Below are 57,671 nucleotides of genomic sequence, written 5' to 3' on the forward strand. Positions count from 1 at the left end.
TAGGCATCCAATAAGCTTAGATAGCAGAAATCCAGATTTTCTTGTGTATTACAAGTGTGGGAGAATGGTATCATTCAGCGCTTGCTATCCGGTAACATAACCTATTATCGAACTATTTAAAGCTCGCCAACAATGGCGGGTTTTTTCATTAGGATTAAAATATTAGAGCAGAGCTGAAATAGAGAAGCAGAGCTGAGAGGAGGACTTCACATGAACGAGCCGCTGGTAGAATTGAAAAATGTTTCGTTTAAGTACGATGCAGAGACTGGATATGCGCTGCACAATGTCTCTTTCAATATATTGAAAGGGGAATGGCTTGCTATTGTCGGCCATAATGGTTCGGGGAAATCAACACTAGCCAAACTGCTGAATGGCCTGCACTTTCCTCTGGAAGGCAGTATAACAGTAGGCGGAATTCCATTGACCGAAGAGACCGTCTGGGAAACCAGAAAGAAGATCGGCATGGTTTTTCAGAATCCGGATAACCAGTTTGTCGGAACGACTGTACAGGATGATGTGGCTTTTGGTTTAGAAAACCATGGAATTGAAAGAAATGACATGGTTCAGCGTGTTGCGCAATCACTGGAGAAAGTCAAAATGGAACAATTTCTTAATCAAGAGCCGCACCATCTATCTGGCGGCCAGAAACAAAGGGTGGCCATTGCAGGCGTCATCGCCTTAAGACCGGACATTATTATTCTGGACGAGTCAACCTCCATGCTTGACCCAAGAGGGCGTGAAGAGGTGCTCGAAACCGTCAGAGAGCTGAAGCAGGATTATCACATGACAGTCATCTCCATCACTCATGATTTGGAGGAAGCTGCAAAGGCTGACCGCATCGTGGTTATGAACAAGGGACAGTTATATCGGGAAGGCACACCTGAGGAAATCTTTCAAATGGATGAAGAGCTTGTAAAGCTGGGCCTGGATATTCCTTTTCCTGTGAAGCTAAGCAAGATATTAAGAGAAAAAGGATTGCCCTTATCAAGGCATTATTTATCTGAAGAAGAGTTGGTGGAAGAATTATGGACATCTCACTCCAAAATGTAGAATACCGGTATCAGGTCAATACGCCATTTGAACGCCTCGCGATAAAGGATGTTTCCATCGATATTCCATCAGGCACATTTCTGGCAATCATCGGTCATACCGGATCAGGCAAATCGACTGTCCTCCAGCATTTAAATGCCCTGCTTAAACCGACAGAAGGCCAGGTAGTGATTGGAGAGCGGATGATCACCTCGGAAAAGAAACAGAAAAACCTGAAGGAAATCCGCCAAAGGGTCGGAATCGTGTTTCAATTTCCTGAGCATCAGCTGTTTGAGGAAACAGTCGAGAAAGATATTTGCTTTGGCCCGATGAACTTCGGAGTGTCAGAAGAGGAAGCCAAAAAAAGAGCAAGTGCGGCCATAAGCCAGGTGGGTCTGCCGGAGGAAATTCTGCGCAAGTCCCCATTTGACCTGTCAGGCGGCCAAATGAGACGGGTGGCGATAGCCGGAGTGCTGGCAATGGAGCCTGATGTCATTGTCCTGGATGAGCCTACTGCAGGGCTTGACCCGCGGGGCAGAAAAGAAATCATGGATATGTTCTACAGCCTGCATGGGACAAGAGGGCTATCGACGGTGCTCGTTACACATAGCATGGAGGACGCCTCCCGCTATGCTGATCAGATTGTCATCATGCATAACGGGGAAGTGTACAAAAAGGGCACGCCTAAAGAAATCTTTTCTTCACCGGAAGGCTTGCTTAAGCTTGGCCTCGATGTTCCGGAGGTTGTCCGTTTTCAGCTGAAAATGGAAAAATTACTTAACATCCGTTTCTCTAAGACATGTCTGACAATGGATGAGCTGACGGATGAGATTGCTGCTGCGATGAAAAGGGGGGCACCTAAATGATGGATAAAATGATTTTTGGGCGTTATGTTCCGGCCGAATCTGTCCTCCACAGGATGGATCCCCGTTCTAAGCTAGTCCTTATTTTGTTATTCGTGTGCATTGTCTTCCTGGCAAATAATATGCTGACGTACGGCTTACTGACGGTTTATACCTTTTTGATGATTGCTTTATCGAAGGTGCCGATCCGGTTTATCTATACAGGGTTAAAACCGGTCCTTCTGCTTGTTATTTTTACTTTATTCCTCCACTTGTTTTTGACAAAAGAGGGTGAAGTTCTCTTTCGGTTTGGTTGGATTACAATCTATGAAGAAGGTTTGAGACAGGGGATTTTCATTTCATTACGCTTCTTCCTTCTCATTCTGATGACTTCCATTCTGACTTTGACCACGACCCCGATTGAAATTACGGATGGTCTGGAAAGCCTGCTGGCTCCATTGAATAAAATCAAGTTTCCGGTGCATGAACTGGCTTTAATGATGTCGATTTCCCTTCGCTTTATCCCGACACTCATGCAGGAAACGGATAAAATCATGAAAGCTCAGACAGCCAGGGGAGTCGATTTTACAAGCGGTCCGATTAAAGACCGTATTAAAGCCATTATTCCTCTCTTGATCCCTTTGTTTGTCAGTTCGTTTAAACGGGCTGAAGAGCTTGCTGTAGCGATGGAGTCACGCGGCTATAGAGGTGGGGAAGGCAGAACGAAATACAGGCAGCTTAACTGGGGTCTGAAGGATACGGCAATGCTGGCAATGCTTGCAGCCCTGACCCTGGTGTTAATCCTGCTGAGGACGTAATGGGGTGACCTTATGCAAAGATTTAAATGTAATGTGACGTATGACGGCACCCATTTTGCAGGCTATCAGGTGCAGCCTGGCAAGCGGACTGTACAGGGAGAGCTGGAAAGGGCCTTAAAGAAGCTTCATAAAGGTGAAGACATCAAGGTTACTGCCTCAGGCAGAACCGATGCGGGTGTCCATGCAAGGGGCCAGGTGATCCATTTCGATTCCCCTTTGAATATTCCTATTAAAAAATGGGAAATCGCCCTTAATTCACTGCTGCCGGATGATGTGGCCATAATAGGGACGGAGACAGTGGCTGCTGACTTCCATGTCCGTTTTGATGCGAAAGGGAAGGAATACCGGTACTTCGTGCATCGAACCTCCGGGAGAGACCCTTTTAAACGTCATTATGCCTATCAGTACCCGTATCACTTAAATACGGATGCTATCAAACAAGCGGCAGCGGATTTAATAGGGACACATGATTTTACAAGCTTCTGCTCCGCCAAGACGGAAGTGGAGGATAAGGTCAGGGAACTTCAGGAGGTAGAGGTGCACGAAAATGAGGATATGCTAATCTTCCGCTTTAGAGGCACCGGATTCTTATATAATATGGTCCGCATTCTGGCCGGCACACTTCTTGAAGTTGGCTCAGGGGAAAGAGACCCCGATTCCATGCCATCTGTTCTTAAGGAAAAAAACAGATCAGCTGCAGGAAAAACAGCGCCTCCCCAAGGTTTATATTTGTGGAAAGTTTTTTATTAAAATTTTGGAAAAAACAAATGAGGAACCGCGAGGGCGCGTTGTAAAGCCAAACTCATATAAAAAAAGATTTTAAAACAACTAAACCAGGTGTAACATTCGCTTGACATTGGACTGTCAAAGTTATATTATAGCATATGGTATTATTATTAAAACCACGATAAGCCCCGGAACTTATTGTGTCGAATAGATAAACCAAAAAATGATTATGAATGGAATTATTAGGAGGGAAACTGATGCGTACAACGTTTATGGCGAATTCAAACAATATCGAACGTAAATGGTACGTGATTGATGCTGAAGGCAAAACTCTTGGTCGTCTTGCTAGTGAAGTTGCATCAATTCTACGTGGTAAACATAAACCAACTTATACACCACATGTTGATACTGGTGATCATGTAATTCTTATCAATGCTTCAAAAATCGAACTTACTGGGAAAAAGCTTACTGACAAGATCTACTACCGTCACAGCATGCACCCAGGCGGTCTAAAAACAAGAACTGCTCTTGAAATGCGTACAAACTACCCTGAGAGAATGCTTGAGCTTGCAATCAAAGGCATGCTTCCAAAGAACTCTCTTGGTCGTCAAATGTTCAAGAAATTACACGTATATGCTGGTAGCGAACATAAGCACCAAGCACAACAACCTGAAGTTTACGAACTTCGTGGATAATTTTTAGGGAGGTTATTAACTTGGCACAGGTTCAATATATTGGTACTGGTCGTCGTAAGAGCTCCGTTGCACGTGTTCGTTTAGTTCCAGGCGACGGTAAAATCATCATCAATGGTCGTGAAATCACAGATTACATTCCTTTTGCAGCTTTACGTGAAGTTGTAAAACAGCCGCTTGTAGCTACTGAAACTGTTAACAGCTACGACATTCTTGTAAATGTAAACGGCGGTGGATACACTGGTCAAGCTGGCGCAATCCGCCACGGCATCGCTCGTGCATTGCTTCAAGCAGATCCAGAATTCCGTCCAACATTAAAGCGCGCAGGACTATTAACTCGTGACGCACGTATGAAAGAGCGTAAGAAATACGGTCTTAAAGGTGCTCGTCGTGCTCCTCAGTTCTCAAAGCGTTAATTATCAGCGTTTCAAAGACTCTCAACTTTTGGTTGGGGGTTTTTTTATTGTTTAAAAAGTATTAGCCTGACCTAATCCACACTTTCTTCCATAAATTAAGGGTTTTGCGGAGGACAAGAATTAATCATCCACATAATATATATTATTAATACAAACTATGAGATAAGGATGTGGACAAAAATCAATATTAAAGAGATAGAAACAAAAAATGAACTCATTGGCTATGGATCTCAGGGTAAAGTATACAAATTGTCTCCTGATAGATGCATCAAAATTTATTTAAAAGAAAAGCATGCCAAGATGGAAGCAAAAGTGCTCAGGTCTGCAACGTCATCTCGTTTTTTTCCAAAAATATATGAAACAGGCCCTAATTATAATGTTATGGAGTATATAAAGGGCAGAACATTAAATAACTATTTAGAAAAAGAAGGTAAACTCAGTAACGAAATAATTAAAGAAATAGTAATGATGCTAAAAGAAATGGAGCGATTAAACTTTACGAGAGTAGACGCACGACTGCGCCATATTTTCATAACGAATGAAAACAAAATTAAAGTAATAGACCATGTAAATAGCTTTAAGATTAGTTCCAATTATCCCAAACACCTGTTTAGAGGGCTAAAAAAGCTAGGGCATCTTCAATTCTTCCTCGAAGAGGCCAATAAATTTGAATCAGAACTCTGCATGAGATGGAGGAAAGTAAATTCTTAGTAGTGTTCCGCAGTTCTTAAAGCATTAATCCACGTTACAAAGACTCATTTATTGTTATCCCCTATTCCACCTGCTTAATGGCTTTCCTCTTCACCATCAAACTCAAGGAATAGCAGAGCGATTAGATTCACATTTTGGTAGATAATCTCCAAATAGCTATGTGCTGCATATACTTTAACTAGGTCCATATATTAAGGGAGAGATTGCTTTGAACGTCGCTATAAATACTTCGTTAAGTTTACCCATTCCGTCGCGATGGGGACTTAGCACCAATATTGCAGGGAGACCCATGGTAATGGGTGTTCTTACATTTGATTCGATCTCAGGCAATAGGGTAACGGGTACAGCCAATTTCAGAGGTACACCGCTTTTAATCACTGGATCATGGGATGAAAACACACAAAGGGTTAGTTTTGATACCCCTTTTGCTTCATTTTCTGGTTTATTGCAAAACTTTGATGATCCAGCCATTAGGATCCGTCATTTAATATTAAGCGGAAGATTTCTCATGAAGGCTCCTTCCTTACAGGCAGGGGAGAGTGGAGAATGGGTTGCTGCTACAGATATTCCTCTTACCGGACCCCCAACCAAAACAGGTGGGCTGCCGCCAGTAGGAGTTTTTCTAACATCTGATTTGCTTTATAATAATCAGCGGTTATATTAAGCCCCTAGTTTGAAATTCATGGCACAAGACTCTTAGCCAAAAGCTGGAGTCTTTTTTATTACATAAAAGTCCTCTTATTTAAGTGGTCATTATCAAGCCAGTGTTAAGCTTAATAAAGGTGCTCGTCTTTTCACTGACACTTTTGTTTGAGCTAAATATGAAATAAATGGAAATTTTTATTTCAGCAAATATCGGCCGTAGAAGGGATTATCCAGCTTGAGAGAGTCTAAGGTGATGTTCACAGATAAATGTTAACGTTTTCTTTCACTATCTCGCCCATATCCTCCCGTCTTTCCCCAATACCCTTGAATATGTATTTGAGCATGTTACGATAGATAACGTTGATAAAATACGAACGGTTATACGAACAGTTTGTTCATCTTAAGGAGGATGTCCATGTTAGCCAATAAAACAATTGCTTTTTTAGGAGCAGGGTCAATGGCGGAATCAATGATTTCGGGAGTCATTACAGCAGAAAAAATGTCACCCGATCGAGTATTTGTAACGAATAGGAGCAATGGAGACAGACTGGAAGAGATTCATGATAAGTACGGTGTGAGTGTGATGCCGCAAAGCGAGCTTCCATTTGAGCAGATAGATTTATTCATTTTAGCCATGAAACCAAAAGGTGCAGAGGAAGCCCTTTGTTCGATTAAAGATAAATTACATCCCGGCCAGGTGATTCTTTCTGTTTTGGCAGGCATTACAACTGAGTTCATGGAAGACCATTTAAATCCGGGACAGCAGGTTGTGCGTGTGATGCCGAATACTTCGAGCATGATTCAGGAATCTGCGACGGCTGTCGTGGCAGGCAAGAAAACCAGCATGGCCAATGTCGAATTGGTTAAGGAATTGCTGGAATGCATGGGGGAAGTCTATCTCATCGATGAAGACCAAATGGATGTTTTTACGGGTTTAGCTGGAAGCGGCCCTGCTTACTTCTATTATTTGATGGAAAATATGGAGCGGGTAGGGGTACAAAAAGGTATGGATGAAGAGACCGTACGAAAAATTGTCGCCCAGACGATTTTTGGAGCAGCTAAGATGGTGCTTGAAAAGGAAGAAGCTCCAACTTCTCTTAGAGAGAAAGTGACTTCTCCAAATGGCACGACCGCTTCAGGACTTGAAGCCTTAAGGAGATACAATGGAGGCGAAGCCATCACACAGGCAGTGGAGCATGCCGCCAAACGTTCAAAGGAGATCAGCAAAGAATTGGAAGGCGCCCTTGTCACTTCCTAAGGGAGATGGGATTTATAAGTTCACAGGAGGTATTGGATGTTGATTAAAGAAAAGCAGATAAAAAGAGTTGTTATTAAGATCGGAAGCAGCTCACTAACAAGCATGCATGGGGAGATCAGCCGCAGAAAGCTTGAAAAATTTGCGGAGCAAATTGTCGAGCTGAAGGATGCTGGCTATGAAACAGCTGTTGTGTCATCAGGTGCTGTAGCAGCAGGCTATCGGAAGCTAGGCTGCCTTGACCGTCCTTCTTCCCTTCCGGAAAAACAGGCTGCAGCTTCAATTGGCCAGGGCTTATTAATGGAATCTTACTCAGAACTCTTTTTATCTCATGGTTATGTAGCGTCACAAATCTTAATTACAAGAAGCGATTTCTCCGATGAAAAGCGTTATGGCAATATGCATAACACCTTGAATGTGCTGCTTGAGCGCGGAATCATTCCGATTATAAATGAAAATGACACGGTTACGGTTGACCGCTTGCGCTTCGGGGACAATGATACCCTGGCGGCAAAAGTGGCCGGTCTGATCGATGCTGATTTATTGATTATTTTATCAGACATTGACGGCCTCTATGACAGCAACCCCAATGACAATCCTAATGCAAGCCTTCTGGAGAGGGTTCACAGCATTACACCTGAAATTGAATCTGCTGCAGGAGGATCTGGAAGTGCTGTAGGAACAGGCGGCATGAAGTCAAAAATCCAGGCAGTGAAAATTGCGATGGCTGCGGGAATTGACTCCTTTTTAGGAAAAGCAGGTACGGAAAATATTTTAATGGAAGCTGTGGAAGGCAGGGCAAAAGGAACCTACTTTAAGCCGGAACCGGATGCGTTCAATCTGGATAATCAGAAACAGTGGATTGCATTCCACTCAGGCCCTGAAGGCAAGGTGACCATCAGTTCCCATGGGATAGAGGCCATTGTGGAACATCAAGAAAACCTGTATCGCTCTGATATTCAGGAAGTAAAAGGGCGATTTAAGGATGGCGCAGTTGTCCGCATTCTGGATGAAGAGGGAAAAGAAATCGGCCTCGGCCGCATTAATTATTCAAACGAACAGTTAAGTGACCATACAGCAGATGAAGAGCTTGAACCGGCCATTGCTCAGGAAACGTTTGTATGTTCCCGCGACTTTAAGCTGCCGGCACTTGTTTAAACTATTAGGAGGGATTCAATGACTACTGCATCAGCAGTAAAGATAAATAATGTAGAAGAACAGGCAAAAAAGGCCAGGAAGGCTGCCAGAACGTTAAGTATTTTAACAACGGAAGAAAAGAACGAAGCACTCCATACAGTTGCAGATGCTTTGGAAACTGGATATGAATCAATTCTTGCAGCCAATATGGCCGATCTAAAAAACGGCAAGGAAAAAGGATTCGAAGAGGCATATATAGATCGGCTGTCATTATCTAAAGAGCGGGTTTTTGAATTTGCAGCTGGCCTTCGCCAGGTAGCTGAACTTCCCGATCCGATTGGAGACGTCATGTCTGGCTGGACTTTGGATAATGGGCTGAAGGTGGAAGAGGTCCGTGTTCCGCTTGGTGTCATCGGCATGATATATGAAGCAAGACCCAATGTAACTGCCGATGCGGCAGGTCTTGCTTTGAAATCAGGAAATGCCATTGTCCTAAAAGGCGGATCATCAGCCCTGAATTCGAATCAGGCTATAGTTGAGATCATTCATGATGCTCTTGAAAAAACTAAGATACCTAAAGAAGCTGTCCAATTCATTGCCACAGCAGACAGAGAAGCGACAAAGCAGCTGTTCACAATGAAAGAGCATATTGACGTCTTAATTCCGAGAGGCGGCGCATCCCTTATTAAAGCAGTGGTTGAGAATGCGACGGTGCCTGTACTCGAAACAGGAGTTGGAAACTGCCATATCTATGTGGATAAGGAAGCGGATGCTGAAAAAGCGATCAATATCCTGATTAATGCCAAAACAGACCGTCCGGCAGTCTGTAATGCAGCAGAAACGCTGATTGTTCATGAAGGATGGCTTAACCAGCATAAAGAATTGCTTACAGAAGTTCTGAAGAAGCACGGTATAACCGTACATGGTGATGAGCCTGCAGCTGCTGCACTGCCTGATGTGGTGCCAGCTGGTGATAGTGATTGGGCAAATGAATATTTAAGCCTTGATTTAGCGGTGAAAACTGTTAATAGCCTTGAACAGGCCATCGATCATATTGACCAATATGGAACAATGCATTCTGAGGTGATTATTACGGAAAATGGGGAAACAGCCAAAAAGTTCATGCAGCTGACAGATGCTGCGGCATTGTATCATAATGCATCGACCAGATTCACAGATGGAGGCGCTCTGGGCTTTGGTGCTGAAATTGGCATATCCACACAGAAGCTCCATGCTAGAGGACCAATGGGGCTGCCAGCATTAACAACCCGCAAATATCTCATGACCGGAAATGGACAGATTCGATAAAAGTGTTTTTAAAGCATCAGCTCCTGCTGATGCTTTTCGTTATCTAACCCCATAAAAAATTGGCAGTCCAATTCGTGTCAGCATTTTGCATTTCTCTCCCGCCGCAGATAAAGACTATCTTCAAGGGGTGAGAAAGCAGTGACTGTTATAACGACATTTAAAGAGAAAAAAAGAGAAAAGCAAATCAAATATGAAAAATCAGTCCTTCGGGAAATTTCGATAAAAGCATTGAAAGAGAAAGTGCAGCAATTTTTTGGCTCATCCAGATTTGTTACCGGTTTGATGATGAATGCCGGAATTGAAGAGGCCTGCTATGATGTAGCGATTGAAGCCTATTTGCTGGGGGCCAACTATAGCCGTTTTGGGCGCTATGGCGAATCGCTGGATCAGGTCCGCCAAAGGTGTGAAAAAGAGCATAAGCATTTAGTGGATACATTATATAACTTTTTCCTTTATTGGGGTCATGGTTCGGAAGCGGTTATGAGCGAATCCCTTTATTATATGTGTGAGCAATATGTAAACAGCTGGTGGTCGGAAGGGTTCAATAAAGGGGAAAGAAGGCATAAATTGCGTCTCCACTGAAAAGTGCATTGATAAAAAGGCTGTCCTGATCGAAGTTCTAGATCTCCATCTTGTCCCATATATTGAAATGAGGATAAGCAGGAGGGGACTGATTAGGACATATGAAGAAAAAATTAAAAATAGGCGGGTTTGCGATCGGGCTTATCGTCCTTTTTCTAATTTTGCAATATGACTTTACGGATGATGATTCCTGGGAATCGTGGAATCTGCCTTTAACAGGAAAAATCATCTTACTTGATCCCGGCCATGGCGGCCCGGATGGCGGGGCAGGGGATGAAGGTGCTCTCGAGAAAGATATCGCACTGGATGTATCATTAAAAGTAAGGGATTACCTCCAGGAGCAGGGAGCACTTGTGCTGATGACGAGGGAGGAAGACAGAGACCTCGCACCAGAGGGAACCAGAGGTTACAGCCGGAGAAAAGTAGAAGATCTGAAGAAACGGCTTGAAATGATAAATACTTCTAATTCTGATTTTTATGTCAGTATCCATTTAAATTCAATTCCTTCCCCTCGATGGAGCGGAGCACAGACTTTCTATGCTCCGGGGATTAAGGAAAATGCCAAAGCCGCAAAATTCATACAGGACGAACTCCGCCGCAACCTGGAGAATACCAAGCGGAACTCGAAGCCTTTAAACAATGTATTCATTTTAAAATACGCCAAAAAGCCAGGTGTCTTAGTAGAAGTGGGATTCTTATCAAATCCTGGGGAACGGGCCAATCTGAAAACTGATGAATATCAGGATAAAATCGCTGCCTCCATCTACAATGGAATCATGCGCTACTATACCAATGAAAAAGAATTGACCGAAACATGGGAATGAAAAGGTGCTGAGAAAGTGCCTTTTCTTATTATTGATGCAGGGAAATAGTGAATGTATTTCTGGTGTGATAGAATTAACAGTATAGAATATTCAATATGTTATACTAAAATGGAAACGAATTCAGAAGGCGGGTGCAATGTATGTTAACTGAACAGAAAGTCAAAGAAGCTTTAAGCGGCTTGCAGGAACCATTTTTACATAGAACATTGGGCGAACTTAACGCCATTGAAGAAATCAAAATCAAGGAAGAAAAGAACCATGTCAGCGTCAAGATTCAAATCGCCAAGACAGGTACAGCTGAACAGCTTCAGCTTCAGACTCAAGTCGTCAATCTTTTAAAAGAAGCAGGAGCCGCAACTGTTGGCATACGCTTCAGCGAGCTTCCTGATGAAGTGCTTTCACAATATAGAGAGGCAGCGTCTGAAGAAGACAAAGGCCTGCTTTCTCCTGGAAATAAAACTGAGTTTATTGCCATTGCCAGCGGAAAAGGAGGAGTCGGCAAATCCACCGTATCTGTAAACCTGGCAGTATCCCTGGCCCGTTTAGGAAAAAAGGTCGGTCTGATCGATGCCGATATTTATGGATTCAGCGTACCGGATATGATGGGCATTACAAAGCGCCCTGTGGTAAGAGGAGAAAGAATTCTGCCGGTTGAGCGCTTTGGAGTAAAAGTAATCTCAATGGGATTCTTTGTAGAAGATAATGCACCAATTATCTGGAGAGGCCCAATGCTTGGCAAAATGCTGAACAGCTTTTTCAATGAAGTAGAATGGGGCGAATTGGATTACCTTCTTCTTGATTTGCCTCCAGGTACGGGAGATGTTGCCCTGGATGTGCACACAATGCTCCCATCCTGCAAGGAGATCGTTGTGACAACTCCGCATCCTACAGCCGCATTTGTTGCTGCGAGAGCTGGTGCTATGGCACTTCGCACTGAGCATGAAATCCTGGGTGTTATCGAGAACATGGCCTATTTCGAGAGCCAATTGACTGGTGAAAGAGAGCACGTATTTGGTCAAGGCGGCGGTGAAAAGCTTGCTGAGGAACTGCGGACAGAAGTGCTGGGCCAGCTGCCTCTTCAGCAGCCTGATTGGAATGAAGAAGACTTCGCTCCGTCCATTTATGATGAAGATCATAAGCTCGGACAGATTTATACAGATATCGCCCGCAAAGTTATCCAATCAATTGAAAGCAAGTAATGAAAGAAACCTCTTCCGAATTGGAAGAGGTTTTGTTTTTAAAGGAGTTATGCTCCGCCTCCCTGGCCGCCACCGCCGCCGCCTTGGTCTGCACCCTGGCCGCCGCCTTCACCGCCGCTTTCTCCACCGCCTTGCTGACCGCCGCTTTTCGTTTCTTCTGCTGCTTTCAGAAGGATGTCCTGAATTTTCGCTTTAAAAAGCGGGCTTTCAAATGTTTCGGTCATTACTTTCTGTATATGCTCCCGATATTCCTTGCTTTTAAGGACATCCGTAACTTCTTTTTCGAGTTCGGGATCTTTAAGTACTTCTATCATCATTCCCCGGTATTCAGGGTCTTTCATTAGATCTTTTAAGAGCTGCTCATTTTCTTTCTGCATGCTTTTTGCCATGCTTTCGGCAAACTTTGGATCATCAAAGGACTTCTTCCAAAACTCTGTACCTTTATCAGAGGTTAAGGTTTTTTCAATGGTATCGGCTACTACCTTTTGGTCCATGACCATCTTTTGCTGCATTTTTTCATCAGCCATCAATTCTTCGAGCGCCTTTTTACCTTCATCGGTCTTTAATATATCTACAACCATTTTTTTAGTTTGCTCATAATCCATTTGGCCGTTGCCCGTTTCACCTTGGCCGCAGCCTGATATGAAAAACACTAGCGCTAATGGAAGGAGCAAACGGAATTTTTTTATCATGATGAAGCTCCTTTCAGAGGTGTCCTTACCTTTAGAATGAAGAAATTCAGCAAATATTATGCGCTGGAAATACAATGCCTAGATTTTTCAAACTTTGGTTGGTACAATCATAAAGAATGAATTTATTTATTATGGGGGAAAAATAAATTGACTAGCCGTAATTGGGTAAAGCTTTTTATATCAACTCTTTTAGTTGGAGGATTAACTACTGGAGTTGTCGGATTTATTGTGCGCTGGGATGAATTTGCGCCTATTTTTGCTGACTTCGATTTCCTTGAGATTCTGTCGGTATTCTTCTGGCTTATAGGTGTAGGATTAATCTTCAGCATCATTAGCCAAATGGGCTTCTTTGCTTATTTGACGGTACACCGCTTCGGGTTGGGAATTTTTAAAGGATTATGGAATCCTATTCAGATTGTCCTAATTTTATTTGCTTTGTTTGACTTGGTTTACTTCCGTTATAAGGCTTTTGCGGGCGGGGGAGACAGTATGCTTCCGTATATTGGCGTAGCGGCTTTTCTCCTTATAGTCGCACTTGTGGTTGCAGCAATTAAAGCAAAGCAGACCAATCAGCATGCATTTATTCCTGCAGTATTTTTTATGGTGGTTGTAACCGCCATTGAGTGGGTGCCGGTCTTAAGGGTAAATGAGGAAAGCTGGCTATATCTAATGCTGTTCCCATTACTAGTCTGCAACACCTACCAGCTGCTTATCCTTCATAAATTAAATGAGGATTCTCAAAAACAAAGAAGCAATCTAGCTCAAAAGCCATCCAAATAATGGATGGCTTTTGTTTTAAGTATAGAATTTTGAATGTCGATAACTGTCTGGCGCAAGCAGCCTACCTCTCGTCTTGTGCTTATCGGGGGTGGGCAAGGCGGATCCCGCTTATCTATTTTATTTCACTTGTCTTCGTCTCAGCATTAGCAATCATTTCAGAAACGGAAACGAAATTGAGCCCCTTGGATTTTACATCATTTAAAATGAGCGGAAGAGCTTTGGCTGTTTGTTTTGCAGAATCGGAAGCATGCAGAAGTACGATATCTCCTTTTTTTGCTTTTGATACATTCTCTGCAATCCTCTCTACACCCGGATTGGTCCAATCCTTTGAATCAACGCTCCAATGGACAACGGTAAAGCCCATCCTTTCAGCAACCTTTAACGTTTTCTGGTCAAAATGTCCTGTTGGGGCGCGCATAAGCTTAATGTCTTTAATATTAAGCTTTCTAAATGCTTCCTGCGCCTTTGCAAGATCTCTCCTGATCTTATCTTCTTCAAGCTCTGTATAATCTTCATAGCTATAGCCTAAAATTCCAATTTCGTAACCTTCTTTCACGATCCTCGAAACTAAATCCGGATGGCGTTCAGCCCAGGAGCCAGCAAGAAAAAAAGTCGCAGATTTAACATTTTCTTTTTTGAGAATATCCAGTATGGGCTCTGCTTTTACATCCCCCCAGCCTATATTAAAGGTGAGGGCTAAATCCTTTTCCCCTTTGTATATCGCTTTAGGCCCGTCTTTGGTCGAAAAAGCAGGCAAGTGGACAATGCTCTGCATATAGAGAAACCAAGCCGTGAAAAATGCTGCAATGACAACCAGCGAAATTTGTTTTAATGACTTACCATTCAATACATAAAAAAAGTTCATAACAATTCACCTCGTCCGATACCTTACTAATCCATACCTATGCTGAACTTGTCTCTTCCATGAATAAAAAATTTACTCATAATAAATCCTATATGGAAAAATACTACAGAAAACAAATTGAACAATTCATTGGAGGCCACCAAAATGATTGGAATGCTATTAAATCAGAAAGAGCTAAAAGAAATGGAGTATCTCATTAAGCGGGAAATGGACGAAATATTATTCGATTTAAAAGATGACAGGATCGACCACATTGTCAAAAGAGCCATGGAAGAACGATATAAAATTCTATTTTCCTTATTTCAGCGTATGGCAACTCCAGCAGACTGCCTTAAATACATGCGTTCCCGCCAGCATCATGAAAAGAAGGGGTAATGTATTTTTGTGCTGAAGAAAAAAATACAAAAAATGTGTTGACTTGTTATTGATATCTTGGTATATTAATAAACGTCGCTGATGACGGAAAGCACAAATAAAAACAACTTAAAAAAAGTTGTTGACGTCGGAGTTGACACGTGATATATTAAGAAAGTCGCTTCCGAGCGGCGGATTGATCTTTGAAAACTGAACGAACAAAAACGTCAACGTTAATTCTTTAGTCTTTTTTAAAAAGATAACTTATGAGCTTAATCAACTCTTATATGGAGAGTTTGATCCTGGCTCAGGACGAACGCTGGCGGCGTGCCTAATACATGCAAGTCGAGCGGACAGATGGGAGCTTGCTCCCTGAAGTCAGCGGCGGACGGGTGAGTAACACGTGGGCAACCTGCCTGTAAGACTGGGATAACTCCGGGAAACCGGGGCTAATACCGGATAATTCTTTCCCTCACATGAGGGAAAGCTGAAAGATGGTTTCGGCTATCACTTACAGATGGGCCCGCGGCGCATTAGCTAGTTGGTGAGGTAACGGCTCACCAAGGCGACGATGCGTAGCCGACCTGAGAGGGTGATCGGCCACACTGGGACTGAGACACGGCCCAGACTCCTACGGGAGGCAGCAGTAGGGAATCTTCCGCAATGGACGAAAGTCTGACGGAGCAACGCGTGAGTGATGAAGGTTTTCGGATCGTAAAACTCTGTTGTTAGGGAAGAACAAGTACCGGAGTAACTGCCGGTACCTTGACGGTACCTAACCAGAAAGCCACGGCTAACTACGTGCCAGCAGCCGCGGTAATACGTAGGTGGCAAGCGTTGTCCGGAATTATTGGGCGTAAAGCGCGCGCAGGCGTTCCTTAAGTCTGATGTGAAAGCCCCGGCTCAACCGGGAGGTCATTGGAAACTGGGAACTTGAGTGCAGAAGAGAAGAGTGGAATTCCACGTGTAGCGGTGAAATGCGTAGAGATGTGGAGGAACACCAGTGGCGAAGGCGACTCTTTGGTCTGTAACTGACGCTGAGGCGCGAAAGCGTGGGGAGCAAACAGGATTAGATACCCTGGTAGTCCACGCCGTAAACGATGAGTGCTAAGTGTTAGAGGGTTTCCGCCCTTTAGTCTTTGCGACAAACGCATTAAGCACTCCGCCTGGGAGTACGTAAGGCTGAAACTCAAAGGAATTGACGGGGGCCCGCACAAGCGGTGGAGCATGTGGTTTAATTCGAAGCAACGCGAAGAACCTTACCAGGTCTTGACATCTCCTGACAACCCTAGAGATAGGGCGTTCCCCTTCGGGGGACAGGATGACAGGTGGTGCATGGTTGTCGTCAGCTCGTGTCGTGAGATGTTGGGTTAAGTCCCGCAACGAGCGCAACCCTTGATCTTAGTTGCCAGCATTCAGTTGGGCACTCTAAGGTGACTGCCGGTGACAAACCGGAGGAAGGTGGGGATGACGTCAAATCATCATGCCCCTTATGACCTGGGCTACACGTGCTACAATGGATGGTACAAAGGCGCGAGACCGCGAGGTTAAGCGAATCCCATAAAACCATTCTCAGTTCGGATTGCAGGCAACTCGCCTGCATGAAGCCGGAATCGCTAGTAATCGCGGATCAGCATCTGCGGTGAATACGTTCCGGGCCTTGTACACACCGCCCGTCACACCACGAGTTTGTAACACCCGAAGTCGGTGGGGTAACCTTTGGAGCCAATGCCTAAGGTGGGACAGATGATTGGGGTGAAGTCGTAACAAGGTAGCCGTATCGGAAGGTGCGGCTGGATCACCTCCTTTCTAAGGATATTTACATGAAACGTGACGTTCTTTGTTCGTTCAGTTTTGAGAGTTCAATCTCTCAATGAAAGATTCGTTCTTTGAAAACTAGATAATGTTAATGAAGAAGCAATAACCGAGTAATCGCCATCTTAGTTTTTTTCTCTTATTTTTGTTTTAAAACAACGTAAGAGCACAAACCATGAGGGCAATGAGAAGCAAGAAGATCAAGGAAGCGACCGAACGAGCACCGGAGCGTACGAGAGTACGTGAGGAGCACAGTGACGGAGCTGACGCAGAGATTCGCCGTTTATCATTGGCCGAAGTAGGTTAAGTTAGAAAGGGCGCACGGTGAATGCCTTGGCACTAGGAGCCGATGAAGGACGGTACTAACACCGATATGCTTCGGGGAGCTGTAAGTAAGCTTTGATCCGGAGATTTCCGAATGGGGAAACCCCCTATCCGTAATGGGATAGGATCTTTACCTGAATACATAGGGTATTGAAGGCAGACCCGGGGAACTGAAACATCTAAGTACCCGGAGGAAGAGAAAGCAAACGCGATTCCCTGAGTAGCGGCGAGCGAAACGGGATTAGCCCAAACCAGGAGGCTTGCCTCCTGGGGTTGTAGGACACTCTACACGGAGTTACAAAGGAACGAGGTAAATGAACAGGTCTGGAAAGGCCGGCCAGAGAAGGTAAAAGCCCTGTAGTTGAAACTTCGTTCCCTCCAGAGTGGATCCTGAGTACGGCGGGACACGAGAAATCCCGTCGGAAGCAGGGAGGACCATCTCCCAAGGCTAAATACTCCCTAGTGACCGATAGTGAACCAGTACCGTGAGGGAAAGGTGAAAAGCACCCCGGAAGGGGAGTGAAAGAGATCCTGAAACCGTGTGCCTACAAGTAGTTAGAGCCCGTTAATGGGTGATAGCGTGCCTTTTGTAGAATGAACCGGCGAGTTACGATTACATGCGAGGTTAAGTTGAAGAGACGGAGCCGCAGCGAAAGCGAGTCTGAATAGGGCGAATGAGTATGTGGTCGTAGACCCGAAACCAGGTGATCTACCCATGTCCAGGGTGAAGTCCAGGTAACACTGGATGGAGGCCCGAACCCACGCACGTTGAAAAGTGCGGGGATGAGGTGTGGGTAGCGGAGAAATTCCAATCGAACTTGGAGATAGCTGGTTCTCTCCGAAATAGCTTTAGGGCTAGCCTCATGTAGTAAGAGTCTTGGAGGTAGAGCACTGTTTGGACTAGGGGCCCCCATCGGGTTACCGAATTCAGACAAACTCCGAATGCCAAAGACTTATCCATGGGAGTCAGACTGCGAGTGATAAGATCCGTAGTCAAGAGGAAACAGCCCAGACCACCAGCTAAGGTCCCAAAGTATACGTTAAGTGGAAAAGGATGTGGAGTTGCTTAGACAACCAGGATGTTGGCTTAGAAGCAGCCACCATTTAAAGAGTGCGTAATAGCTCACTGGTCGAGTGACTCCGCGCCGAAAATGTACCGGGGCTAAACGTATCACCGAAGCTGTGGATTGACATCTTACGATGTCAGTGGTAGGAGAGCGTTCTAAGGGCGTTGAAGCCAGACCGCAAGGACTGGTGGAGCGCTTAGAAGTGAGAATGCCGGTATGAGTAGCGAAAGATGGGTGAGAATCCCATCCACCGAATGCCTAAGGTTTCCTGAGGAAGGCTCGTCCGCTCAGGGTTAGTCGGGACCTAAGCCGAGGCTGAAAAGCGTAGGCGATGGACAACAGGTTGATATTCCTGTACCACCTCTTTACCGTTTGAGCAATGGGGGGACGCAGGAGGATAGGGTAAGCGCGCTGCTGGATTAGCGCGTCCAAGCAGTTAGGCCGGTAACGAGGCAAATCCCGTTACCACACAGGCTGAGCTGTGACGGCGAGGGAAATTTAGTACCGAAGTTCCTGATTCCACACTGCCAAGAAAAGCCTCTAGCGAGGGAAAAGGTGCCCGTACCGCAAACCGACACAGGTAGGCGAGGAGAGAATCCTAAGGTGAGCGAGAGAACTCTCGTTAAGGAACTCGGCAAAATGACCCCGTAACTTCGGGAGAAGGGGTGCTCATTAGGGTGCATAGCCCTGATGAGCCGCAGTGAATAGGCCCAGGCGACTGTTTAGCAAAAACACAGGTCTCTGCGAAGCCGCAAGGCGAAGTATAGGGGCTGACGCCTGCCCGGTGCTGGAAGGTTAAGAGGAGAGGTTAGCGCAAGCGAAGCTTTGAATCGAAGCCCCAGTAAACGGCGTAACTATAACGGTCCTAAGGTAGCGAAATTCCTTGTCGGGTAAGTTCCGACCCGCACGAAAGGCGTAACGATCTGGGCACTGTCTCAACGAGAGACTCGGTGAAATTATAGTACCTGTGAAGATGCAGGTTACCCGCGACAGGACGGAAAGACCCGTGGAGCTTTACTGTAGCCTGATATTGAATTTTGGTACAGCTTGTACAGGATAGGTAGGAGCCTGAGAAGCCGGAGCGCCAGCTTCGGTGGAGGCGTCGGTGGGATACTACCCTGGCTGTATTGAAATTCTAACCCGCGCCCCTTATCGGGGCGGGAGACAGTGTCAGGTGGGCAGTTTGACTGGGGCGGTCGCCTCCTAAAAAGTAACGGAGGCGCCCAAAGGTTCCCTCAGAATGGTTGGAAATCATTCGCAGAGTGTAAAGGCACAAGGGAGCTTGACTGCGAGACCTACAAGTCGAGCAGGGACGAAAGTCGGGCTTAGTGATCCGGTGGTTCCGCATGGAAGGGCCATCGCTCAACGGATAAAAGCTACCCCGGGGATAACAGGCTTATCTCCCCCAAGAGTCCACATCGACGGGGAGGTTTGGCACCTCGATGTCGGCTCATCGCATCCTGGGGCTGTAGTCGGTCCCAAGGGTTGGGCTGTTCGCCCATTAAAGCGGTACGCGAGCTGGGTTCAGAACGTCGTGAGACAGTTCGGTCCCTATCCGTCGTGGGCGCAGGAAATTTGAGAGGAGCTGTCCTTAGTACGAGAGGACCGGGATGGACGCACCGCTGGTGTACCAGTTGTCTTGCCAAAGGCATCGCTGGGTAGCTATGTGCGGAAGGGATAAGTGCTGAAAGCATCTAAGCATGAAGCCCCCCTCGAGATGAGATTTCCCATAGCGTCAAGCTAGTAAGATCCCTGAAAGATGATCAGGTTGATAGGTCAGAGGTGGAAGCGTGGCGACATGTGGAGCTGACTGATACTAATCGATCGAGGACTTAACCAAGTCATTGGTGAATACTCGGCAATACTTCTTCATGCATTATCTAGTTTTGAGGGAACGAAAAAATGAAATTTCCTCTTGAAAAAAACATCAAAAGAAAGTATAATCATACTTGTCTTTTGAAAATAGTCTGGTGGCGATGGCGAGAAGGTCACACCCGTTCCCATACCGAACACGGAAGTTAAGCTTCTCAGCGCCGATGGTAGTTAGGGGCTGTCCCCTTGTGAGAGTAGGACGCTGCCGGGCTGTTTACCAAAATACCACTTTTCCGCAGTAGCTCAGTGGTAGAGCATTCGGCTGTTAACCGAACGGTCGCAGGTTCGAATCCTGCCTGCGGAGCCATTTTCATAAAGCCCTTTTGGGAATTATGAGCTGTTGCTTCCATAGCTCAGCAGGTAGAGCACTTCCATGGTAAGGAAGAGGTCACCGGTTCGAGCCCGGTTGGAAGCTCTCTTAATGTAGACAACTAGAGTACTAGGCCCCTTGGTCAAGCGGTTAAGACACCGCCCTTTCACGGCGGTAACACGGGTTCGAATCCCGTAGGGGTCACCATTTTGGAGGATTAGCTCAGCTGGGAGAGCATCTGCCTTACAAGCAGAGGGTCGGCGGTTCGATCCCGTCATCCTCCACCATATTTGCCGGTGTAGCTCAATTGGTAGAGCAACTGACTTGTAATCAGTAGGTTGGGGGTTCAAGTCCTCTCGCCGGCACCATCTTTTTTAGATGGAGGGGTAGCGAAGTGGCTAAACGCGGCGGACTGTAAATCCGCTCCTTCGGGTTCGGCAGTTCGAATCTGCCCCCCTCCACCATTTATTCTTAATAAAACACAAAAAACTGGACAAGCTATGAATGTCCTTTTTATTTTGTAATTATTGGGCTATAGCCAAGCGGTAAGGCACCGGACTTTGACTCCGTCACTCGCAGGTTCGAATCCTGCTAGCCCAGCCATTTTTGATCCATTAGCTCAGTCGGTAGAGGATTTTAAAAGATTGCAGCATCGAAGCGTTACATCCCTGATTGGCAAGCTTTTATAATCTGCGACAAAGACCGAAGGGCTTTGAAGCACATCTGCAAATGAAGTTCAGGCATCAGGATTATATTATGAGCCATTAGCTCAGTCGGTAGAGCATCTGACTTTTAATCAGAGGGTCGAAGGTTCGAGTCCTTCATGGCTCACTTTATAGAAAGACGCAGACCTTAGGAATCGAGTCCTGAAGGTCTTACTTGTAAATATAAATATTTTTTGCGGAAGTAGTTCAGTGGTAGAACATCACCTTGCCAAGGTGGGGGTCGCGGGTTCGAATCCCGTCTTCCGCTCCAAATGGGGCCTTAGCTCAGCTGGGAGAGCGCCTGCTTTGCACGCAGGAGGTCAGCGGTTCGATCCCGCTAGGCTCCACCTTTATACATAATACGACAATCCTTAGACCAGCATGGTTTAGGGATTTTTTACTTTACAAACAATAATTTGGCAAAAACATAGGAAGCTAACATAGTATATTTAGAAGCCTCTTTCCTGGCAGCCGCATATATATACACGATTTTGTCGAGTTGAGTCATGTGTTTGAAAGCGGTTAAAATATGAGTATAAAGGGAAAGGGAGGACTTGTACTATGAAAAGACAGAAATTATCGATAATTGGAATGCCGATGGATCTTGGCCAGATGAGACGCGGTGTGGACATGGGGCCAAGTGCGATCCGATATGCAGGTGTGAATGAGCGATTAAAGTGTTTATTCGAAGATATCCATGACCAGGGCGATATTGCCATTGGCCGTCCGGAAGTTCAAATCGATCCAAATTCAAATCTTAGAAACTTGGACCTTATTGCTGAAAAGACAGAAAAACTAGGAGAAGAAGTTGATAAAGCAATAGAAAGTGGTTCTTTTCCATTAGTACTTGGCGGCGATCACAGCATCGCAATTGGAACATTGGCCGGTGTTTCGAAGCATTACAAAAATCTTGGGGTAATCTGGTATGATGCCCACGGGGATTTAAATACAGCTGAAACTTCACCTTCAGGGAACATTCATGGCATGCCTCTTGCAGTAAGCTTGGGAATTGGGCACCCGCTTTTAACCAATGTAGGAGGATATGCTCCAAAGGTTAAGCCGGAGAATATTGTCATTATTGGGGCAAGATCTTTGGATGAAGGAGAGCGGGAGCTTATTAAGGAAAAAGGCATTAAAGTATACACCATGCACGAAATTGACCGGCTTGGGATGACAAAGGTTATGGAGGAGTCTATTACATATTTAAAAGAAAGAAATACAGATGGTGTTCATCTGTCACTGGATTTGGATGGGCTGGATCCGCATGATGCACCGGGTGTTGGAACTCCAGTTATTGGCGGCATCAGCTACCGTGAAAGCCACTTGGCCATGGAGATGCTCGCAGAATCTCAGATCATTACATCGGCTGAATTTGTAGAGGTTAACCCGATTTTGGATGACAAAAACAAAACAGCTACCGTGGCAGTCGCGCTTATGGGTTCATTATTTGGCGAAAAGCTTCTATAATAATAGAAAATAAAAATGAGCAGAACGTAAACAAGTTCTGCTCATTTTTTTGCTGTGAGTGTATAATATTTATTTAGAAGTTGATCGAGTTTCGTGCTGGTATCAACTACCATATGATCTGTAAAAGAAGCGGAACCTGCTAACTGGATCATTCTTGACCGGCAATCCTCAATATCTCTCAATAGTTCCTTAACACACACCGTAACCAACCCTTTTCGATTAATTTAGTACTTTTATACCCTAAAAGAAAAAAAATAAACCAGAATAAGTAAAAATTTGCTAATATAGAAATTGAATGTTTTTTTATTAAAATGAAACCTTTTCCGCTATCGATTCGTATTATCGATTAGCCGCACTGGAGCGGAGGTAAAAAAATGGAGACAATCGTAAAGAAGAGGATAAAGCAAGTATTAAAAGGCGACCAGGATGCTTATGCTGAAGTTGTTGAAATATACAAAGATAAAGTTTTTCAGATTTGCTACAGAATGCTGGGAAACAGGCATGAGGCAGAGGATATTGCTCAGGAGGCTTTCTTAAGAGCCTATGTAAACATTGCCAGCTTTAATATTGACTTGAAATTTTCCACGTGGCTCTATCGGATTGCCACTAACCTTTGTATAGACAGAATCAGAAAAAAGAAGCCTGATTATTATCTGGATGCAGAGGTCGCAGGAACGGATGGACTGAACATGTATTCTCAAATTGCTTCCGATGCGAGGCTGCCGGAGGAAGATGTAGAAAGCCTTGAACTCCAGGAAACAATCCAAAGGGAAATATCGAAGCTTCCGGAGAAATATCGTTCGGTTATTGTTTTAAAATATATTGAAGAATTATCGCTGAACGAGATCAGTGAAACGCTCGACCTTCCTCTGGGAACGGTTAAAACCAGGATTCACCGGGGCAGGGAAGCACTTAGGAATCAATTAAGATACGTTTAAAAAAGAGGGTGAGAACTTTGAAATGTCCAGCAGAAATGGTTGTTTATATGCATGAGTACCTAGATGAAGAGATCTCAGCCGAACATGAGAAGGAATTAAGGGCACATTTGCAGAACTGTGAGGAATGCCAAATTCATTTCCATGAATTAAAGAAGACGATCGCTTTAGTCCAAAGCACTTCACATATACAGGCACCTGAAAATTTCACGGCAAACGTTATGGCGAAATTGCCTAAAGAAAAGCGAAAAGTCGGGGTTCAGCGCTGGTTCAGGCATCATCCGCTTTTAACTGCGGCATCCCTCTTTCTTGTTCTGATGATGGGAAGCGTCGTTTCTTCCTGGGATCAGGATCACCAACTATCGGTTTCTAAGCAGCCAAACCTTGTTGTGCAAAACGATAAGGTGATTGTACCAGAAGGCGAAGTGGTAAAAGGCGATGTAGTGGTTAAGAACGGCGACTTGGAAATCAAGGGCGAAATAGACGGAAATGTTACGGTCATCAATGGCCAGCAGTACATGGCTTCAGCCGGTAATGTTACCGGAGAAATCGAAGAGGTTGATGCCATTTTTGAATGGCTGTGGTATCACATCAAAAAGGCAGCCAAGGATGCTGTAAATGTATTTGAAAACGGAGAAACAGACAAAGAGAAATAGACATAACCATAGTAAGAATCCCTGCTTTAAGGCAGGGATTCTTAGTGTACTTATTTTTCCAGGTGGTGTCTGTTGTCTCAAAATTGGAATTAGCGTTAAATATGATATAATATGAAAGTTACATAAAGGAACTTTAAGCATTGATTGCTTTTGAAATATATATTTGGAGGAAGGATAATGTCGTTTGCAGATTTCTCTATTTTGAAATTGTTGGCTAATACAATAGACATTCTCCTTGTCTGGTACGTCATCTATAAGCTCATAATGATTGTTAAAGGAACAAAGGCTGTCCAATTGCTGAAAGGGATTTTTGTCATTATCCTGGTTAAAGTAGCAAGCGACAAGTTCCACCTGCAAACATTAGGCTGGATGATGGAACAAGTGCTTCTTTGGGGATTTCTGGCCATCATAATCATTTTCCAGCCGGAGCTGCGAAGAGCATTGGAGCAATTGGGGAGAGGAAGATTCTTCTCAAGGACGGCTAATCAGGAGGAGGAAAATCAGGAGAAACTCGTCGAATCCATAGCTAAGGCTGTGGATTATATGGCTAAACGCCGCATTGGGGCGCTTATTTCAGTTGAGCGGGAAACAGGGATGAACGATTATATTGAAACCGGTATTCAGCTGGATTCCAAAATTTCATCTGAGCTCCTGATTAATATATTTATACCGAATACACCGTTGCATGACGGAGCCGTTATCATTCAAAAGAATTGTGTGGCTGCAGCAGCGTGTTATCTGCCTCTGTCAGAAAGTCCATTCATTTCAAAAGAGCTGGGCACCAGACATAGGGCTGCTTTAGGTATAAGTGAAGTAACTGACAGTATTACCATTATCGTTTCAGAGGAAACAGGAAGTGTTTCCTTAACCAAAAACGGTGAGCTGCACCGTGATTTAAAAGCTGAAGCTTTTAAAGATATGCTTTCAAATGAGTTGCTTGTTCAACATAAAATAAAGCAGACTTCTTCAGGTCTTTGGAACTGGAGGGGGAAAAAGAATGGATAAGTTAATTGATAAATTGGTAGATACCCGCTGGTTTATGAAAATTGTTGCCTTGATTCTGGCACTTTTTCTATTTGATTCAGTATATGATGCAGATAAGGAATTAAAGAACATAAACGTTCCTGGCCAGCAGGATTCAGACATTATTGAAGATGTCCCGGTGAAAAGTTATTATGATACGGAAAATCTGGTCGTTACCGGTATTCCAGATACTGTTGATTTGAGCATAGAGGGTCCCAAAAGCCACCTTGAGCCAGCGAAAAAACAGCAGAACTTTGAAGTATATGTAGATTTGACGAATGCAGAAATTGGCTCTCAAAGAGTGGAAATTAAGATCCGCGATATCTCAGATAAACTTGATGTGACGATCAATCCGCAATATGCAGATGTGACAGTCCATGAAAAAGTGACCCAGGAATTTAAAGTGGATGCAGAATTTAATAATGGCCTGCTTGGTGAGGGCTATACGGCCGAAGCGGCATCTGCAGAACCAAAGACGGTAAAAATCACGGGAGCAAAAGAAGTGATTGAGCGGATCAGCTTTGTTAAAGCAACCCTTGATGTAAAGGGGCCAATAACCGAGACAATCACTGATGAAGCAACTGTCAGGGTATTGGACCGTGAGATGAATAAGCTTGATGTTATTGTGGAACCCCAAGTGATTCAAGTAACAGTGCCGGTTAAGCAGTTAAGCAAGACGGTTCCCGTTACGATCGTCCGGAAGGGGGACCCTCAAGATGGTGTTACCATTAATTCGATTGAACTCGATGTTAACGAGGCTTCTATAACGGGCCGGGAAGAAATATTAAATGAGACTGAAAGTGTCAGGGTAGAGGTGGATGTCAGCAAGATTGATAAAGATACCGTGCTCACCCTGCCGGTTATTATTCCGGATGGGATTTCTGCAGTGGATCCTAAGACAGTGAAGGCGTCTGTTAACGTTAGCACTGAGGAGAATGTGAATGAAGAGGATAATACAGAAGAGCCTGCTGAAGAAACAGAGGCACAGGAACAAGAGGAAACCAAAACCTTTTCAAGCCTCCCCATCAACTTAGCTGGTTTAGCTGAAGAATATGAAGCGGTCCTTAATAACCCAGCTTCCGGACGGACAAGTATTACGGTTACCGGTAAAAGCAGTACGGTTCAGGATCTCAAAGCTGAAGATTTTAATTTATATTTGAGCCTGGCAGACCTTGGTGAAGGTGACCATGAGGTGCCAATCAATATCGATGGCCCTTCAGGGGTGGAAATAAAACCTGCAGCAGGTAAAGCGACTATAACAATTACGCGAAAAGAAGAAGCTTAATATAGTTTTTAAAGTTAGAAGGAGCGATTATAAAATGGGTAAATATTTCGGTACAGATGGAGTACGAGGAGTTGCAAATAGTGAATTGACACCAGAGCTGGCTTTTAAACTGGGCCGTTTTGGGGGTTATGTATTAACGAAGGACCATGATCGTCCGAAAGTATTAATCGGCCGTGATACCCGTATTTCGGGCCATATGCTGGAAGGCGCACTTGTAGCGGGGCTATTATCAATCGGAGCAGAAGTTATGCGCCTCGGAGTCATTTCAACGCCTGGCGTCGCTTATTTAACAAAAGCTCTGGGTGCAGAAGCTGGCGTAATGATTTCTGCATCCCATAATCCTGTTGAAGATAACGGAATCAAGTTCTTTGGCCCGGATGGGTTTAAACTGTCCGATGATCAGGAGGCTGAGATTGAGGAATTAATGGATATGGCAGAAGACCAGCTTCCAAGACCGGTCGGAGGCAGCCTGGGACAGGTGAATGATTACTTTGAAGGCGGACAGAAGTATCTTCAATACCTAAAGCAGACGGTTGATGAAGATTTCTCTGGCATCCACATTGCGCTCGATTGTGCACATGGTGCTACTTCACCGCTGGCAACACACCTATTTGCTGATCTTGATGCTGATCTTTCCATGATGGGAGCATCTCCTAACGGGTTAAATATCAATGCAGGAGTCGGTTCTACTCATCCTGAGGCATTGTCTGCCTTTGTTAAGGAAAAAGAAGCAGATGTAGGTTTGGCTTTTGATGGCGATGGCGACCGTTTAATTGCCATTGATGAAAATGGCGATATTGTAGATGGCGACCAGATCATGTATATCTGCGGAAAATACATGAAAGAGCAGGGAAGGCTTAAGCAAAATACTGTTGTTTCCACTGTGATGAGCAACCTTGGCTTCTATAAAGGGCTTGAAGCCAACGGTGTGGAAAGTGTTCAGACAGCTGTAGGCGACCGCTATGTTGTGGAGGAAATGAAGAAGAACGGATACAACCTTGGCGGAGAACAGTCAGGTCATATCATTTTCCTGGACTACATCACAACTGGAGATGGGCTTTTGACAGGCCTTCAGCTTGTTAACATCATGAAAGTAACCAAGAAGCCGCTATCTGAGCTTGCGAACGAAATGCAGAAATTCCCGCAGAAGCTTGTAAACATTCGTGTAACAGATAAGCATCATGTAACAGACAATGAAAAAGTGAAAGAAGTCATTGCACAGGTTGAAGAAGAAATGAACGGAAACGGCCGGATTCTGGTACGTCCTTCCGGTACAGAGCCGCTTGTCCGCGTAATGGCAGAAGCCCCAACGGGTGAACTTTGCGCAGCCTATGTAGAGCGCATCGCTGCTGTTGTTGAAAGTGAAATGGGATTAAAAGAATAAAAAGCACAAATCATATGCATAAGGGAACTCCTGAACTCCCTTATGCATATTTTTATATATGGAGTTTACAGCCGTACAAAAAGGGAATACCCAAATGGCTGGCTGGCAGGCAGCTGCCTTAATTTATCTGTTGACGGAAGTCTGACTTTGATGTATGATAATCCTGTTTTTGTATTTAAGAATACAGGACATCTTTATTCAAGAAGAGAAAGGTGGATCGTGAGAAATTAATTTAATCTAAAGCGCCTGAACTGATCCTGGACGTAAGGATTAGTTGACGAGGAGGAGGTTTATCGAATGTTCGGCGGATGCCTCCCGGTTGAAAGCACAACCGATGATTTCTTCTTTAAAACATTCGGGCAACTGAATGCACAAAGAGAAGGGAATGCTAAAACTAAGAAACGCTCACCCAAGAGGCTGTAATGCCCCTTATTGCGGCGAATATAAAAAAACAGAGATAAGGGGCAGGACTGCCCCGAAAAGGCTTCTTGCCCCTTCATTAATAGGAGGAAAAGAAGTATGTGTGGTATCGTTGGATATATTGGAAACTTAGATTCAAAGGAAATTTTATTAAAGGGCTTGGAAAAGCTTGAATATAGAGGCTATGATTCAGCTGGCATCGCGGTTATAAATGATAACGGCGTTCAGGTTTTCAAGGAAAAAGGCCGTATTGCGGACCTTCGCAGTATTGTTGATGAAGATGTAATGGCAAACACAGGGATTGGCCACACCCGCTGGGCGACTCATGGTGTTCCAAGCACAGTAAATGCTCATCCTCATCAAAGTAATTCTGGCCGTTTTACTCTTGTTCACAATGGCGTAATTGAGAACTATGACATCTTAAAGCGCGAATATTTGCAGGGAGTTGCCCTTAAAAGTGATACAGATACAGAGATCATCGTTCAGCTGATTGAATTATTCGTGAACGAAGGTGCTAATACTGAAGAAGCGTTCCGCAAAACGCTGACACTTTTAAAAGGCTCTTATGCAATCGCCCTATTGGATGCAGAAAACGATGAAACGATTTTTGTTGCGAAAAACAAGAGCCCTCTTCTGGTTGGATTAGGTGAAACATTCAATGTAGTCGCTTCTGACGCAATGGCGATGCTGCAAGTTACAGATCAATATGTTGAACTAATGGACAAAGAAATCGTTATTGTCACAAAAGATGCTGTTAAAATCCAGACGCTGAATGGCGAGGAAATCAGCCGTGATCCGTATACGGCCGAATTGGATGCAAGCGATATTGAAAAAGGAACATATCCTCACTACATGCTGAAAGAAATCGATGAGCAGCCTTTAGTGATGCGCAAAATCATCCAGAAGTATCAAGATGATAATGGCGAGCTGACAATCGATCAGGAAATCGTTGAAGCGATGAACGATGCAGACCGCATTTATATCATTGCTGCCGGGACTTCATATCATGCAGGTCTTGTTGGAAAGCAGTTCATTGAAAAAATCGCAAAAATCCCAGTTGAGGTTCATATTTCAAGTGAGTTTGGCTACAATATTCCGTTGCTTTCAGAGAAGCCGCTATTTATCTTTATCTCTCAAAGCGGTGAGACAGCTGATAGCCGTGCCGTACTAGTAAATGTGAAGGAAATGGGCCATAAGGCATTAACCATTACAAACGTTCCAGGTTCAACTCTATCACGTGAAGCAGAATACACGTTATTGCTTCATGCCGGTCCTGAAATTGCGGTTGCTTCTACAAAGGCATACACAGCCCAGATTGCTGTATTATCCATTCTTGCAGAAGTTACAGCGAAGAGCCGCGGATTAGAACTGGACTTCAACCTTGTTCAGGAGCTAGGCATTGTTGCTAATGCAATGGAAGTCCTTTGCGATGCGAAGGAAGAGTTCGAAGATATAGCACGCAAATTCCTTTCCACTACACGCAATGCGTTCTTTATTGGCCGTGGGATCGACTACTATGTTGGCCTTGAAGGTGCACTTAAGCTGAAGGAAATTTCATATATTCAAGCTGAAGGCTTTGCAGGCGGAGAATTAAAGCATGGAACCATCGCTTTAATCGAGAACGGTACGCCAATCATTGCCCTGGCAACTCAAGAAAGTGTTAACTTAAGCATTCGCGGCAACGTCAAAGAGGTTGTTGCCCGTGGAGCAAACCCTTGCATCATTTCCATGAAAGGGCTGGAAACAGAAGAAGACAGCTTTATCATTCCGGAAGTGAGCGAGCTATTAACACCTCTTATCTCTGTAATACCTTTACAATTAATCTCTTACTTTGCTGCGCTGCACCGCGAGTGTGACGTAGATAAGCCGCGTAACCTGGCTAAGTCGGTTACTGTGGAGTAAGGAAAGTCTGTATTGAAAATAATGCTGGACCAGTAAAGTTGGGGTGCCGACTTGAAAATTGCCGCTCCACAACATTTATAAAAATTTGATCAAGTAAGACTCAATCCAATTGCAGGATTGGGTCTTTTTTTAAAATGAGAATTGCAGATAAGACCGGCAACATTTAGCATTCATTTAAGCTGCGAAAATTTAGCAGTCTGGCGTAATAAAAGAAGGCAGTTACGGATTCAGGCAGGATTTACAACTGTTTTCTTAAAGGGTATGATTTTTATAGGTAGATAATAGATTATGGGAGCGGAATAATGAAAGAATTAACATTCAAATCTTACGACCAATTTCTCCAATTTAACGAACATAAGGCGATGGAAAAAGCGGTCATGAAGGGACTTCAAGGAGATGAACTAGTAAAATTCAAACTTGATTTCCTGCAAAGAGCCAAAACAATGTGGAAAGAGTATGATTGTGATCTTTGGATTCAAAAACACGGATATGTCATCATAAATGTATGGAAAGACGGCAGTGGCAAAAGAAAAGTAACAAGAGGAAGACCAAAAAAACTAGATTCTGAAAAATATATACATACCGTTCATGTTAGGTTAGATGAGGAAACGTATCGGCAGCTCACGAATCACTGCCAGGAAAATCAAATCGATGTATCTGAAGCTATTCGGGTTCTTATTAAAACACTATAGAGGCAACAAATGGGAGGTTCAACTTTTCTGCTTGAATCTCCTTTTTATTTGAGCTTCTTTATTTTAAAGTGAGAATAAAATTAGACAATTGCCGGAATTTACAATCTGCCTCTTTTCTTTTATTATTTTTTGTGATACATTAATTGTGTTGGCAAGTTGATAATCATTTTCAATAAACAAAAAATCTATACATATCAAGGTTCTTTTTTTTGCTATGCGATGATAATGATTATCATTATTTTAAAAATAGTTTTATAGATTTACTGATATTCCTCTACTTGGAATAAAGATTTTTTCAATTGCTGGATGATAATAAACATGTTATGAGGGTTATTAATGAGATTATGGATGTTAGGAATTGCAGCCATCGTTCTGTCTTTTATCTCGCTATTTATCGGAGCAATAGATATAACGCCTAAGGATCTGCTTAATTGGGAATCAGATGAAACACATATTTTCCTTATTAGCCGCATCCCACGGTTATTGGCGATTATATTAGCGGGGGCAGGGATGAGTATTGCCGGTTTAATTATGCAGTCTTTAAGCCGAAATAAGTTTGTATCACCAACTACTGCTGGAACATTGGATGCAGCAAAGCTGGGTATTTTAATTTCCATGCTGTTTTTTACGAATGTAACCTATACACAGCAAGTTATTTTTAGTTTTGCCTTTGCTTTAGCAGGCACATTTCTCTTTATGCAGATTTTAGATCGTATAAAATTTAAAGATGTTATTTTTGTTCCATTAGTTGGAATTATGTATGGGAATATTTTATCTTCCATTACAACGTTCTTTGGATATGAAGCAGATCTTCTGCAAAATATATCTTCTTGGCTTATGGGAAGTTTCACTTTGATTATTGCTGGCCGTTATGAGCTTTTATATGTTAGTATTCCAGCTATTATTTTAGCGTATCTTTATGCGAATAAATTTACAGTTGCAGGAATGGGTGAAGATTTTGCGAGAAATCTAGGTTTAAGTTATAAGCTGGTACTAAATATAGGTCTGATACTTGTTGCGGTTATATCGACAACGGTTGTCCTAACTGTCGGGGTTATTCCATTTTTAGGACTGATTGTGCCGAATATTGTCTCTCTTTATTTAGGTGATAACCTGCGCAAAACGATTCCGCATACAGCGGTGTTAGGAATTGTTTTCCTATTAATATGCGACATTCTAGGGCGAATCATCATTCATCCTTATGAAATTCCAGTTAATGTAACAGTGGCAGTGATAGGCAGTGCAATCTTCTTAACGATGCTGCTTAGGGGGAGAGCATATGCGAAATAGTACAAAACTGATGATTTTAGCAGCTATTGCCATTGTGTTTATTTTGTTATATGGCTTTTATGATATTAAAGGCGGCTTTGATTATGCCTTTCCTAAGCGCATGCTCCGAGTTACAGCGATGGTTATAACAGGAATCGCAATTGCTTATTCTACAGTTGTGTTTCAGACAATTACACATAATCGCATTTTAACACCTTCTGTTATGGGCCTTGATTCTATGTATCAAGTAGTGCAGACATTAATCTACTTCTTTGCAGGGTCGATGTCAGTGTGGGTATTAAATAAATACTTAAACTTTGGTGCAGCCATTTTTGCCATGGTCGTCTTTGCCTTGATTTTATATCGGTTTTTGTTCAGGGCTGATAAGCATCCCATTTATTTTCTTCTATTAATAGGGATGATTATAGGGACACTCCTGGGAAGCTTTGTCACATTCCTGCAAGTATTGATAGATCCAGTCGAATATTTAAGCCTTCAAAGCCGGTTGTTTGCGACCTTTACAAACGTAAAGGCGGAGTTATTATTTATTTCAATTGGCATCCTATTTCTTGCGTTTCTTTATGGCTATCTTATTATGGATAAACTGGATGTTATGTCACTTGGCCGCGAAAATGCGATAAATCTTGGTATTAATTATGACGGCATGGTAATGAGAATTTTAATTTTATCATCTGTTTTAATTGCCACCTCTACAGCGCTTGTCGGCCCAATTACATTTTTTGGATTAATCGTTGCCAATCTCTCCTATCAATATCTGGTGACATATAAACACTCTATCCACATATTAGGGGCGAGCTTGATCAGTATTATTGCATTGGTCGGCGGTAATTTCCTTGTGGAGCATATTTTTGAGCTGCGTACAACATTAAGTGTCATTATTAACTTTATCGGCGGTATTTACTTTATTTATCTATTACTTAAGGAAAGTAGGGCAGCAGGATGATTGAAATCAAAGGATTAACAAAACAATTTGGTAAAAAGCCTGTTGTAGAGGATGTTACAGTCACAATCGAACCGGGGACCATAACCTCTTTTATTGGACCGAATGGTGCTGGTAAATCAACACTTCTTTCTATGGTAAGCCGTTTATTAGAAGCAGATACAGGTGAGGTATTACTCGATCAGAATAATGTGAAAAAATGGAAGTCTTCGGATTTTGCAAAGAGAGTATCCATTTTGAAACAAGCCAATTACCTTAATGTGAGATTAACAGTGCGTGAGCTTGTGTCATTTGGGCGCTACCCCTATTCAAGGGGGCGTTTAACAGCAGAAGACGAAAAGTTTGTTGATCAAGCCATTGAATATATGAATTTAACTGATATGCAAGACAAATATTTAGATGAATTATCAGGTGGTCAAAAGCAACGGGCATTTATTGCAATGGTCATTGCTCAGGATACGGATTATATCCTGCTGGATGAGCCTTTAAATAACCTGGATATGAAGCATTCAGTTCAAATTATGAAAATTTTGCGCAAGCTGGTTGATGAACTTGGAAAGACAGTTGTCATTGTTTTACATGACATAAATTTTGCATCTGTTTATTCTGATCGTATCGTAGCGTTGAAAAACGGCCGGCTGATGAAAAATGGGCCTACTCGTGAAATCATAAATTCTGATGTGCTTCGTGAAATTTATGATATGGATATTCCAATTCAAGAACAGAATGGCTGCAGGATTTGTGTCTATTTTAATTCACATACGTAAACATTGAAGTAATAAATATACCTGGAGAAATCTATTGTATTTCTTCAGGGGTTAGCTTATTTTATGTCAGATTTTTAAAATACTGGAAGATAATTTAAAAAATCTTGCAAAAAGTTATTGACTAATAAAGATTATTCAATAATAATTATCATCATGATTGATAATGATAATCAATATCAATAATAAGTAAAAAGGGAGAGTTATGAAAGATGAAAAAAATATTTTTTGCGTTGTTAGCAGCTATGGTATTATTGCTTGCCGCATGTGGTTCTAACGAAGAAGCTTCAAAAGAAGAATCAGCTGATAAAGCTGCAGCTGAAGAAACAAGTGCAGCTGGAACAGAAGGAAGCTCTGCTTATCCAATGACGGTATCTCCGACAGTTGCTTCAACAGAAGGCAGTGAGGGTGGTACAACTAATTTTGAAGATGTAGAATTTGAAAAGATGCCAGAAAAAATTGCCGTATTCGATTATGGTTTCTTAGATACATTAGATGCTCTAGGTGTTGAAGGAATTGTTGGGGTTGCAAAAGATTCTACCCTGCCTGCTCACCTTGAAAAATACGCTTCTGATGAGTATAAAAGCGTTGGTGGATTAAAGGAACCTTTACTTGAAGATATCGCTGAAATGGATCCGGATGTAATCTTTATCTCTGGGCGTCAGTCAGCATTCTATGAAGAATTAAAAGAAATTGCTCCTGTCGTGTTTGTTGGTACTTCTGAGGATGACTACTGGAACACATTCCAATCTTCTGTAGATCTAGCGGCGAAAATGTTTGGTAAAGAAGCAGAAGCTGAAGAATACACGGCAAAATATGATTCAGCTTTAGAAGAAATCAAAGCTTTAGCTGGAAACTACAAAACCTCTTTAGTTACAATGTACAATGAAGGTAAATTATCAGGTTTTGCAACAAATTCCCGTTTCGGCTACATTTATGACATTTATGGATTCAAGCCGGTAACAGAAGATATCGAGTCTTCTTCTCACGGTTCTAACTTCGGTTTTGAAGCCATCCTGGAATTTAACCCACAAGTGCTATTTGTAATTGACCGTACAGCTGCTGTTGGCGGCGACTCTAATATTGAAGCGGATATGGAAAATGATATCGTTAAGAAAACAGATGCTTATCAAAATAAAAAAATCGTTTACTTGGATGGACCACTTTGGTACCTGAGCGGCGGCGGTTTACAATCGGAGCTTGCTAAGATTGAAGAAGTTTTAGCTGAGTTGAAATAATTTTAAATGTAAGGGGCTGTCTGGAGAATCGGTGAAAGTTGACTCTCTGGCGGCCCCTTTTAATAGGCTCTTTTCGTAAAGTTTGTGCTTTTTCATAACTTAGTTTAATTTTCTGAGTTGATTGGAGCGGAGGGCACTTGACTCCTGCGGGAGGCTCACATTCCTCCCCGCGGAAAGCAAGTGCCTGGAGCGGAAATCAACGGGCAGAATTCATAAACAAAAAACAACAATCTTTGAAAAAAGAGCCTTTTAATAAGGATAATATAAAGGGGCGGGAAAAATGAAACAGATTAACAGATATATCGATTCAGTTTTTTATAGCCAAGATGATATTCTAGAGGAAGTTCTTATTTCCATAAAAGAGAATGGCATGCGATCCATCTCAGTATCTCCTTCTACTGGTAAGCTTCTTACGCTGCTAGTATCTATGTCTGGAGCAAAAAATGTCCTTGAGATCGGGGCGCTTGGAGGATATAGCGGGATTTGTTTAGCCAGGGGATTCGATAGGGCAGGGAAATTAACTTCCCTGGAACTAGTAGAGAGTTACGCAAAATTAGCAAACAGTAATCTGGCTAAAACCGGGTTTGGAGATCAAGTATCCTATTTGATTGGACCAGCTTTGCAAAGCCTCGAACAGCTTGTTAGCGATAATAGACAATTTGATTTTTTCTTTATCGATGCAGATAAAGAAAATTACGAAAACTATCTGAACTATTGCATCAGACTAGCGGAAAATGGTGCTTTAATTGTTTGTGATAATGTACTGGCCAGAGGCAGTGTAGCAGACGAGAGTGCTGAACCTGAACGTCATACTGAATTCATGAGGAAATTTAATGAAACAGTTGCCAGCCATCCTCAATTGGAATCTGTGCTTATTCCTATTGGTGATGGGCTGACTGTTTCAAAAGTAAAAAAATAAAAAATATTTAAGTGCAATACACAAAAAGCAGGATGCTTGCTAAAGCATTCTGCCTTTTATTGTCTATGCATCATAGTAATTTAAAAGCAGATAAGCAATCCATCTGCAATGAGGGTTGTTTCTGATATTTGTAATCAGCCCTTTTACGATAGCAGGATTCAAGCTGCGCTCCTGTAAATCCTGCTTTAGCAGGATGAGGGATTCTTTTTCAATGGAGTCTTCTAATTCCTCTATTTTTTGCTCCATAATTTCAATTATTTGCCCGTGAGTCATCTCTTCATGCCCCGTCTTCCTGAACATCTCGTAAAGCCCGTCGGTTATAAACGGGATAGTCGAATGCTTTGCAAGAAGTTCTGTCTTCTCCGCAAGTGATCGGCACAGAAGGTCCAGATCCAAAGGAACATTGAAAAATAAAAATAAATGAGAGTATACATGCATAAAGCCTTTGATGCAATAGATTAAATCGTATTTTGTATGCTGGACAGTCTCTCCATATAACTGATCAAGCATGGATAGGGTGATATCATCGATTAATTGGTCAAAGTGACGCCCTTTTGATATCAGTTCTTCGTTGAATGTATGCGCCTGTTCTTTAATGAAAATCTTGGCGAAGTCTGAATGCTTTTGAAAGGAGTAGAACGTTGTGTAAAAAAACTTCACTAAAAGCTCTTCACCACTGTTACTCGGGTCCTTGACTATGTAGTCAATATCTGAAACGAACTGCTCCATAAAATGATCAATCAAAGCCATGATCAATTCATCTTTTGATTTGAATGATAAGTAGAAAGCTCCTTTGGATATACCGGAGTGCTCTGTGATCTGCTGTACAGAGGTAGCTTCAAATCCTTGCTTCGCAAAGAGTTCTAAAGCGCTTTCCATAATTAATTGCTTTTTGCTCATGTAATGGTGTCACTCCTTTTTGATTGACAAATGACCAACCAGTCATTATTATATGTAATTGAGTCTAACAAGTCAATTTAGGGTAGGTGCACAAGTGAAAGGTTTAGTGAATTTTGTCCTGCAGAACAAACTTGCAGTCTGGCTGTTAACAATTATTATCACGGTATCTGGCATCTATTCAGGTACACGGATGAATATGGAGACCATTCCGGATGTCTCAATTCCTTACTTAATGGTTATGGACGTATATCCAGGGGAGACTCCTGAAAAAGTGATGGAAGATGTGTCCATCCCAATTGAAAAAGCCGTAGAAGGCCTTGAAAATGTTAAATCAGTTTACTCAAATTCATATTCTAACATGTCAAATATCCAAGTGGAATATGAATATGGTATTGATATGGACGAAGCCAAGCGCGCTCTCCAATCAGCTCTTGATACAGTGGAGCTGCCGGAAGGAGCACAGGAACCTTCCATCACTGCCATCAGCATGAATATGATGCCGGTTGCTGCGCTGAGTGTAAGCAGTAAATCAGAGGATATTGTTGAATTAACCTCAACAGTAGAAGATATCATACTGCCAAAACTTGAAAAAATTGATGGTGTGGCATCAGCGACTATCACTGGTCAGCATGTGGAAGAGGTACAGCTCACATACAACGAAGAAAAATTGGCTGAGCTTGAGCTGACCGAAGATAAAGTAAAGGAAATGATCCAGGCGAGCAACATGGCTGTATCATTGGGACTTTACGAGTTTGAGGAAGGAGAACAGGCTGTCGCAGTAGACGGCAAGTTCATGACCGAGGATGAATTAAAGAACATGCTGATCCCGGTATCACCAACCGCACAAAACCAGTCACCTTTTGTGAAGCTGAGTGACATTGCCAAGATTGATACCGTCGGCAGAGTACAATCCGTTTCCCGTACAAATGGTGATGATGCCATTGCGATTCAAATTGTGAAAGAACAGCAGGCAAACACCGTTGAGGTGGTCAACAGTGTCAAAGAATTAATCAAGGAAGAAAAAGAAAAGGTCGAGGGCCTTGTTATAGATCTTTCACTTGACCAGGGTAAGCCGATTGAAGAATCTGTTTCAACCATGATTGAAAAAGCCGTGTTTGGCGGGCTGATCGCGGTTTTGATTATTTTGCTGTTCCTGCGTGATTTTAAATCAACAATTATTTCGATAGTATCTATTCCAGTTTCGATTTTCATGGCTTTGCTGCTGCTGAACTGGATGAATATTACCTTGAATATTATGACGCTTGGAGCCATTACGGTTGCTATCGGCCGTGTAATCGATGACTCTATCGTTGTGGTTGAAAATATTTACCGCCGCCTGCATTTAAAAGAAGAAAAACTAACAGGGCGGGCACTTATTCGTGAAGCTACGATTGAGATGTTCAAGCCAATTCTCTCCTCGACATTAGTAACGGTTGCCGTATTTGCACCGCTCATTTTTGTAGGAGGCATGGTGGGCGAGCTGTTTATGCCATTCGCTTTGACGATGACGTTTGCACTTGGCGCTTCACTCCTTGTGGCAATTACAATCGTTCCAGCGCTGTCTCACTTCTTGTTTAGAAAGAAATTGTACAGTGAAAAAACGGAAGGCAGCCATAAAGAAGCTGGAAAGCTATCAAAATGGTATAAAGGCATTCTTGAGAAGTCTCTTAATCATAAGATTATTACATCCATCATTGCGGTTGTATTGCTGGCGGGCAGCTTAGCTCTGACACCAATGATCGGATTCAGCTTTATGGGCAGTGAAGAAGATAAAGTAATGTATCTAACTTACACGCCTGAAGCTGGAGAACTTAAAGATGAAACTTTAAAGAACGTTGAAGCAGTAGAAGAAGAGATGCTTAAGCGTGATGATATTGACATCGTTCAAATATCTGTAACCGAAGAAGCGGATCAAATGGCTGCCATGATGGGCGGAGGAGCAGGCGGAGCCTTAATGTACCTGATCTTTGACCCTGAAATGGATAATTTCCCTGAAGTCCGTGAAGAAATAGAAGATTATGTGTTTAATATCGGACAATCAGGTGAATGGAAGAGCCAGAACTTCTCATCTATGTCCGGTTCAACCAATGAAGTCAGCTACACATTCTACAGTGAAGATTTAGATAAACTGAATGACTCTGTCAAAATGGTAGAAGACGTAATGAAGGAAAATGAAGAATTGGAGGATGTTTCTTCAAGTGCAGAAGACGCATTTGTTGAATATACCTTCAATGTTGAGCAGGATGAACTGCTGCAGTACGGTCTGACAGCCGGACAAATTGTCATGATGCTGAATCCGTCAAACACCAAGGATGTTCTGACAACGATTGAAAAAGACGGTGAGACGCTTGAAGTCATTGTCCAGCAGGAGCAGGCGGAACAGCCGAAATCCATTAATGATATCCTGGCAACACAGGTGCCGACAGCAATGGGTACAACTATGCCTCTTTCCGAGCTTGTCACAGTGAAAGAAGGTACAACGCATAATACGCTTGCCCGCAGTAAAGGCGAGTACTACGCAACCGTGTCAGGTACGGTGAAAGGCGATGACATCTCAAAAGCTACTTCTATAACAGATGAAGCGATTGAAGAATTGGATCTGCCTAAGGGTGTAACAGTCGGAGTTGCGGGCGTTCAGGCAGATATGACCGAGACGTTCACTCAGCTTGGCGCTGCGATGCTTGCAGCCATCGCGATTGTGTACTTTATTCTGGTCGTTACATTCCGTGAAGGAGTGGCGCCATTTGCGATTCTCTTCTCCCTTCCATTTGCCGTGATTGGTTCTTTCGTTGGCTTATTAATTGCCGGTGAAACCATTTCTGTATCGGTCATGATGGGACTATTAATGCTAATTGGTATTGTCGTAACCAATGCCATCGTTCTGGTGGACCGGATCATCCATATGGAACGTGACGGTCTGGTCATGAGGGAAGCAGTGCTGGAAGCAGGAGCAACCCGACTTCGCCCAATCCTGATGACAGCCATTGCGACAATTGGTGCATTAATTCCATTGGCCATCGGCTCTGGCGGCGGAGGGCTTATCTCCAAAGGCCTTGCGATTACTGTTATCGGCGGTCTGACAAGTTCAACGCTATTGACCCTTATCATTGTGCCAATCGTGTACGAAGTATTATCTAAAATGTTTAAGAAGAACCGCAGAGAAATCGAAGAAAACTAAAAGGAAGCCCTGCAGGATAAATAAATGCCTGCAGGGCTTCTCTATTTATTCAATTAATTACCCCTAATAAACTCCCTCTTTTCTTTTACAAGATCCACTCTTGCAAACAGAAGCGCATATATTATGGTAAAAACAAGATACGCCAGGCCAATGATCAGACTAAGGGTTCTTGGTGCAAATATCTCCAGCAGGAATCCTGCTGTACCCATGGAGATAGCCAGGGAAAGGTTTGAAACCATCTGCATTAAACCAAAAAAGGTTCCCTGTTTGGATCGGGGTATAAATTTCATCATGACCGTGTCCAGGCATATGTTGCCAAGGCCGCCCGCAAAGGTGATCAGCACAACGGTGAAAAGTGCTGCATAAAAGCTTGGTGCGAGGCTTAATAAAATATGGCCAGTACCTTCTAAAGCAATAAAGATGATCGCGAGTATCAGGAGCCCCTTCTTGATCATATGAGAAAAGAATGAACTTAGAATGAGTCCAATCCCCAATGCGCCATACATAAACCCAACGCCCAATTCTCCCATGTTAAAAACTTCCATCCCATAAATGCTTACAAGAATATTGTCAATTCCGTTGGCAAGCGGCATGGTCAGCATCATAATAAAAAAGGCAATCAGTGCGGAGGAGCCAAGAATAAGTCTCGCTGGTGAAATCGCTGCAGATGTTTTGATTTTTTTTCTATTTACCTCAGAGACATCCGGGAAAACCATCCTGGAGATTAGATATGCTGATAACAGGAAGGTAAGGCCGTTAATCATGAAAGCAGCATTGTTTCCTAGAAAGTAGGCGATGATTCCGCCGGTGCTTGATCCAATAATGAGGACGGCTCCGATCATGATTTGTTCAATCGCGTTCACATATATGAGTCTATCTGATTTTACAAGAGCAGGTATCGCAGACATCCTGGCCGGGGAGTAGATCGCTTCTCCCATTGAGATGAGGAATGCACTTGCGTAAACAATCCATAAATCCCCTGCTTCTCTTACGAAAAGCAGCCCCAGGACCGCAGGCACTCTCAACAAGTCTACTGTCACCAGAATGGCCTTTTTGGAAAAGCGGTCTGCGAGCATTCCTCCTAATGGAGCAATGAAGAAAAAAGGTGCCATGCGGATGGCAAATAAGAGGCCAATTGCTACTCCGGAACCTGTGACGTGGTATAGCAGGGCAAGCAGCGCAACCTGTGTAAATCGATTTCCAATTCCATTAATGACGCCAGCCCAAAAGAGATTTTGATAATTTTTTTCCTGTTTCCATACAGTCCAATTTGTCATTTTTTCCGCACCTCTGCGAACGCTAATTCGACATATATCTAATTCGTTGACAAAAAAATAATTAGATAAGTATCTAATTAGATTATATTCGAATTAGCTTGTTTTCACAATCATAAATTTGACATTTTTTTGTAGAGATGAAACTTTATCTTATGTCTAACGTAAAGATTATTAAGGAGGCGGGTTTGATGAAATTAATTTTCGAGGTTCTATTTCTATTAATTGTTATCTATTACAGCTATCATTACATCATTTTAATAACGAAAATGAAGAAGAAAACTGCCCTTATTCCTTTTGACAAGACTGACCTGAAAACAGTAAGGAAATTCCCCCAGAAATCTGCAGATGCACCTGTTATCTCAAAAAATAAGCTGGGACTAACGATGTATGCTGTCATGCTGGTTTTTCTAATCGCTATGTTTATATTCGGAAAATATAACATGAAATTCAGCTGGACGTTTCTCTATCTGCTGTTTATCCCTTTAATCAATGCCAAGGATCTGCTGAATGTATTTGCTGTCTATGATGACGGCTTTATAAGCGGAAGCAAGTTTGTTCCATGGAAAAAACTGCAATCCATCCATTTCAAAAAAATCGATCTGAATCATAAATACTATGGTTTTTCTCAAGAAGTTAATGAAGGCTATGAACTTATCCTTAAAACAAAAATGGCCAGTCACAGCATTGTTGTAACGGAAGAGGAAATGAAGGAAAGGCTGGCCAGTATTTTTGAAGAGCATGTGAAAACGGCATAGAAAAGTTTTAAATCGTCCTTTTGTTGGTATTTATATAATAAAACATCAGGAAAGGATCAAGAGAGATGAAAGAAATTACCGTAACTGTTGACTATGAAGGTTTAAAATATCAAACGAATATCATTACAAATAAAGAAGCCGGCGACGAGGAAATTTTAAAGCAGGCAGAAGACCAGATCAGAAAACAGCTGAATAATTAAGAATAAAAATTAACCCCCTTAATCAGCGAAGATAAGGGGGTTAATTGTGGGGTCAATGCAGTTTTTGATTTAGTTTTTGCTGCAGCAATTCAATTTTATTCGGCAGGACAAATAAGTACTCTATTAAACTCTCTAAGAGCTCCATCAGCAATGTGGCCATTTCCTGATCAATATCTTTTTCAAGATCAAGCATCTGGTAAAAGGCGCTGCCTGGCTGTGCCAGCTGGCTTAAAGATTGCAGAGGCCTTGCTAAATCAACATGCTCTGGCAGCTGTTCAAACTGCTTTGAAAGGTTTTGCCCCTTTACCTCTTCACCGAGAAAGTTTTTTAGTATGCTTTCAAGTACCCGTTTGGACATCACGGCAGTAGCTACTGTATCTTTTGAATAGCTGACATTTAAAGCCGATCGGTAGGCTCTTGTCAGGTCTCCCGGCACTTCCTTTATTTTCTCAAGCTGAGTCAGGAGCTCTTTCGCTGAATTGGGATCATAGATATAGAGAATAGTCTCGTCGCTGGATTGTTCAGCTTGATTAAGAATCATAATAAAAACCGATTCCTTTTTGCAGGCAGAACAACTTCCGTGGGAAAGTATGCTGGACTTGCTTGTATGATTATAATTTGCCTTTATCGTAAAAAGGCTCGGTTTACTGCATTTAGGGCACTCGCATTGGACACTTGATGGTATCTTTCTATAACCAAATTGACTATGAGAAATAATTTGTGCTGGCAACACTCTTCTCATTATCATTTCCCCCCGCTAGATTTCTGTTTTCCATTCCATTACATTTAAGTATAACTTTGAAAATTATTTGGACATACCTGAAAAATATGGAATTTTTCAATGGGAAATCTAGTAGGAGAATGAGAAAACTGATGCCAAATTCTGATAAACTTAAAAAAGGAGCTAATCCCATTATTGGGAAAAGCCCCTTTTTCATTATCCTTTATAAGGGTTATTGCGGTTCTCCCTTACGTTATTATAATCATAAGCATCTCTGTAGCGGGCATCCACATCATCGTTGTAGGCCGAAACAGTACGGTCTGTATAGTCATCTGTTTTCGTGTCGTCGAGCTTTTCGCTTAGCGGACGGTTTGAGTCCAGATTCTCATCTGTCCAAACACTGCTGCTGTTTCTGGTGTTATCCTTAAAAGCATTCGTTCCGCGGTCAAGCTCACCCGGATTTAAAGGATCAGCGTTTGTATAGGTTGTCCGGTCTCCTTCCAGAACAGAACGGTTTGTATCCGCATAGCCGTCAGTAAAATCGGCAGACTTAGTCTCAGGATCGACTAACACAAGGATTTTCCCTGATTTGACATCAGCTTCATAACGATGTGCTTCCTCTTCGGGGATGCCCATGCCGATAAGTGCTCCTGCAATACCGCCGGCACCTGCTCCGACTGCTGCACCCGTTAAAGTAGCGGCGATTGGTCCGGCTGCCACAATTGGCCCAATTCCAGGGATCGCCAATGCGCCAACTCCGGCCAGAAGACCTGTTAAGCCTCCCAGAATTCCGCCTGTAGCCGCTCCGGCAGCTAATCCTTCTTCAGTTTTTGTGCCTGTTTCTTCTGTAACGGCTTCCACATCATCTTTATTTTTGCTGATTACGGAAATATCCTCAGGACGGTAGCCCTCCGCTCTTAACTTTTCAACCGCTTGAATAGCTTCCTGTTCTGTATCATATGCACCTACAATATGCTTGTTTGTTGCCATGTTCATCATCCTCCTTATAATTTATTGCTTATCTATTGGTGTACATACCTTTTTCATCACAGATATAAACCGTGTGGATAAAATTACTAATAATTTCCCCTTGACTAATAAGCAGCTTGACCTGTAACTGCATAATCGGTAGTTTAAAAATAGAATAGGCACAAGGAAGGTTGGTTCGCTTTGAAAAAACTTTTTTATGAAGACCCATATATCCAAACATTTGAAACGGAACTTGTATATCAGGCTGCAGATGATATGGAAAAGGTATATGCCGTCCTGAAAGAAACGGCCTTTTATCCAACTGGCGGAGGACAGCCGCATGATGAGGGAACACTAAATGGCGTAAAAGTGGTGGATGTCGAAGAAGTGGAAGGGGAAATCCGTCATTATTTAGAAAGGGAATTGGATTCGTCCATTTCCAGGGTATCAGGAGAAATCGATTGGAACAGACGGTTTGACCATATGCAGCAGCATGCAGGCCAGCATATATTATCGGCTGCCTTTGAAGAGCTTTACGGCTATAAAACGGTCAGCTTTCATTTAGGCAAAGAAACATTAACCATTGATTTGGAAATCAGTGAATTGCCAGTCCGGCATGCAGAGGAAGCGGAGAGGCTGGCGAATAGCATCATTCTTGAGAACCGTCCAATTGAAGCCAGGTGGGTGAGTGCGGAAGAAGCTTCCCAATTCCCGCTTCGCAAGCAGCTGTCTGTCAGTGAAGACATTCGGCTTGTGATGATTCCGGAATTTGATTATAACGGATGCGGCGGAACCCATCCATCTTCAACCGGTCAGGTTGCCGGCATTAAAGTATTAGACTGGGAACGCCAAAAAAAGAAAATCCGTGTGCAGTTTGTCTGTGGGAGCCGGATCCTTGCGCAGCTTCAGACCAAACATGAAATTACAAAAAATTTTAGTCAGCTTCTTAATGCACCAGAACAGGACTTGCCTTCAGCAGCCAGCCGTTTGATTGAAAATGGAAAGGACCTGGAGAAACAACTGGAAGCAGCAAAGGAAGCAGTGTTAGCTTATGAAGCAAAAGAAATGTTCACAGCAGGGAACGAAGAGTGGATCAGCAAAGTCTTTGAGGGACGCTCCATTCAGGAGCTGCAGAAACTGGCCCGTCTAATCGCCTCCCAAACTGAAAATGCTGTTGTTATCCTAATCAATGAAACCACCGATAAACTCCAATTTGTTTGCGCCAGGGGAGCAGATTCTGAGTCTGATATGAAGGGCCTTGCTGGAGAACTTCTGCAGAAGATTAACGGCAAAGGCGGGGGGAACCCTCAATTTGCTCAGGGTGGGGGAGACAAGCTCATGAGCGGGGAAGACCTGCTGCAGTATGCACTGAGACTTGCCGGGCAAAGCAGCACTGAAAACTAATTAAGTAATATTTAAAAGGAACAGCTGCAATTGATAAAATATTTAGAAAAGTATTGAAAAATGATTGTAATAGAGCCTCTGTTGTATTACAATTTTGGTACGGGCCATGCATTATAATGAATGTTTATGATAACCTCATAAACGCCTCATATAATATCCGGTTCTGCAGGAGGCAAGTTCATGTACAGACAAAATACCGTCTATATCATCGGTGACAGCAAAACATCATTGAACAATCCGATTATGCAAAAATACAATGGCTTCTTTATAGGTCTTGTAATTGACAGGGAAACAGATGAAATTGTAGATGCAGAATGCTCATCTACCATAAACTTAACCTCATTATTTATTAAATCTATATTTGTCGGCAAATCCATACTGGAAGCAGACAAGGTAATGGAAGATATCGAAAGCCGCTACTTCGGCTCCTCGCAAAAGGCACTAATGGTTGCCTTTAAAAATGCCCATATAAAATATACACAAATTATGAATAAGTAGAGCTGCTTTTTCTGTTTTCCGCAGATGAAATCCAGCTATCAGAGAAAAGCATTATTTTCTCCGATAGCTGGATTTTTTGCATTCTGCCTGTATAAAAAGGTAGATTACAGGTGGATTTTACAGAAAATATCAAATAATCTATAATATGAAACTATAACAATATAATATTTGGGGGATTCTTAATGAAGCTTTATCTATCGGTTGATATGGAAGGAATAACGGGTCTGGCTGATCACACTCATGTAGACTCTTCGAAGCACAATTATGAACGCAGCAGGGTGATTATGACTGATGAAGCAAATCATGTGGTAACAGCTGCCTTTGAAGAGGGCTGCAGCGAGGTTATTGTAAATGACAGCCACTCGAAAATGAATAATCTGCTGATTGAAAGGATGCATCCTGAAACACAGCTGATTACTGGCGATGTAAAGCCATACTCAATGGTTCAGGGTCTTGATTCAACCTTTAGCGGTGCCATGTTTGTTGGTTATCATGCACGTGCTTCCATGAAAGGAGTTATGTCCCACTCCATGATATTCGGTGTAAGGCATATGTACATCAATGACCATGCCATTGGGGAAATGGGCTTTAATGCCTATGTGGCAGGTTATCATGGCGTACCGGTTCTCATGGTAGCCGGAGATGACCAGGCGGCTCTGGAAGCAGAAAAATTAATTCCGAATGTCACCACTGCTGTTGTAAAGGAAACGATTTCCCGCTCAAGCGTGAAATCGCTGACACCTGCAAAAGCCGGACAGCTTTTAAGAGAAAAAGCAGCAGAGGCTCTTAGCAGGAAGGATCTTGTAGAACCTCTTGTTCCGCCTGAAAACCCTGTATTGAAAATTGAATTTGCCAACTATGGCCAGGCTGAGTGGGCTGCTTTAATGCCTGGTGCAGAGATAGAAGAGAATACAACCATTGTCCGCTATCAGGCTAAAGATATTCTTGAAGCATACCAGGCAATGCTGGTGATGACTGAGCTGGCCATGAGAACTACATTCTGTTAGGAAGTGTTAATGAATGACTGGATACATAATAAAACGCCTTATCGCAATGGTCGTCACACTTTGGTTCATTATCACTCTGACTTTTTTCTTAATGCATTCCATACCGGGGTCGCCTTTTAACGAAGAAAGAAATACAAGTGAAGCGGTCCAGCGAAATCTGGAGAAATTCTATCATTTGGATGAACCGCTCTATGTCCAATATGGGATGTACTTGAAGTCCGTTGTGACATTTGACTTCGGGCCATCTATTAAAAAATCTTCCCAGACGGTTAATGAAATGCTCGGACGGGGCTTTCCGGTGTCTTTTGAACTGGGAATCGTCACATTGATCGTGGCGGTTTTTTCGGGAATTGCCCTCGGAATCATAGCTGCCCTCCGGCACAATGGCTTTATTGATTATCTAGCGATGACCATTGCTGTTCTGGGAATATCCGTCCCAAACTTTGTGCTTGCCACACTGTTAATTCAGCAGCTTGCTGTCAACCTGGCAATCCTGCCGGTGGCTACCTGGTCAAGTCCGAAGCATATGATTCTGCCGACTCTGGCGCTTGCGACCGGGCCCATGGCGATTATTGCCCGTCTGACGCGTTCAAGCATGCTGGAAGTGCTGACGCAGGATTACATAAAAACAGCCAAAGCAAAAGGCCTATCACCAGTGAAAATAGTGTTTAAGCATGCGCTGAGGAATGCCCTTCTGCCTGTCGTAACTGTATTGGGGTCCCTGGCAGCAAGCATTTTGACAGGCACGTTTGTCATTGAAAAAATCTTTGCCATTCCTGGAATGGGAAAGTATTTCGTAGAAAGCATCAATACACGTGATTATCCCGTCATAATGGGAACCACCGTTTTTTACAGTTCAATATTGATTATTATGCTGTTCCTTGTGGACATTGCATACGGAATTTTAGACCCGAGAATTAAGCTTCACAAAAAGGAGGCGAGCTAATGGAACTGCGCAAACAGCATGATAACCGCAACCTTGCACCCGATATTCCGGATGATTGGTTTGTGCCTAAGGCCAAGGACCAGGCAGCAGCGGAAGCAGTTGTAAGGCCAAGCCTTTCCTATTGGCAGGATGCATGGCGCCGGCTTTTGAAAAATAAGCTGGCAATGGCAGGGCTATTCTTTCTTATTGCTTTAGCCTTTATGGCCATTTTTGGCCCGATGATTTCCCCGCATAATGTATCTGAGCAATCATTGGCCAATCAAAATCTCCCGCCATCTTCAAAATACTGGTTCGGAACAGATGAATTAGGCCGTGATGTTTTTGCACGAACATGGTACGGAGCAAGGATTTCCTTATTCGTTGGAATTGTGGCAGCCATGATTGATTTTGCAATCGGAGTCATTTACGGCGGTATTGCCGGTTATAAAGGCGGCAGAACAGATAATGCCATGATGAGGGTAGTGGAAATTCTTTATGGACTTCCTTACTTGCTAGTTGTTATTTTAATCAGTGTCGTAATGGGACCTGGTTTGTTCACCATTATTTTCGCCCTTTCTGTGACGGGCTGGGTCGGGATGGCCCGGATTGTCCGCGGGCAGGTTCTGCAGATCAAGAACTATGAATTTGTACTGGCATCAAAGACTTTTGGGACAAAAACTACGAGGATAATTAAGAAAAACCTGCTGCCGAATACGATGGGCCCTATCATTGTACAGATGACTCTTACAGTGCCATCGGCCATCTTTGCAGAGGCGTTCCTGAGCTTTCTGGGATTAGGCATTCAGCCTCCTTTTGCCAGCTGGGGCTCCATGGCTAATGATGGGTTGTCTACGATTCTATCAGGTCACTGGTGGCGCCTGTTCTTCCCTGCCTTTTTCATCTCCCTGACCATGTTTTCGTTTAATGTGCTTGGAGACGGATTGCAGGATGCCCTCGATCCGAAGTTAAGGAGGTAGCAGCATGGAGAAAGTACTTGAAGTAAAAGACCTGCATGTCACATTTACCACTTATGGCGGAGAAGTCCAGGCCGTAAGGGGGGTATCATTTGATCTCTTCAAAGGGGAAACCCTGGCGATTGTCGGTGAATCAGGCTGCGGGAAAAGCGTGACTTCCCAGAGCATCATGCGGCTGATTCCATCCCCTCCCGGAAGAATAGCAGATGGCGCTGTCCTCTTTAAAGGGAAGGATCTGACAAAACTAAAAGAGTCTGAAATGCGGGATATCCGCGGCGCAGACATTTCAATGATCTTTCAGGATCCAATGACGGCTTTGAACCCCACGATTACCATTGGGGAGCAAATTATAGAAGGAATTATGCAGCATGAAACCATTTCCCGGCAGGATGCCCGTAAAAAGGCCCTGGAAATGCTTAATTTAGTGGGGATACCAAATCCCTCCGAAAGATTGAAGCATTACCCGCACCAATTCAGCGGAGGAATGAGGCAGCGGATTGTGATTGCCATGGCCCTTGTCTGTGAGCCGGAAGTGCTGATTGCCGATGAACCCACTACAGCACTTGATGTAACGATTCAAGCGCAAATATTGGATTTGTTTAAAGATATCCAGAAGAAAACGGGGGTATCCATTATCATCATTACCCATGACCTGGGGGTTGTCGCTCAAGTAGCGGACCGCATTGCCGTGATGTATGCAGGAAAAATAGTGGAAGCCGGTGAAAGAAGGGAAATCTTCTATAAACCACAGCATCCCTATACGAAAGGCCTGCTGAATTCAGTTCCGCGTCTTGACCTGGATGGAGCCGATCTTGTTCCCATCGGCGGATCGCCACCGGATTTATTCGCTCCGCCGGCTGGCTGCCCATTTGCTGCCCGCTGCGGCTTCGCAATGGAAGTATGTGACCGGGTTTATCCATATAAAACTCATTTAAGCCGGGATCATCATGTTGATTGCTGGCTCCAGGATGAGCGGGCACAGAAAATGCTTGCAGGTGTAAAATAGGTTTTTCCTTTCGCAGTGCCAGCCTGGTACGGTGAAAGTTATGATTCTATCAGCTGTCAAACAGGCTTCTGATAGATAAAGAAATATATTTTAAGAGGGGGAAAAAGAATGAAAAAGTTTTTATCGCTGCTGCTGGCAGGTGTATTGCTATTTGTTATGGCAGCCTGTACGGCAAACGAAAATGCCGGCAAAGAAACAGACAACAAGGATGATGGCAAGAAAGAAGAAGAAAGTGCTGAAAAAGTGCTTTATTTGAACAATGGCCAGGAGCCGACTTCGTTTGACCCTCCAATCGGCTTTGACTCTGTTTCCTGGAGTGCACTGAACAACTTAATGGAAGGTTTGACCCGTCTGGGACAAAATCATGAGCCGGAAGCAGCAATTGCCGAAAAGTGGGACTTATCAGAAGATGGAAAGACGTATACATTCCATATCCGTGAAGATGCAAAATGGTCAAATGGCGAACCTGTAACAGCAGGCGATTTTGAATTTGCCTGGAAGCGTCTTTTAAATCCTGATACAGGTTCATCAGCAGCTTTCCTTGGCTACTTCATTGAAGGCGGAGAAGCTTATAACAACGGAGAAGGATCAGCTGATGATGTAAAAGTGAAAGCAGTTGATGACAAAACATTTGAAGTCACTTTAGTTAGTCCGCAAGCTTATTTCTTAAGTGTTATCACAAACCCTGCGTTCTTCCCGATCAACGAAAAAGTAGCTACAGAAAACCCTCAGTGGTTTGCTGAAGCAGAATCTTTTGTGGGCAATGGTCCTTTCAACCTGACAGAGTGGGAACATGACAGCCACTTTGTAATGGAGAAAAACGATCAGTACTGGGATGCTGAAAATGTAAAACTGGATAAAATTAATTGGGCGATCATTGATGATACCAATACAGAATACCAAATGTACCAAACAGGAGAGCTTGATGTATCTGCTGTTCCATCTGAGCTGAGCGAACAGCTATTAGGTGAAGCAAAGGTTGAAGACCAGGCTGGCGATTATTTTTACCGTTTTAACGTAAATATGGAGCCCTTCCAGAACGAAAACATCCGTAAAGCTTTCGCAATGGCAGTGGACCAGAAGCAAATCGTTGACTTTGTAACCAAGAATGGAGAAAAGCCTGCATACGGTTTTGTAGCCTACGGATTTGCTGATCCGTCAGGAAAAGATTTCCGTGAAACGGCAGGAGATCTTGTTCAAACAAATGTTGAAGAAGCTAAGGCACTTCTGAAAAAAGGAATGGAAGAGGAAGGCTATGAAACTCTTCCTGAAGTCACATTGACTTATAGCACAAGTGATTCTCACAAAAAGATCGCAGAAGCACTTCAGCAAATGTTCAAAGAAAACCTTGGCGTTGAAGTAAAGCTTGCCAACATGGAATGGAATGTATTCGCTGAAGAACAAAAAGCGCTTAAATTCCAATTATCACGCAGCTCATTCCTTGCTGACTATGCTGACCCAATCAACTTCCTTGAAAACTTCCAGACAGGACATTCCATGAACCGCACTGGCTGGAGCAATGAGAAGTACGATCAGCTGATCAAAGATGCTAAGAATGAAGCAGACGAAGCAAAGCGCTTTGAACTGATGTATGAAGCGGAAAAAATCTTATTCGAAGAAATGCCGATTATCCCTATCCATTTCTACAACCAGGTTTATCTCTATAATGATGCTGTTTCAGGAATCGTCCGCCATCCGGTTGGATACCTGGAGCTTAAATGGGCAGATAAGAAGTAATACTTCTTTGGCTTTGATGTGAAAGTGACAGGAAAAGGGGTGTTCGTGTGAACATCCCTTTTTTAAAAGTAAAAAGTGTGAAGAGCGAAATTCTCTGCTTGCGCTTTTCGAGATTATTTCCCGAAAAATAATGCATTTTCCCGAATTTTAGCTTATATCCTCGACAATTATTTCATTTCCCAAACAATGCTTTTGCTGCAGGAGCATATAATGCTAATAAAACTAAAAGGATGTGACAGCATGGCAATCAAACCTCAGCGCCTGAAAAAAGGTGATGCGATTGGAATTATAGCACCGGCAAGCCCACCCAATCAGGAAAACCTGAAACGATCCCTGTCTTTTTTGGATGAGCTTGGTGTAAAGGTAAAGATGGGCGAGCATGTGACAGATCAATATGGTTACCTGGCCGGGAAGGATGAAGACCGTCTGGCTGATTTACATAACATGTTTTCGGATAAGGAAGTCAAAGCCATCATTTGTGCAGGCGGCGGCTATGGAACCGGGAGAATTGCGTCCCAAATTGACTACAGTCTGATTAAAGAAAACCCGAAAATTTTCTGGGGATACAGTGATATAACATTCCTGCACACCGCCATCCGCCAGCAGACAGGATTGGTCACCTTCCATGGGCCCATGCTCGCCTCTGATATTGGCAAAGAGGATGCGGATCCGCTATCCAAGCAATATTTTAACCAGCTATTTGAGCCAGTAACGCTTGACTATCCAGAAGGAATTTCAGAACTGGAGACGATGGTGAACGGGAGGGCCGCGGGTATCTTAACGGGCGGAAATCTGTCTCTTATGGCCAGTACAATCGGAACACCATTTGAAATTGATACAAAAGATAAACTCGTGCTTATTGAAGACATCAACGAAGAGCCCCGTGCGGTCGACCGCATGCTAAACCAGCTGCATATGGCCGGGAAGCTTGCGGATGCGGCCGGCTTTATCATTGGGGACTTTAATAATTGCGTTCCGGAAAGAGAACTTTCCCTGGAGCTGGATGAAGTGCTGGATACGTATATCAAAAGGGTGAATAAGCCTGCTGTAAAAGGCTTTCATATCGGCCATTGCTCTCCGCATATTTCTGTGCCATTAGGTGTAAGGGCAGAATTGGATGCAGCCGGTAAAAAGCTGACAATCGAAAGCGGAGTTAAGTAAAAGGGTGGTATAGATGAAAATAAACACGATCGAAACATTTAGAGCTGCGGTACCACTGAAAAAACCATTTAAAACAGCTTTGAGAACAGTTGAGACAGCTGAAACGCTTGTTGTAAAAGTTACATGCGATAACGGGATAGCCGGGTGGGGAGAAGCACCTCCCACTGTGGTGATCACTGGAGACAGCCTGTCAAGCATAGAGTCAGCCATTCATCATGTATTAAAGCCAATGCTGATTAATAAGAGTCTTCTAAACTATGAGGAAATTTTCCAGGGAATTCAGTCAGCTTTAATAGGAAATTCAAGTGCAAAGGCAGCAGTGGATATGGCATTGTATGATTGTCTTGCACAGCAATGCAAACTGCCCCTTTACCAATTTTTAGGCGGACATAAAAATGAGGTGGAAACGGATTATACGGTAAGTGTCAATGGCCCGGAGGAAATGGGGGAAGATGCTGTTTCCTATGTTCAGCAAGGCTTTAATGTCCTTAAGGTGAAGGTCGGCAAGGATGAAATTTTAACAGATATTGAGAGAATTAGAGAAATCCGCACACGAGTCGGATCTAAGATTAAAATCCGGCTGGATGCCAATCAGGGCTGGAAATCAAAGGATGCTATCTATGCCATCCGAAAAATGGAAGCTTTGGACTTGAATATTGAGCTTGTCGAACAGCCTGTGAAGGCTTGGGATATAGAGGGCCTTAAGCAGGTTACCGATGCGGTTGATACACCGATTATGGCTGACGAAAGTGTCTTTACCCCGAAGCAGGCATTTGAAGTCATTAAAACGCGAAGTGCTGATTTAATCAATATTAAGCTGATGAAATCAGGCGGCATTTATCAGGCTCAGATCATCAATCAGCTCGCTGAAGTCTGCGGGATGGAGTGCATGGTGGGCAGCATGATTGAAACCAAGATCGGCATTACGGCCGCAGCCCATTTTGCAGCAAGCAAAAAGAATATAACCCGTTTTGATTTTGACGCCCCATTGATGATGGCAAAAGAAATTGTGGAAGGCGGAATCCATTATTCCGGCCGCAGAATCACCCTGCCGTCCGAACATGGCCTTGGCATCAGGAATGTATCGTTAATAGTGAACAAGGAGGAACTGACTTCCTGATAAAGTATGGATAATAAAAAGGAGGAGTTCGTTTTGGCAATTCAGCAAAAATGGCTGGTTTCGGTTCCTGCTGCGACCTTGTGGACAGCAAGCGATTCATCGAGAGAAATAGACCTTGAAGCCATCACCAATCCAGTTAATCTGGATTCCTGGCTTGAAAAGCTCACATATAAGCCCCGGCTGGAACTTTGCGACGGGAATCTTGTTCAATCACAAGTTCTGTACGGAGAAGAAGTGATTGTGTTGGAGGAGAAGGATGGGTGGGTTCATGTTGTTGTCCCGAGTCAGCCTTCTTCAAAAGACGAAAGAGGATACCCTGGCTGGGTGCCGAAAGCCCAGCTGACTAAAAATGAAGATTGGAAGCTTGATAGAAGAAAGGCTGCGGTCATTCAGAAGAAAAAGGCAACTCTCTATTCTAATGATAGAGAGCCTGAAATTGTTCTAAGTTATCAAACCATACTCCCAGTGTTAAAAGAAGAAGCTGAGTGGATCCAGGTGCAGACACCTGAGGGAGCAGGATATCTAAAACCTGAAGATGTGCAGGTGTATGAATCAATCGAGGCTATACGGAAAGGCAGCGGAAAAGACATTAGCGATGCGGGGGAACAATTTATAGGCCTGCCATATCTATGGGGCGGCATGAGCAGCTTTGGATATGACTGCTCAGGCTTCAGCTATTCTATGTGCAAAGCAAATGGATTTATCATCCCCCGTGATGCCCATGATCAGGCGGAAGCAGGGAATCCGGTTGAACTTGACGCCATTGAACCCGGCGACTTATTATTTTTTGCTTATGAAGAAGGAAAAGGCAAACTCCATCATGTAGGCATTTATTATGGTGATGGAAAGCTGCTTCATTCTCCTAATACCGGTAAAACCATCGAAATTATCGACTTGAAAGATACCATCTATGAAAAGGAATTATGTGCAGCTAGACGTTACTGGCAAGAGACGGGGGAATAAATATGTCAAAAGAAGCACTGTTAAAGGTCAATCATTTGAAAAAGCATTTTTCAATGGGGAAAGGACAGACTCTGAAGGCCGTTGATGATGTCTCCTTTCATATCAAACAAGGAGAAACCTTCGGGATTGTCGGCGAATCCGGCTGCGGAAAGTCAACCGCAGGGCGTACGATTATTGGTTTATATAACCGTACAGAAGGCGAAGTCCTTTATGACGGAAAAAATGTCCATACCATGACTGGAAAAGAAAGATTTGCTTTTCACAGGAAGATGCAGATGATCTTTCAGGATCCATATGCTTCGTTGAATCCGCGGTCAACTGTCCAGGAGATTATTTCGGAGCCCATGGAAGTGCATGGGTTATATCCGAACAAAAAGGAACGGCTTGAGCGGGTCTATCAGCTTTTAGAGGATGTTGGTCTTAACCGCGATCATGCCAACCGCTATCCGCATGAATTCAGCGGCGGACAAAGGCAAAGAATTGGGATTGCCCGTGCTTTAGCGCTCGATCCAGAATTCATTATTGCTGATGAGCCGATCTCCGCACTGGATGTATCGGTACAAGCCCAGGTAGTCAACCTGCTTAAGGGGCTCCAAAAGAAAAAAGGCCTGACCTACTTATTTATTGCCCATGATCTCTCGATGGTTAAACATATCAGCGACAGAATTGGCGTTATGTATTTGGGGAATTTAGTGGAATTAACCACAAGCGAAAACTTATATAAGAATCCGCTTCACCCTTATACACAGGCCTTGCTGTCTGCGATTCCCATCCCTGACCCTGATGTCGAGGATCACCGGGAAAGAATCATTTTGGAAGGGGAACTCCCGAGTCCAATGAATCCGCCAAGCGGCTGTGTATTCCGGACGCGCTGTCCATATGCGATGGAGGCTTGTGCTTCCATGAAGCCTGAGTGGCAGGAGATTGAGAAGGATCACTTTGTGGCCTGCCATTTATATAATGAAAAGGTAACGGGCGACCATAACCGGCCGCAAGTAGCCGCTGCGAAATAAAATGAACTTTAATACTCTCAAAGCAGAAATTCTTGATTTGGCCAGCTGCTGTGAAGGACGTGTGGCCGTATACATCCATACAGAGGATGGTGTAATCGAAACAAATGCCGATGACGGTTTTTCTTCCGCAAGCTTAATTAAGGTTCCTATTTTACTCGCAGGGCTTTCACAGGCGGAGAAAGGGCTGCTTCAGCTTGATGAAGCAGCGGAAGTGAAGGATGCTGCCCGGGTTGGCGGAGCCGGGGTATTGCAGGCTATGTCCAAGAGTCTGAAGATGAAGTTCATAGACTTAATGACGCTCATGATCATTGTATCTGATAATACAGCGACTAATCTCATCATTGAGAGGCTGGGAATAGAGAAAATCAATCAGCTAATCAAAGGTTTGGGGTATAATTGCACAGAATTAAACAGGAAGATGATGGACTTTGAGGCATTGAAAAACGGCATGGACAACACCACGACTGCCAGGGATATGGTGTATGGCATAAAGGCGTTGGCAGAGCAGTCGCTTTTATCCGGGAAATATACACAAAAAGCACTGGATATATTGGAAAAACAGCAGTATAAAAACAAACTTGCAAACACAATGGATACGGAAAAAGTCAAGGTTGCCAGCAAAACAGGTGAACTTCCCGGAATAGAGCATGATTGCGCCATATTTACCCATAAAGGAAACACAGTTTACGCTGCTGTACTTGTGGACCAGCTTCAAAGTCAGGCAGCCGGCGGAGAAGTACTGTCCGCAATCGGCAGTCGCATTAATCAATATATAACTAATAAATAAGGAACCGTTTACTCAGAACGGTTCCTTATTTATTTATGCAGTTTTTGCTTTTCAGGCAGATCACCGATTTACTCGCTTAGTTGATTGGAGCGGAAGACGGAAGATCCTCGAAAATAATTAATGCGCAAGGCGCTGCGCTTTCAAAATTATTTATGATGAAAAGGGCATTTCCCTTCGATTGGTTTAATGTCATCACCGATAAAGTATTGTTTCCACTCACGGTGTTCGGGATCGCCATAGTGGCTGATGTTTGGATGGGTAGGGAGGCCATCCCATTTTTCAACCCGTTCCCTTACTTTTTCTCTGGACATGATGCCGCCTTTAGAGGTGCCTTCAAGGCCTTCAAAAATGCGGCGCGGCTGGAAACCGAGCACAAGGCTGCTGCCTAGATCCCTCGTCTTTCTCTGCTTGTAGGCAGGCGCATTTCCAAACACAAAGAATGGCTCCTCAGCAAAAGAAAATGCCCATAAATGATGGTCAGGATCTGTCGGATAATCCTTCGGCCAAGGCTTTGTATCAACCTTATGCAAATACTGAAGGATATTCCAGAAATAATCTCTGTAATGTTCAAGCGGTTTTTCATCTTTTTCCGGCTCTACAAATACAAACAGGCCATGGCGAATCAGTTTTGGTGCGTCAAAAAGCTCGATAAATGATTCGAGGGCTTCCGGCAGGTTAGACCAGTCCTCCTGTGTAATATAGGCATATCTCAATTCGCCGCGCATTTCAGCAGTCATTCCAAAATAGCACGGGAAGGTTTTATCTGTAACCGTATCATGAAATGTTTTATATTCTTGAATAACCCACTCAGGCACAATTTCGGGGTTAGTCATATCTTCTTTTGTTAAAAGAAACTTACTGGCAGTTTTCATTTTTTCACCTCAGAATGATTTACTTATGAAATATGTACCCCTTAAAAAGTCCTTTGAAACTAGCTGGATGGAAAAGGAAAAGAAAAAGACAGCCATGGTGGCTGCCTTAAGCTTTTTCTAACGATTTTCGGTATTTATATTGATTGAGCTGAAAGCGGATAAAACAGCCTATACAAAATCCCAGAATGGCAACAAATGCTGATAGAGCTACCATAGCTGTAAAAACATACCCTGCAGCTGTCCAGCCCAGAAGAAAGCTGATTTGGCCCAGCGCCAGGCAGGCAACGGCAATCACTTGATTAAATTGCTGCTGCTCCCAGTC

55 protein-coding genes, 10 tRNA genes and 3 rRNA genes (1 of these 68 cut by a window edge) are annotated in these 57,671 nt (G+C 43.3%); 59 read left to right on the top strand and 9 right to left on the bottom strand.

Going from position 1 to position 57,671, the window contains the following annotated elements:
- Positions 1-210 precede the first annotated feature (210 nt).
- The 14 genes from IRB79_RS02095 (at position 211) to IRB79_RS02160 (ending at position 12,184) form a co-directional block, all read left to right on the top strand.
- Positions 211-1,050 carry an energy-coupling factor ABC transporter ATP-binding protein gene (locus tag IRB79_RS02095; RefSeq protein WP_243506492.1) on the top strand — a complete coding sequence of 280 codons (840 nt, stop codon included), beginning with the start codon at positions 211-213 and terminating at the stop codon, positions 1,048-1,050.
- Positions 1,026-1,895 carry an energy-coupling factor ABC transporter ATP-binding protein gene (locus IRB79_RS02100; protein ID WP_243506493.1) on the top strand — a complete coding sequence of 290 codons (870 nt, stop codon included), beginning with the start codon at positions 1,026-1,028 and terminating at the stop codon, positions 1,893-1,895. The genes IRB79_RS02095 and IRB79_RS02100 overlap by 25 nt, the downstream gene beginning before the upstream one ends.
- The gene (locus IRB79_RS02105) at positions 1,892-2,689 is read left to right on the top strand and encodes an energy-coupling factor transporter transmembrane component T family protein (RefSeq protein ID WP_243506494.1); all 798 of its coding nucleotides are present in this window, start codon (positions 1,892-1,894) and stop codon (positions 2,687-2,689) included. The genes IRB79_RS02100 and IRB79_RS02105 overlap by 4 nt, the downstream gene beginning before the upstream one ends.
- A 12-nt stretch (positions 2,690-2,701) precedes the next feature.
- Positions 2,702-3,439 (top strand): tRNA pseudouridine(38-40) synthase TruA, encoded by a 738-nt coding sequence (gene truA, locus IRB79_RS02110; RefSeq protein ID WP_243506495.1) that lies wholly within the window; start codon positions 2,702-2,704, stop codon positions 3,437-3,439.
- Positions 3,440-3,672: 233 nt separating this feature from the next.
- Complete coding sequence (gene rplM, locus IRB79_RS02115) at positions 3,673-4,110, top strand: 50S ribosomal protein L13 (RefSeq protein WP_009336613.1); 438 nt, start codon at positions 3,673-3,675, stop codon at positions 4,108-4,110.
- Between the two features lie 20 nt (positions 4,111-4,130).
- Entirely contained in the window at positions 4,131-4,523 is a 393-nt protein-coding gene (gene rpsI / locus IRB79_RS02120) for a 30S ribosomal protein S9 (protein ID WP_009336614.1), read from the top strand.
- Between the two features lie 168 nt (positions 4,524-4,691).
- Positions 4,692-5,234 (top strand): AarF/UbiB family protein, encoded by a 543-nt coding sequence (locus IRB79_RS02125; protein WP_243506496.1) that lies wholly within the window; start codon positions 4,692-4,694, stop codon positions 5,232-5,234.
- Positions 5,235-5,529: 295 nt separating this feature from the next.
- Positions 5,530-5,898 (top strand): hypothetical protein, encoded by a 369-nt coding sequence (locus tag IRB79_RS02130; protein ID WP_243506497.1) that lies wholly within the window; start codon positions 5,530-5,532, stop codon positions 5,896-5,898.
- A gap of 396 nt (positions 5,899-6,294) precedes the next feature.
- Entirely contained in the window at positions 6,295-7,137 is an 843-nt protein-coding gene (proC, locus tag IRB79_RS02135; protein ID WP_243506499.1) for a pyrroline-5-carboxylate reductase, read from the top strand.
- A 36-nt stretch (positions 7,138-7,173) separates the two neighbouring features.
- Complete coding sequence (proB, locus tag IRB79_RS02140) at positions 7,174-8,292, top strand: glutamate 5-kinase (protein WP_243506501.1); 1,119 nt, start codon at positions 7,174-7,176, stop codon at positions 8,290-8,292.
- An 18-nt stretch (positions 8,293-8,310) separates the two neighbouring features.
- The gene (locus tag IRB79_RS02145; protein ID WP_279401045.1) at positions 8,311-9,579 is read left to right on the top strand and encodes a glutamate-5-semialdehyde dehydrogenase; all 1,269 of its coding nucleotides are present in this window, start codon (positions 8,311-8,313) and stop codon (positions 9,577-9,579) included.
- 138 nt (positions 9,580-9,717) lie between these two features.
- Positions 9,718-10,161, top strand: a complete 444-nt coding sequence (locus IRB79_RS02150) for a YbaK family protein (protein WP_243506503.1) — start codon at positions 9,718-9,720, stop codon at positions 10,159-10,161.
- 101 nt (positions 10,162-10,262) lie between these two features.
- Positions 10,263-10,985, top strand: coding sequence for an N-acetylmuramoyl-L-alanine amidase CwlD (gene cwlD, locus IRB79_RS02155; protein WP_243506504.1), 723 nt, complete (start codon positions 10,263-10,265; stop codon positions 10,983-10,985).
- Positions 10,986-11,125: 140 nt separating this feature from the next.
- Positions 11,126-12,184 (top strand): Mrp/NBP35 family ATP-binding protein, encoded by a 1,059-nt coding sequence (locus tag IRB79_RS02160; protein ID WP_243506505.1) that lies wholly within the window; start codon positions 11,126-11,128, stop codon positions 12,182-12,184.
- A gap of 47 nt (positions 12,185-12,231) precedes the next feature.
- On the opposite strand, the gene gerD is transcribed toward IRB79_RS02160, so the two are convergent.
- Positions 12,232-12,876: a spore germination lipoprotein GerD gene (gene gerD, locus IRB79_RS02165; protein WP_243506506.1), complete on the bottom strand. Its 645-nt coding sequence runs from the start codon at positions 12,874-12,876 to the stop codon at positions 12,232-12,234.
- 147 nt (positions 12,877-13,023) lie between these two features.
- Between gerD and IRB79_RS02170 the strand changes: the two genes are divergently transcribed.
- Positions 13,024-13,656 carry a KinB-signaling pathway activation protein gene (locus IRB79_RS02170; protein WP_243506507.1) on the top strand — a complete coding sequence of 211 codons (633 nt, stop codon included), beginning with the start codon at positions 13,024-13,026 and terminating at the stop codon, positions 13,654-13,656.
- Positions 13,657-13,768: 112 nt separating this feature from the next.
- Here the strand turns inward: IRB79_RS02170 and pdaB are convergent, their stop codons facing one another.
- The gene (gene pdaB, locus IRB79_RS02175) at positions 13,769-14,521 is read right to left on the bottom strand and encodes a polysaccharide deacetylase family sporulation protein PdaB (RefSeq protein WP_243506508.1); all 753 of its coding nucleotides are present in this window, start codon (positions 14,519-14,521) and stop codon (positions 13,769-13,771) included.
- Between the two features lie 144 nt (positions 14,522-14,665).
- Here pdaB and IRB79_RS02180 point away from each other — a divergent pair, with 144 nt between their 5' ends.
- The 16 genes from IRB79_RS02180 (at position 14,666) to rocF (ending at position 22,434) form a co-directional block, all read left to right on the top strand.
- Positions 14,666-14,896, top strand: coding sequence for a hypothetical protein (locus IRB79_RS02180; protein ID WP_243506509.1), 231 nt, complete (start codon positions 14,666-14,668; stop codon positions 14,894-14,896).
- A gap of 263 nt (positions 14,897-15,159) precedes the next feature.
- A 16S ribosomal RNA gene (locus IRB79_RS02185) occupies positions 15,160-16,684 on the top strand.
- A 181-nt stretch (positions 16,685-16,865) separates the two neighbouring features.
- Positions 16,866-16,997: a hypothetical protein gene (locus IRB79_RS27985; RefSeq protein ID WP_258760818.1), complete on the top strand. Its 132-nt coding sequence runs from the start codon at positions 16,866-16,868 to the stop codon at positions 16,995-16,997.
- Positions 16,992-19,921: ribosomal RNA gene (locus tag IRB79_RS02190) — 23S ribosomal RNA — on the top strand. The genes IRB79_RS27985 and IRB79_RS02190 overlap by 6 nt, the downstream gene beginning before the upstream one ends.
- Before the next feature lie 126 nt (positions 19,922-20,047).
- Positions 20,048-20,164, top strand: a 5S ribosomal RNA gene (gene rrf / locus IRB79_RS02195).
- The 16S, 23S and 5S rRNA genes sit together here with 10 tRNA genes alongside, the layout of an rRNA operon.
- Positions 20,165-20,185: 21 nt before the next feature.
- A tRNA-Asn gene (locus IRB79_RS02200) sits at positions 20,186-20,260 on the top strand.
- A 35-nt stretch (positions 20,261-20,295) separates the two neighbouring features.
- Positions 20,296-20,368, top strand: a tRNA-Thr gene (locus IRB79_RS02205).
- A gap of 27 nt (positions 20,369-20,395) precedes the next feature.
- A tRNA-Glu gene (locus IRB79_RS02210) sits at positions 20,396-20,470 on the top strand.
- 4 nt (positions 20,471-20,474) lie between these two features.
- Positions 20,475-20,550, top strand: a tRNA-Val gene (locus IRB79_RS02215).
- Between the two features lie 5 nt (positions 20,551-20,555).
- Positions 20,556-20,631, top strand: a tRNA-Thr gene (locus IRB79_RS02220).
- Between the two features lie 12 nt (positions 20,632-20,643).
- Positions 20,644-20,727, top strand: a tRNA-Tyr gene (locus tag IRB79_RS02225).
- Positions 20,728-20,791: 64 nt separating this feature from the next.
- Positions 20,792-20,866 (top strand) — tRNA-Gln (locus IRB79_RS02230).
- A 155-nt stretch (positions 20,867-21,021) separates the two neighbouring features.
- A tRNA-Lys gene (locus tag IRB79_RS02235) sits at positions 21,022-21,094 on the top strand.
- Positions 21,095-21,163: 69 nt separating this feature from the next.
- Positions 21,164-21,238: transfer RNA gene (locus IRB79_RS02240), tRNA-Gly, on the top strand.
- A gap of 3 nt (positions 21,239-21,241) precedes the next feature.
- Positions 21,242-21,314 (top strand) — tRNA-Ala (locus tag IRB79_RS02245).
- Between the two features lie 214 nt (positions 21,315-21,528).
- Entirely contained in the window at positions 21,529-22,434 is a 906-nt protein-coding gene (rocF, locus tag IRB79_RS02250) for an arginase (RefSeq protein ID WP_243506510.1), read from the top strand.
- A gap of 41 nt (positions 22,435-22,475) precedes the next feature.
- Here rocF and IRB79_RS27990 read toward each other — a convergent pair whose 3' ends face one another.
- The gene (locus IRB79_RS27990; RefSeq protein WP_279401046.1) at positions 22,476-22,634 is read right to left on the bottom strand and encodes an aspartyl-phosphate phosphatase Spo0E family protein; all 159 of its coding nucleotides are present in this window, start codon (positions 22,632-22,634) and stop codon (positions 22,476-22,478) included.
- Positions 22,635-22,808: 174 nt separating this feature from the next.
- On the opposite strand from IRB79_RS27990, the gene sigW reads away from it, so the two are divergent.
- The 13 genes from sigW to IRB79_RS02310 all read left to right on the top strand — a co-directional run bounded on the left by sigW (position 22,809) and on the right by IRB79_RS02310 (position 35,882).
- Positions 22,809-23,372, top strand: a complete 564-nt coding sequence (gene sigW, locus IRB79_RS02255) for an RNA polymerase sigma factor SigW (RefSeq protein ID WP_048008702.1) — start codon at positions 22,809-22,811, stop codon at positions 23,370-23,372.
- Positions 23,373-23,389: 17 nt separating this feature from the next.
- Entirely contained in the window at positions 23,390-24,025 is a 636-nt protein-coding gene (locus IRB79_RS02260; RefSeq protein ID WP_243506511.1) for an anti-sigma factor family protein, read from the top strand.
- Between the two features lie 177 nt (positions 24,026-24,202).
- Positions 24,203-25,030 (top strand): diadenylate cyclase CdaA, encoded by an 828-nt coding sequence (gene cdaA / locus IRB79_RS02265; protein WP_206845561.1) that lies wholly within the window; start codon positions 24,203-24,205, stop codon positions 25,028-25,030.
- Positions 25,023-26,333: a CdaR family protein gene (locus IRB79_RS02270; protein ID WP_243506512.1), complete on the top strand. Its 1,311-nt coding sequence runs from the start codon at positions 25,023-25,025 to the stop codon at positions 26,331-26,333. Before cdaA ends, IRB79_RS02270 begins: the two co-directional genes overlap by 8 nt.
- 34 nt (positions 26,334-26,367) lie before the next feature.
- Positions 26,368-27,717 carry a phosphoglucosamine mutase gene (gene glmM, locus IRB79_RS02275; protein WP_243506513.1) on the top strand — a complete coding sequence of 450 codons (1,350 nt, stop codon included), beginning with the start codon at positions 26,368-26,370 and terminating at the stop codon, positions 27,715-27,717.
- A 297-nt stretch (positions 27,718-28,014) separates the two neighbouring features.
- Entirely contained in the window at positions 28,015-28,140 is a 126-nt protein-coding gene (locus IRB79_RS27995) for a hypothetical protein (RefSeq protein ID WP_275724031.1), read from the top strand.
- A gap of 96 nt (positions 28,141-28,236) precedes the next feature.
- Positions 28,237-30,039: a glutamine--fructose-6-phosphate transaminase (isomerizing) gene (gene glmS / locus IRB79_RS02280; protein ID WP_243506514.1), complete on the top strand. Its 1,803-nt coding sequence runs from the start codon at positions 28,237-28,239 to the stop codon at positions 30,037-30,039.
- Between the two features lie 302 nt (positions 30,040-30,341).
- Entirely contained in the window at positions 30,342-30,731 is a 390-nt protein-coding gene (locus IRB79_RS02285; protein WP_243506515.1) for a ribbon-helix-helix protein, CopG family, read from the top strand.
- Positions 30,732-31,067: 336 nt separating this feature from the next.
- The gene (locus IRB79_RS02290) at positions 31,068-32,021 is read left to right on the top strand and encodes an ABC transporter permease (RefSeq protein ID WP_221881271.1); all 954 of its coding nucleotides are present in this window, start codon (positions 31,068-31,070) and stop codon (positions 32,019-32,021) included.
- Complete coding sequence (locus IRB79_RS02295; RefSeq protein ID WP_243506516.1) at positions 32,011-32,964, top strand: iron chelate uptake ABC transporter family permease subunit; 954 nt, start codon at positions 32,011-32,013, stop codon at positions 32,962-32,964. Before IRB79_RS02290 ends, IRB79_RS02295 begins: the two co-directional genes overlap by 11 nt.
- A complete protein-coding gene (locus IRB79_RS02300; RefSeq protein WP_243506517.1) occupies positions 32,961-33,728 on the top strand; it encodes an iron ABC transporter ATP-binding protein in 768 nt (255 codons plus the stop codon). Before IRB79_RS02295 ends, IRB79_RS02300 begins: the two co-directional genes overlap by 4 nt.
- Before the next feature lie 209 nt (positions 33,729-33,937).
- Entirely contained in the window at positions 33,938-34,963 is a 1,026-nt protein-coding gene (locus IRB79_RS02305) for a siderophore ABC transporter substrate-binding protein (protein ID WP_243506519.1), read from the top strand.
- A gap of 280 nt (positions 34,964-35,243) precedes the next feature.
- A complete protein-coding gene (locus IRB79_RS02310; protein WP_243506520.1) occupies positions 35,244-35,882 on the top strand; it encodes an O-methyltransferase in 639 nt (212 codons plus the stop codon).
- 63 nt (positions 35,883-35,945) lie between these two features.
- Here IRB79_RS02310 and IRB79_RS02315 read toward each other — a convergent pair whose 3' ends face one another.
- Positions 35,946-36,782 (bottom strand): TetR/AcrR family transcriptional regulator, encoded by an 837-nt coding sequence (locus IRB79_RS02315; protein WP_243506521.1) that lies wholly within the window; start codon positions 36,780-36,782, stop codon positions 35,946-35,948.
- Positions 36,783-36,876: 94 nt separating this feature from the next.
- Here IRB79_RS02315 and IRB79_RS02320 point away from each other — a divergent pair, with 94 nt between their 5' ends.
- Positions 36,877-39,960, top strand: a complete 3,084-nt coding sequence (locus tag IRB79_RS02320) for an efflux RND transporter permease subunit (protein WP_243506522.1) — start codon at positions 36,877-36,879, stop codon at positions 39,958-39,960.
- 53 nt (positions 39,961-40,013) lie between these two features.
- Here IRB79_RS02320 and IRB79_RS02325 read toward each other — a convergent pair whose 3' ends face one another.
- On the bottom strand, positions 40,014-41,237 hold the full coding sequence (locus IRB79_RS02325) for an MFS transporter (protein WP_243506523.1): 1,224 nt from the start codon (positions 41,235-41,237) through the stop codon (positions 40,014-40,016).
- Positions 41,238-41,425: 188 nt separating this feature from the next.
- On the opposite strand from IRB79_RS02325, the gene IRB79_RS02330 reads away from it, so the two are divergent.
- Together IRB79_RS02330 and IRB79_RS02335 are read left to right on the top strand one after the other, a co-directional pair.
- On the top strand, positions 41,426-41,992 hold the full coding sequence (locus IRB79_RS02330) for a hypothetical protein (RefSeq protein ID WP_243506524.1): 567 nt from the start codon (positions 41,426-41,428) through the stop codon (positions 41,990-41,992).
- A gap of 65 nt (positions 41,993-42,057) precedes the next feature.
- On the top strand, positions 42,058-42,192 hold the full coding sequence (locus tag IRB79_RS02335) for a BA3454 family stress response protein (RefSeq protein WP_113885071.1): 135 nt from the start codon (positions 42,058-42,060) through the stop codon (positions 42,190-42,192).
- 52 nt (positions 42,193-42,244) lie between these two features.
- Here the strand turns inward: IRB79_RS02335 and IRB79_RS02340 are convergent, their stop codons facing one another.
- Both IRB79_RS02340 and IRB79_RS02345 read right to left on the bottom strand, forming a co-directional pair.
- On the bottom strand, positions 42,245-42,934 hold the full coding sequence (locus IRB79_RS02340) for a hypothetical protein (RefSeq protein WP_243506525.1): 690 nt from the start codon (positions 42,932-42,934) through the stop codon (positions 42,245-42,247).
- Between the two features lie 195 nt (positions 42,935-43,129).
- Positions 43,130-43,903 carry a general stress protein gene (locus IRB79_RS02345; protein ID WP_243506526.1) on the bottom strand — a complete coding sequence of 258 codons (774 nt, stop codon included), beginning with the start codon at positions 43,901-43,903 and terminating at the stop codon, positions 43,130-43,132.
- Positions 43,904-44,083: 180 nt separating this feature from the next.
- Between IRB79_RS02345 and IRB79_RS02350 the strand changes: the two genes are divergently transcribed.
- From IRB79_RS02350 to IRB79_RS02405, 12 genes are all read left to right on the top strand, one after another.
- Positions 44,084-45,286 carry an alanyl-tRNA editing protein gene (locus IRB79_RS02350; protein ID WP_243506527.1) on the top strand — a complete coding sequence of 401 codons (1,203 nt, stop codon included), beginning with the start codon at positions 44,084-44,086 and terminating at the stop codon, positions 45,284-45,286.
- Positions 45,287-45,466: 180 nt separating this feature from the next.
- Positions 45,467-45,784, top strand: a complete 318-nt coding sequence (locus tag IRB79_RS02355) for a DUF3870 domain-containing protein (RefSeq protein WP_243506529.1) — start codon at positions 45,467-45,469, stop codon at positions 45,782-45,784.
- A gap of 182 nt (positions 45,785-45,966) precedes the next feature.
- Entirely contained in the window at positions 45,967-46,791 is an 825-nt protein-coding gene (locus IRB79_RS02360; RefSeq protein ID WP_243506531.1) for a M55 family metallopeptidase, read from the top strand.
- Positions 46,792-46,804: 13 nt separating this feature from the next.
- Entirely contained in the window at positions 46,805-47,737 is a 933-nt protein-coding gene (locus IRB79_RS02365) for an ABC transporter permease (RefSeq protein ID WP_009336363.1), read from the top strand.
- Entirely contained in the window at positions 47,737-48,693 is a 957-nt protein-coding gene (locus tag IRB79_RS02370) for an ABC transporter permease (RefSeq protein ID WP_243506533.1), read from the top strand. The genes IRB79_RS02365 and IRB79_RS02370 overlap by 1 nt, the downstream gene beginning before the upstream one ends.
- A 4-nt stretch (positions 48,694-48,697) precedes the next feature.
- A complete protein-coding gene (locus IRB79_RS02375; RefSeq protein WP_243506534.1) occupies positions 48,698-49,696 on the top strand; it encodes an ABC transporter ATP-binding protein in 999 nt (332 codons plus the stop codon).
- Between the two features lie 108 nt (positions 49,697-49,804).
- The gene (locus tag IRB79_RS02380; protein ID WP_243506535.1) at positions 49,805-51,433 is read left to right on the top strand and encodes a peptide ABC transporter substrate-binding protein; all 1,629 of its coding nucleotides are present in this window, start codon (positions 49,805-49,807) and stop codon (positions 51,431-51,433) included.
- 240 nt (positions 51,434-51,673) lie between these two features.
- Entirely contained in the window at positions 51,674-52,594 is a 921-nt protein-coding gene (locus IRB79_RS02385) for a S66 peptidase family protein (protein ID WP_243506536.1), read from the top strand.
- A gap of 13 nt (positions 52,595-52,607) precedes the next feature.
- A complete protein-coding gene (locus IRB79_RS02390; protein ID WP_243506537.1) occupies positions 52,608-53,714 on the top strand; it encodes a dipeptide epimerase in 1,107 nt (368 codons plus the stop codon).
- A gap of 33 nt (positions 53,715-53,747) precedes the next feature.
- Positions 53,748-54,677 (top strand): C40 family peptidase, encoded by a 930-nt coding sequence (locus IRB79_RS02395; RefSeq protein WP_243506538.1) that lies wholly within the window; start codon positions 53,748-53,750, stop codon positions 54,675-54,677.
- Between the two features lie 2 nt (positions 54,678-54,679).
- Complete coding sequence (locus tag IRB79_RS02400) at positions 54,680-55,690, top strand: ABC transporter ATP-binding protein (RefSeq protein ID WP_243506539.1); 1,011 nt, start codon at positions 54,680-54,682, stop codon at positions 55,688-55,690.
- Between the two features lies 1 nt (position 55,691).
- Entirely contained in the window at positions 55,692-56,477 is a 786-nt protein-coding gene (locus IRB79_RS02405) for a serine hydrolase (protein WP_243506541.1), read from the top strand.
- A 146-nt stretch (positions 56,478-56,623) separates the two neighbouring features.
- Here IRB79_RS02405 and IRB79_RS02410 read toward each other — a convergent pair whose 3' ends face one another.
- Both IRB79_RS02410 and IRB79_RS02415 read right to left on the bottom strand, forming a co-directional pair.
- Entirely contained in the window at positions 56,624-57,349 is a 726-nt protein-coding gene (locus IRB79_RS02410; protein ID WP_243506543.1) for a YqcI/YcgG family protein, read from the bottom strand.
- A gap of 106 nt (positions 57,350-57,455) precedes the next feature.
- On the bottom strand, positions 57,456-57,671 hold the final stretch of the coding sequence (locus IRB79_RS02415; RefSeq protein WP_243506545.1) for a DUF4395 domain-containing protein. Its footprint extends 216 nt past the window's final position; the window shows 216 of its 432 coding nt (coding positions 217-432); its start codon lies beyond the right edge, outside the window; it ends in the stop codon at positions 57,456-57,458.

Origin of the sequence: Cytobacillus oceanisediminis (assembly GCF_022811925.1) — a bacterium.
Taxonomy (GTDB): Bacteria; Bacillota; Bacilli; order Bacillales; family Cytobacillaceae; genus Cytobacillus; species Cytobacillus oceanisediminis_D.

What these genes read in the sequence shown, in the direction of transcription:
- IRB79_RS02100 (WP_243506493.1), top strand. Translation starts at nt 1,026, where the DNA reads ATGGACATCTCACTCCAAAATGTAGAATACCGGTATCAGGTCAATACG.
- IRB79_RS02370 (WP_243506533.1), top strand. Translation starts at nt 47,737, where the DNA reads ATGGAACTGCGCAAACAGCATGATAACCGCAACCTTGCACCCGATATT.
- IRB79_RS02270 (WP_243506512.1), top strand. Translation starts at nt 25,023, where the DNA reads ATGGATAAGTTAATTGATAAATTGGTAGATACCCGCTGGTTTATGAAA.
- IRB79_RS02290 (WP_221881271.1), top strand. Translation starts at nt 31,068, where the DNA reads ATGAGATTATGGATGTTAGGAATTGCAGCCATCGTTCTGTCTTTTATC.
- IRB79_RS02385 (WP_243506536.1), top strand. Translation starts at nt 51,674, where the DNA reads ATGGCAATCAAACCTCAGCGCCTGAAAAAAGGTGATGCGATTGGAATT.
- IRB79_RS02125 (WP_243506496.1), top strand. Translation starts at nt 4,692, where the DNA reads ATGTGGACAAAAATCAATATTAAAGAGATAGAAACAAAAAATGAACTC.
- IRB79_RS02285 (WP_243506515.1), top strand. Translation starts at nt 30,342, where the DNA reads ATGAAAGAATTAACATTCAAATCTTACGACCAATTTCTCCAATTTAAC.
- IRB79_RS02405 (WP_243506541.1), top strand. Translation starts at nt 55,692, where the DNA reads ATGAACTTTAATACTCTCAAAGCAGAAATTCTTGATTTGGCCAGCTGC.
- rplM (WP_009336613.1), top strand. Translation starts at nt 3,673, where the DNA reads ATGCGTACAACGTTTATGGCGAATTCAAACAATATCGAACGTAAATGG.
- IRB79_RS02400 (WP_243506539.1), top strand. Translation starts at nt 54,680, where the DNA reads ATGTCAAAAGAAGCACTGTTAAAGGTCAATCATTTGAAAAAGCATTTT.
- IRB79_RS02315 (WP_243506521.1), bottom strand. Translation starts at nt 36,782, where the DNA reads ATGAGCAAAAAGCAATTAATTATGGAAAGCGCTTTAGAACTCTTTGCG.
- IRB79_RS02410 (WP_243506543.1), bottom strand. Translation starts at nt 57,349, where the DNA reads ATGAAAACTGCCAGTAAGTTTCTTTTAACAAAAGAAGATATGACTAAC.
- sigW (WP_048008702.1), top strand. Translation starts at nt 22,809, where the DNA reads ATGGAGACAATCGTAAAGAAGAGGATAAAGCAAGTATTAAAAGGCGAC.
- cwlD (WP_243506504.1), top strand. Translation starts at nt 10,263, where the DNA reads ATGAAGAAAAAATTAAAAATAGGCGGGTTTGCGATCGGGCTTATCGTC.
- pdaB (WP_243506508.1), bottom strand. Translation starts at nt 14,521, where the DNA reads ATGAACTTTTTTTATGTATTGAATGGTAAGTCATTAAAACAAATTTCG.
- IRB79_RS02300 (WP_243506517.1), top strand. Translation starts at nt 32,961, where the DNA reads ATGATTGAAATCAAAGGATTAACAAAACAATTTGGTAAAAAGCCTGTT.
- IRB79_RS02365 (WP_009336363.1), top strand. Translation starts at nt 46,805, where the DNA reads ATGACTGGATACATAATAAAACGCCTTATCGCAATGGTCGTCACACTT.
- IRB79_RS02390 (WP_243506537.1), top strand. Translation starts at nt 52,608, where the DNA reads ATGAAAATAAACACGATCGAAACATTTAGAGCTGCGGTACCACTGAAA.
- gerD (WP_243506506.1), bottom strand. Translation starts at nt 12,876, where the DNA reads ATGATAAAAAAATTCCGTTTGCTCCTTCCATTAGCGCTAGTGTTTTTC.
- IRB79_RS27985 (WP_258760818.1), top strand. Translation starts at nt 16,866, where the DNA reads ATGAGGGCAATGAGAAGCAAGAAGATCAAGGAAGCGACCGAACGAGCA.
- IRB79_RS02145 (WP_279401045.1), top strand. Translation starts at nt 8,311, where the DNA reads ATGACTACTGCATCAGCAGTAAAGATAAATAATGTAGAAGAACAGGCA.
- IRB79_RS02105 (WP_243506494.1), top strand. Translation starts at nt 1,892, where the DNA reads ATGATGGATAAAATGATTTTTGGGCGTTATGTTCCGGCCGAATCTGTC.
- IRB79_RS02380 (WP_243506535.1), top strand. Translation starts at nt 49,805, where the DNA reads ATGAAAAAGTTTTTATCGCTGCTGCTGGCAGGTGTATTGCTATTTGTT.
- IRB79_RS02375 (WP_243506534.1), top strand. Translation starts at nt 48,698, where the DNA reads ATGGAGAAAGTACTTGAAGTAAAAGACCTGCATGTCACATTTACCACT.
- IRB79_RS02095 (WP_243506492.1), top strand. Translation starts at nt 211, where the DNA reads ATGAACGAGCCGCTGGTAGAATTGAAAAATGTTTCGTTTAAGTACGAT.
- truA (WP_243506495.1), top strand. Translation starts at nt 2,702, where the DNA reads ATGCAAAGATTTAAATGTAATGTGACGTATGACGGCACCCATTTTGCA.
- IRB79_RS02180 (WP_243506509.1), top strand. Translation starts at nt 14,666, where the DNA reads ATGATTGGAATGCTATTAAATCAGAAAGAGCTAAAAGAAATGGAGTAT.
- proC (WP_243506499.1), top strand. Translation starts at nt 6,295, where the DNA reads ATGTTAGCCAATAAAACAATTGCTTTTTTAGGAGCAGGGTCAATGGCG.
- rocF (WP_243506510.1), top strand. Translation starts at nt 21,529, where the DNA reads ATGAAAAGACAGAAATTATCGATAATTGGAATGCCGATGGATCTTGGC.
- IRB79_RS02305 (WP_243506519.1), top strand. Translation starts at nt 33,938, where the DNA reads ATGAAAAAAATATTTTTTGCGTTGTTAGCAGCTATGGTATTATTGCTT.
- IRB79_RS02360 (WP_243506531.1), top strand. Translation starts at nt 45,967, where the DNA reads ATGAAGCTTTATCTATCGGTTGATATGGAAGGAATAACGGGTCTGGCT.
- IRB79_RS02340 (WP_243506525.1), bottom strand. Translation starts at nt 42,934, where the DNA reads ATGAGAAGAGTGTTGCCAGCACAAATTATTTCTCATAGTCAATTTGGT.
- IRB79_RS02325 (WP_243506523.1), bottom strand. Translation starts at nt 41,237, where the DNA reads ATGACAAATTGGACTGTATGGAAACAGGAAAAAAATTATCAAAATCTC.
- glmM (WP_243506513.1), top strand. Translation starts at nt 26,368, where the DNA reads ATGGGTAAATATTTCGGTACAGATGGAGTACGAGGAGTTGCAAATAGT.
- IRB79_RS02310 (WP_243506520.1), top strand. Translation starts at nt 35,244, where the DNA reads ATGAAACAGATTAACAGATATATCGATTCAGTTTTTTATAGCCAAGAT.
- IRB79_RS02345 (WP_243506526.1), bottom strand. Translation starts at nt 43,903, where the DNA reads ATGGCAACAAACAAGCATATTGTAGGTGCATATGATACAGAACAGGAA.
- glmS (WP_243506514.1), top strand. Translation starts at nt 28,237, where the DNA reads ATGTGTGGTATCGTTGGATATATTGGAAACTTAGATTCAAAGGAAATT.
- IRB79_RS02335 (WP_113885071.1), top strand. Translation starts at nt 42,058, where the DNA reads ATGAAAGAAATTACCGTAACTGTTGACTATGAAGGTTTAAAATATCAA.
- IRB79_RS02295 (WP_243506516.1), top strand. Translation starts at nt 32,011, where the DNA reads ATGCGAAATAGTACAAAACTGATGATTTTAGCAGCTATTGCCATTGTG.
- IRB79_RS02355 (WP_243506529.1), top strand. Translation starts at nt 45,467, where the DNA reads ATGTACAGACAAAATACCGTCTATATCATCGGTGACAGCAAAACATCA.
- cdaA (WP_206845561.1), top strand. Translation starts at nt 24,203, where the DNA reads ATGTCGTTTGCAGATTTCTCTATTTTGAAATTGTTGGCTAATACAATA.
- IRB79_RS02330 (WP_243506524.1), top strand. Translation starts at nt 41,426, where the DNA reads ATGAAATTAATTTTCGAGGTTCTATTTCTATTAATTGTTATCTATTAC.
- proB (WP_243506501.1), top strand. Translation starts at nt 7,174, where the DNA reads ATGTTGATTAAAGAAAAGCAGATAAAAAGAGTTGTTATTAAGATCGGA.
- IRB79_RS02160 (WP_243506505.1), top strand. Translation starts at nt 11,126, where the DNA reads ATGTTAACTGAACAGAAAGTCAAAGAAGCTTTAAGCGGCTTGCAGGAA.
- IRB79_RS02130 (WP_243506497.1), top strand. Translation starts at nt 5,530, where the DNA reads ATGGGTGTTCTTACATTTGATTCGATCTCAGGCAATAGGGTAACGGGT.
- IRB79_RS27995 (WP_275724031.1), top strand. Translation starts at nt 28,015, where the DNA reads ATGTTCGGCGGATGCCTCCCGGTTGAAAGCACAACCGATGATTTCTTC.